We start from the raw sequence: 54,800 nt of genomic DNA, 5'->3' as shown, positions 1-54,800 counted from the left end.
GTGCGTACAAGCAGACGGCGACCGAGTTCCTCGATTCAATCGGATACGACGCCCATGACGTCGGCGGGCTGTCCGGGAGCTGGCGTTCACCCGCGTCTACGGCTCCGCAGTCCGGAAAGTTCGAGGCCCCCAGGCCCGCCACTGCGGATCGGCGGTGAGCGCCTCGACCTGCTCGCCGATCTGGTCGTGCAGGGCGGCGATCCTCGCTGCCTGCGCGGCGTCGGTTGCCTCCCGCTGCGCCGGACTCAGCTGCGGCCGCCGGCTCCGGCTGCACCTGCCTGTCCGATTGCTGCTCGTGCCGCTGGCCGCGCTGCTGTGTGTGCTGTTGGTGTTGGTCATCTGGACCCTCCCGGAACTGGAGCCGAAGCCGGTACGGGAGGGACTGTGGAACGGGTGTCCTGCCACCCATTCCCCCCGGCCCGTCCGGCACAGAGCTCTGCTCAGGGGCCGGGAGCGGCGGCGGGGGACGACCGGACCAAGACTGCTTCCGCAGCGGAGCGCCCGAAGGGCGGAAGGATCTTGGTCCGGTCGGGAGGAGACGGCGCGGGAGGCCCCTACGCTGAGCTGCCGGACGGGTCGCGGGATCAGCAAGGACAGCCCCGCCGCAGGCGGACCTTGACGACGGCGCAGCCGGCGCCACGCGCAGCGTGGCCCGAAGGGTGCTCCTGGCCCGCCCCAGCGGCCGTGGCGCGAGGACGATGCCGGCGCGCCCACCGATCAGGGAGCCTTGCCCACCCGACACGTCGCCGAGGGCCGTGGCGGGCCGGTCACCGGCTCCGCGGTCCTGCCGCGCTCCGGGTGCGGTGTCCAGCGCCATGGGTCGAGCGTGGCCAGGCCGGCGCCCGCCCGGTTGTTGTGGACGAGGAGCGGCTGTCCACACGGACCACTTGCGCAGGAGCGCCCCGATGCTCACGGCCAGCATCGGCTGACTGGAGGACAACAGGAGGACAACTGGAGGACCCCCCGGTCAGCAGCGGACCTCCAGTCCTGTGGGCACACGGGTCCCCTGACGGTCGTCGGCCTACCGGAGAACGGCTTCACAAGCGCGGGCGGCGCAGATCGGTCAGCGACAGCGTCGCGGAGGACAACCGAGGCAGCGGCAGGAGAAGGACCGGAGACGAACTGGAGGCGGGTCCCGGGAATGCTTATCGGGACGGGGCCGAACCCGGCCGCAGGAGCGCGGCTGTCCCCCGACGGTCCCGGCGCCGCCTCCGGCGTCGGCAGATGAAGGGCCTCCATCGCTGGCGGGTGACACGCCAGGGGCGCACTACAGGAGAAGAACTGGAGGTAGTCCGACAAGGCTGGCTGTGCAGTGTCACCACCGGGCCCGAAATGGCGCCTTCTGTGGTGAAGCCACTCACCACCGACGACCCCCCGGGGAGCCAGCCATGCCCGACCTCACCGCCGACCACGAGCCCGAGTTGCTCACCATCACCGAGGCCGCGGACGTGCTCCGCGCGCCGGTCGCCACCCTCCGGTACTGGCGACACCGGAACATCGGCCCGAAAAGCTTCCGACTCGGCCGGCGCGTCCTCTACCGCCGCGCCGACCTGCGCACCTGGATCGACGGACAAGCAGACCAGTCCCCGCGCCGATAGCCCCGCGCCTCCAGAGGAAGCGGCTGCACGGGATGCGCTGCGGCTCCGAACTCCGGGCACACGGCGGGGCCTTGCGGCCAGCCCCGGCTGTGGACAACGACGGTCGTCCACCGAAGCCAACCGGGACAGGCCGGGGCAGCGCTGGAACGGCGACGCTCACGTCACCGAGAGGAGGAGTCATGGGATGGATGGGCCCGGTCGTAGACGACCAGGAGCACGAGGGCTGGGTGGTGCCGCTGTTCGCCGACGGCGCGCAAGGCGCCGGCACCAGCAGCGCCCGCGGTCTGCTGGTGGCCCGCCGACCCGACGAGGGGCCGTGCAACGGCGACCGGGTGCGGCTGACCTACCGCGACGGCTCCACCGCCGAAGGCGTCTGGCAGGACAGCACACTTCTCCGTGGCGACGGGATCGCGCACGCCCACACCAGCGGCCAGGTTCTCCTCGAGGTGACCGAGCAGGCGGAGGAGTGGCGCCCGGACGCCGCGGTCGTCGGCTGGGCCGCCGGCTGCACCTGCGGCTGGCGCGGCACCCCCTGGACCCGCGTACCACCGGAGCTGGCCGACCCCGCGGCGCGGCGGCTCGCCGTCACCGGCCCGTGGGCCGACCTGGAGGCCGCCGACGAAAACCGGGTGATGCAGGACTGGCGCCGCCACATCGCCGGATGGCAAGCCCCTCGAGGACGTCGAGGCGGCCGCCGCCCGGCAGGCCGCCGCCGCCCGCTCGCTGGACGAGGCGGTGCGCACCGCACTCGCGGCCGGAGCCGCGTGGGCCGACATCGGCCGGGCCGCCGGCATGACCGGCCCGGTCGGCCACCGAGCGGTGGTCCGCCCATGACTGAGCAGCCGACCGGCCACCCCGGACCAACCGCCGGAACCCAGCCGGGGCAGCGCGCCATGCTCGTCGTCGACCTCGACGGCGAGCCGCTGGCGCCGCTGCGCGCCCTGGAGGAGATCCTGCTGTGCCTGGGCATGTGGGAGGACGACGACCGGCGGAACCCGAGCGCCGGCACCGAACCACTGCGGTTGCCGCCGCCGCTGGCCGACCGGGTCGCTCTCGCCGCCGTGCAGCGCCTGCTCACCGCCCTGGCGCCCACCCAGTAGCGGGGCCAGGGTGCGGCCGGCTGCTCGCCCCGGACGGCCGCTACGAGCACGCGCCGATGACCGTGCTCACCTTGCCCGCTGCCGACGTCGACCTGCTCTCCGCGACCGCCGCCGCCCTCGGCCACCCCGGACTGCACCCCGACATCACCGAGCTCGTCGACGCCCACGCCGAGCAGCTCGCCGGCGGCTGCCGCTCGGGCGGCCGCACCGAGCTGGTCTCGCTTCTCGCACGGCTGGCCGGCCTCTGCTCGACCTCGCCCCCACCGACGAGACCCGACTGCTCACCGCCCGGCTTCGGGCCACCCCGCCCGGCATCGACTGCGTACTCAGCGACCCCGAGGAAGCCGCCCACGCCCGCACCGCCGACCGCATGAACCACATCTGGGCCCACGGCTCCGGCATCGACCGCTACCTCTACTGAATCCGTGCTCTTTCGCATCGCCGCGTGACGTCCTCAGGAAGACCCTCACGGCCGCGCGGTCGTCCGCCGGGCAGGTCGGGATACGGGTGTGCCGTACTGGATCCGCGGCGAACCTCCCAGCCGCAGCCAGGCGAACACGCACACCGCGATGAACGGCCGGAAGCACGCCGGGGCGGCGAAGAGCGCGCGCCCGACCTCCTCGACGGCGAGAATGGTCATGTCCGCAGCCGGCCTTGCGCGCTCCTGGCAACGGCAGGCCGGACGACAGGTTTGCCTGGATGACTCCTCAGGTGACGATGCTGCCGGCGCTGACAGCGAGGGTGACACCGGTGACGTACCGGCCCTCATCGGAAGCCAGGTAGAGCAACGCCATTGCCGCCGTCGATCATGTGGGGGATGGCGGCCTTGCAGGTCTGCCACTGACCCGTCAGGTTGACGTCGATCATGTCCTGCCAGACCTCTTCGGGCATCTCCCACGCCCGGTAGGGGCTGGAGCCGAGGCCGGCGTTGGCGGCGACGATGTCCAACCGCCCCAACTGCGCCACGCCGTCGTCCACGGCGGCCTTGAGCCCGTCGTAGTCCCGGATGTCGACCTTGTGCGTGATGATCCGCCGGTCCAGCGCCTCCACCTGCCGTGCCGTCTCTGCGAGATCCGCCTCGGTGGGGAACTCGTAGCTAATGTTGCGGACCGGTTCGCAGATGTCGACGGCGATAATGTCCGCGCCCTCCTGGGCCAGCCGCACCGCGTGTGAGCGGCCCTGCCCGCGAGCGGCTCCGGTGATGAATGCGACCTTGCCTTCAACACGTCCAGACATGGATGCCTCCTGCCGATAAAGTTCGCCGACGTCGGCCCACGAACGCTCGATGAATGCCCGGGAACCGGCTGTTGGCCTGGCTTTTCTATGGTCACCCTCGTGACGGGTTTAGGCAGGTCGAGAGGATCCGACGCCGAGCTCTCTAGCCGAAGTTCCGCAGCTGGCACGTGGAAGCAGCCATAACCCACAGCAAGCATGCGGTCATGCGTCAGGGATGACGACCGCGAAGCGTCAATTCCGTAGACACACGCGAGAGCGTGTAACGCTCGACAGGATGGGCGGGGCCGCCCGGCGACAGCGATACTTCCGGCAGGCTCGGCCGCCCTATGGGGAGCGGAGCCCTCGTCGTCCGGAGGGCGATCGATGAACAACCATCGCCACGATCCTGCTCCGCACAGAGTCCGCCGACAGTCCGCAAGACATCCGCATCTCGCCATTGACGGCCAACTACCTTCCACGCCTATACGCGCAGGCCAGGAAGGAGAACGCAGCCTATCCGCCGATCAGCAGCGAAGCCCGCAATCATGTCGGGGATGACGAGGGCGGCCCGTTGTCAGAGGCGTCCGGCACGCTGAGAGACGCATACCTCGCTACGGAGGTCCTCATGGACGGCTCGATCACCCGCATCACGCTCAGCGACGGCTCAACCCGCTATCGCGCCCGGTATCGCGACCCAGGCGGCCGTCAGCACGAGAGGCGCTTTGCGCGGAAGGTAGATGCGCAGCGCTGGCTGGATGAGGCTACGTCAGCCATGGTCACGCAAACGTGGACGGCGCCAGTCCGAGGCCGGATCACCGTCGAGGAGTGGTCCGATCGATGGCTGTCCTCGCAGACCGGGGTCAAGCCGAGCACCCTCTACCGGTACGAGAACCTGCTGCGGACCCACGTCCTGCCGTCGTGGAGTCGGTACCGGCTCGCCGACGTCACCCACGCCGACGTCGCCGTCTGGGTGGCTGAGCTGCTGACGCAGGGATCCGCCCCGGGCACGGTCCGCCAGGCCCACCGCGTCTTCTCACTCCTCCTGGGCCTCGCCGTCCGCGACGGGCGCATCCCCCGCAACCCGGCCGAGCGCGTACCCCTGCCCCGAGTGACGCGGCAGGAGCCGAGGTTCCTCAACCATGACGAGGTCGAGCGGCTCGCCGACGCGGCGGGTGAGGACGGGGACGTCATACGGCTGCTCGCCTACACCGGACTGCGCTTCGGCGAGATGGCCGCCCTGCGGGTCCGACGGGTCGACTTCCTCCGGCGCCGGCTCACCATCGCCGAGGCGGTCACCGAAGTCGGCGGGCGGCTGGAGTTCGGCACACCGAAGACCCATCAGCAGCGGACCGTGCCCCTGCCCGCGACCCTCGCCGAGTCGCTGGCCCGCCACTGCGAGGGCAAGCAGGGCGACGACCTGCTGAGGACCACGGCCAGCGGCACGGTGCTGCGGCTGCGGAACTGGCGTCGGGCCGTCTTCGATCCGGCGGTCCGGACGGCCGGGCTGAGCGACGTCACCCCACACGACCTCCGGCACACCGCCGCCTCTCTCGCCGTCGCCAGCGGCGCGACCGTCAAGAGCGTCCAGCGGATGCTCGGGCACGCCTCGGCGGCCATGACGCTGGACGTGTACTCGGGCCTGTTCGACGACGACCTAGCCGCTTTGGCCGACCGGATGGACGCCGCCGCGCGGGCAGCCACGGACGCGCGTGTGGGCGCCGTGTGGGCGCGGCCAGCAGCCGAGACTCCGACGAAGGGAAAACGCCCAGGTCAACGCGGTGGGCCCCGTGGGGATCGAACCCACAACCCGCGGATTAAAAGTCCGCTGCTCTGCCAGTTGAGCTAGAGGCCCGGCGGGGGCGAGTCTCCCAGACCCGGGTCAGAGCACGTCGAACAGCAGGAGCACCAGCAGGGTCAGCACCGCGGAGACCAGCAGACTGCCCAGGCAACCGAGCCGGCTGGAGAAGAGGAAGAACACCCGCTCCTGGTGCCCGGGCCGCCGGCCGCCGAACCCCCGTCAGCCACAGACCCGGTCGACCAGGTCCTGCAGCAGCGCGCGCTGGCCGCCGTCCACCGGGAGGTCGACGGCGACTCCGTCGGATCCGCCGACCACCACGGTCAGCGGGAAGACGAACGGCTTCTTCGCCTCGGCCAGCACGTGCGGTTCGCACGTCGCCGGCTCGAACGTCACCGGCAGCCGCAGCCGGTCCGCGTCCGGCCCGAGGGTTGCCGGCAGCTCCTCGTCCGGCACCGCGTCCAGCAGCACGCTGCGGGCCAGCGCCGTCACCGCGATCGGCTCGCCGCCCGCCCGGCGGCTCAGCACCACGGCCCCGGTCAGCCGCGTGCCGCCCGGCGCCGGGGCCAGGTCGGCCAGGGCGATGCCGACCACCTCGCGGACGGCGGCCAGCGCGCACTCCTCCGCATGCAGCTGGGTCAGCGTCCCGCCGGTCAGCGGCACCCGCAGCTCCGCCACCGCCCCGTCCGCACGGACGACGGTCAACCGGGCCGCGGCGGGCTCCGGCCCGGCCGCGCAGCGCGCCGGGCCGAAGGGGGTGGGCAGGTCGATCGTCCGCCCGGGGTCGAAGGTGGCCGACACGGGTTCCGCCGGCAGCGGCGCGAACCCCGGAGAGTCGATCGCCACCGCGGTGACGGTGAACGGCGTCGTCCCGGTGTCGGTGACGCGCACCTGGAGCTGCCCACCGACGGCCTCGTCGGTGCGCAGCCGGACCGCCTCCGCCTCGATCCCCGGCACGGCGGGGAGAGCGGACACCGTGGCCGTCGGCGTTCCCGCGGACGGCGCCGCACCTCCGCTGCAGCCGGTGGCCACCAGCCCGGCGGCCACCAGCGCTCCTGCCGCGCCCCGCATGGGGACGCAGCGTAGGGCGGGGTCAGCCCTCCAGGTGGCGCCCCGCCAGCCGGGCGAGGACCCGGCCACCCTCGTAGCGGACCTCGAGCTTCTCCTGCGGGTTGGCCGCCGGGCCGCGCCGCGGCTCCCCGTTCGACAGGTCGAACGCCGAGCCGTGCCACGGGCAGACCAGGCACTCGTGCCCGCGGACGTCCTCCACCGCCCCCTCGGCCAGCGGCCCGCCCAGGTGGGAGCAGGCGCCGACGAAGGCGTCGACGTGCGAGCCGCGCCGCACGACGGCCAGCGGCACCGGCGCGCCCTGCCCCTCCCCGGTGCGCAGCGTCGGCCGGCCCTCGGCCAGGTCGTCGAGCGGCCCCAGGTCGATCCACTCGTGCGTGAGCGTGCGGGCCGTCGTCGCCGCGTGCGAGGCGCCTGACGACTGGGCGTAGGACATGTGCCCGCCGATCGCCGCCGACCCGCCGGCCAGGCCGAGGCCGGTGTAGGAGAGCACCCGCCCGAGCGTCCCGGCGCCCTTGGCGCGGGCCACCAGCGAGCCGACGTAGAGGCCCAGGGCCACGCTGTTGGCGACGGCGTGTACCACGCCCAGCCGCTTGACCCCGATCTCCTGCTCCGACCAGTCGGCGGCGCCGGCCATCGCGGTGGGGACGGCGGCCGCCACGCCGGTGCCGATGAGCACCGTGGCGGCGGGCCGGGTGGCCGGGATGAGGTCGAGCACGCCGGCCGACACCCAGGTGCCCACCGGCACCTGGGCCAGCACCGGGTGCAGCGGGTGCCCGATCCAGGTGCCGTGCAGCGCGTCCCGGATCACCTGGGGGCGGAGCAGCGAGTTGACCGCCTTGCGGGCCGGCTCGATGGCCTTGTCGAAGGTCGGCAGGTCGGCGATGCGGTCCAGCACACCCAGCAGGCTCATGCGCGTTGCCCTACCCGGGGAGGACGGGGCGGAACCCGCCGGTTGCCGGTGGTTGCCGGCCGGGGCACGGCGGCCTCGGGCCCGCGGATGGATCGTGATACGAGACACGGGCCGAAATGGGGGGACACAGGGAATACCCAGGGGCGACACTGGTTCCCCCGGTCGACGGCCGGTTCGCTCCCTGCTGTCCGAGAAACGTCCACGCGCCCGTCAGGAGGCCCCCGGTGACCTGCCCGTCCCTGCTCCGCCGCGGCCATCTGGCCGGCGAGGCGGGCGGGACGGCGGAGATCGCCGGCACCGGCCTGCACCGGGCGGGTGACACCGTCACCCAGGCCGTCACCCACGCCCGCAACCACCTGCGGGGCGACGACACGTTCGGCCAGTTCGCCCGGTTCGTGGTCGTCGGCGGGTTGTCGACACTGCTCTACGGCCTGGTCTTCATCACCGCCAACGGGTTCGGCGACCAGCTCGCCAACCTGATCGGCGCCGTCCTCTCCACCCTGCTGGCCAACGAGCTGCACCGCCGGCTGACCTTCCACGCCGGCGGCCGGGTCTCCTGGTTCACCGCGCAGTGGGAGGGCGGTGGCCTGGCCGCCGTCGGGTTGATCGCGACCTCGCTGTCGCTGGCCGGCTTCCACGCGCTGTTCGGTGACGTCCACGCGCTGGCCCAGATCAGCCTGGTCACCGCGGTCACCGGCGCCATCGGGGCGATGCGGTTCGTGGCTCTGCGTGCCTGGGTGTTCTCGACCGGCACCGCCCAGCACGACTGAGTAGCCCCGCGGCCCGTCATCCGACGACGCGCATCCCCCGCGCTCACTAGCCTCGACGGCGTGACCGAGCCAGCGGCGTCCGCGCCGACCGTGGGGGCGAACCTCCAGCTGTCCCCACGCGCCCGCGACCGGGTGGTCCGCTGGGTGGTCCGGGTCCTGGTCGCCACCGCCGGTGCGGTGCTCGGGGTGGTGCTCTTCGCGCACGTCGAGGCGCCGATCGGCCCCTTCGACGCCACGGTGTCGTTCCGGCCGACCGGCGGCGGGGCCCAGCTGGAGATCCCCCCGCTCGGCGCGCTGGCCGTCGACGCCTACGACGGCCCGCTGCGTCTGGACGTCCAGCTGCGCCGGGTCGACGAGGTGCGGGCACTGACCCTCGCCAACGACCCCGCCCGGCTGGACAGCATCGTCGACACCGTCAGTGCCGATCTGCGCGCCGCCGTCGAGCGGCTGGCCTGGACGACGGGCGCCGCCGCACTCGGCGGGGCGGCGCTCACCTCGCTCGTGGTGCTGCGCCGCCGCCGGGAACCGCTGATCGCCCTCGGGCTGTCCGCCGCGCTCGTCACCGGCACCGCCGGTCTCGGGGCGGCGACCTGGCGCCCGGAGGCTCTCTCGCAGCCGACCTACACCGGGTTGCTGGTCAACGCGACCAGCCTGATCGGCAGCGCGGAGGACATCGTCGCCCGCTTCGACGCCTACCGGGCCTCCCTGGAGGACCTCGTCGTCAACGTGAGCAACCTCTACGCGGCGGTGTCCGCGCTGCCGGTGCCGGCCGGCTCGGCGGACACCGTGACCTTGCTGCACGTCTCCGACCTGCACCTCGCCCCGTCAGGATTCGATCTGATGACCGAGATCGTGGAGCAGTTCGCGGTCGACGCGGTGCTGGACACCGGCGACATCACCGACTGGGGCAGCGTGCCGGAGAACCAGATGCTGTCCGCCGTCGGCGACCTCGGCGTCCCCTACGTCTACATCCGTGGCAACCACGACTCGGCCGTCACCGCCGCCGCGGTCGCGGCCCAGCCGAACACGACGGTCCTGGACGACTCCTCGGTCACCGTCGCCGGGATCACCGTGGCCGGGGCCGCCGACCCGCGCTTCACCCCCGACAAGGACTCCTCGGAGGCCGCGGAGAGCCTGGAGGCCAACGGGGAGGAACTGGCCGACCTCGCCGCGGCCCTGCCCGAGCCGCCGGACATCGCGATGGTCCACGACCCGAAGGCCGCTCCGCCGCTGGACGGCGTCGTGCCGCTGGTGCTGGCCGGGCACACCCACGACCGCGACGTCTCGGTGCTCGACGACGGCACCCGGCTGATGGTGCAGGGCTCGACCGGGGGTGCCGGGCTGCGCGGCCTGCAGGGTGAGGACCCCACCCCGCTCACCGCCACGCTGCTCTACGTCGACCGCGCCACCGGCGAGCTCACCGCCTACGACGAGATCACCCTGGGCGGGCTCGGCCAGTCCGAGGTCACCATCGAGCGCAGCTACGTCCAGCCGCTGCCCACCGGTGGCGAGGACGGCGGTGGCGAGGACGGCGGTGGCGAGGACACCGGCAGCGGGGACGGCGGCAGCGGGGAGATCGAGGGGGTGGACATCGAGGGTGTGGACGGCACGTCCCCGTCCCCCTCACCGTCGCCCACCGATTGAGCCCCTACCGTGGCGACATGGCTTCCCCGCTGACCCTCCGCTCCGCCGGCCTGGCCACGGCTGCCGCCCTGCTGGTGCTGCCCCTGGCCGCCTGCAGCTTCAGCTCCGACAACGTGAGCTGCGCGAACAACGAGTGCACGGTCACGCTGACCGGCAGCGGCGCGGAGGCCGAGATCCTCGGCACCTCGCTCGCCTTCGGCGGCGTGCAGGACGGCCGCGCCACCCTGTCGGTGGGCAACGCCAGCGTGTCCTGCGCCGAGGGCGAGAGCGTCTCGGCCGGCCCGCTGTCGCTGACCTGCACCACGGTCACCGACGACTCCGTGGCACTGACCGCCGGACTCAGCTGACCGCACTCAGCCGGTGGCGACCTCGATGACCACCCGACTGCGGTCGTCGAGCGCGTAGACCCGGAACGGCTGCTCCGCCGACGTCCCGACGTAGACCAGGGCCTGACCCTCGAACGTGCCGTCGTACCAGGCGCCGGTGACGGCGTTGGTGTCCGGCGAGGTCACCGCGCCGCGCGCACGCTCCTCCAGGCCGGACTCGTAGGGATACGTGACGCCGGTGAGGATCACCCGCAGGTAGGCCGGGCCGGCCAGGTCGACCGGGTCGCCGCGCCCCTGCGAGGTGGCCGCGTCGACGTACTGGACGTCCCAGCCGGGAGTGCCCTGGCCGCCCACGTCCAGCACGACGCGGTCGAAGCCGTCGTGCGCCCCGATCCGGACGTCGGTCACGGTCAGCCCATCGGCGTCGACCGGCTCGGCGGTGTCGGGCGAGGTGTCACCCGGGAAGGGCTGACCGCCACCACCGCTCGCCTCCGCCCCGGAGGTGCCGGCCGCCGGCGCGCTGGTGCCGCCGGCGTCGCTGCTCTCGACGACGGTCGCCGGTGCGCTGCCCGTGCTGGCGGCCTCGTCGGTACCGGTCTGCTGGCCGCACCCGGCCAGCAGACCGGTGGCGGACAGCACCAGCGTGGCGGTGACCAGAGCGGCGGGGCGACGGCGACTGTGCATGCCGACAGGGTCGCAGCCGACCGGCCGGAGCCCCCGGCGACACGTCGAGGATCTCCCCGGCGGGGGGTGCGTCGTGCGGCGCCACCGGGGCCATGTATCGTTCTCCCTGCCTCCGGCGCACGAGCCCCCATCGTCTAGTGGTCCAGGACGCTGCCCTTTCAAGGCGGTAGCACGGGTTCGAACCCCGTTGGGGGCACGCACCACCGGTGCCGGTCAGCCGGCACAGCACGACGCAGCACGACACAGCAAGGCCCTGTAGCGCAGTTGGTTAGCGCGCCGCCCTGTCACGGCGGAGGTCGCGGGTTCGAGTCCCGTCAGGGTCGCCGCCCGGTGCCCGATTCGTCGGTGCCGGGAGGGGGCAGGTAGCTCAGTCGGTACGAGCGCTCGCCTGAAAAGCGAGAGGTCGGCGGTTCGACCCCGCCCCTGCCCACCCAGACTTTCTCCACCCCGGTTCGCGCCAGGACGAGGTCCGTTGCCGCGCCGGCCGCGGACCGGACGGCGGAGGGCTCGCGTGACGCTCGGCAGGAAGATCGGCGTCCTCCTCACCGCGATCGTGGTCGGCGGCTGCTCCGTCGCCCTCGCGACGTACGTACCTCCCAACGAGCGCCGGACCGGCACGGCGGGCGGCGAGCAGCTCGAGGGCACTCTCGTGGGTGCCGGGTCGAGCGCGCAGCAGGCCGCCATGCAGGGCTGGACCGCCGGGTTCAGCGCGCTCCAGCCCGGGGTGACCGTCAGCTACGACCCGATCGGTTCCGGTGGCGGCCGTGAGCAGTTCCTCTCCGGCGGCATCGACTTCGCCGGGTCCGACGCCGCCCTGGACGAGGAGGAGCTCCGGGCCGCCGAGGCGCGCTGCGGCGACGCCGGGGTGTTCGAGCTGCCGAACTACGTCTCCCCGATCGCCGTCGTCACCAATCTCGAGGGCATCGACCAGCTGAACCTCTCCCCCACCACGCTGGCCGGCATCTTCGCCGGCCAGATCACCCGGTGGGACGACCCCGCCATCGCCGCGGACAACCCCGGTACTCCGCTGCCCGACCTGCGGATCACCCCGGTCAACCGCAGCGACGACTCCGGCACCACGCAGAACTTCACCGAGTACCTGGCGGCGGCCGGCGGGCCGGCCTGGCCGTACGAGCCCGCCGGCGAGTGGCCGGTCGAGGGCGGCGAGGCGGCCCAGGGCAACTCCGGCGTCATCGCCGCGGTCGCCGGCGGGCAGGGCACCATCGGCTACACCGACCTGAGCCAGGTGGGTGAGCTCGGGGTGGCCCGGATCCGGGTGGGCGAGGAGTTCGTGGCCCCCTCCCCCGCGGCGGCGGCCGCGGCCGTGGAGGACGCCGAGCAGCTACCCGGCCGCGGGGAGCACGACCACGCGGTGGCCATCGACCGCGAGACCAGGTCGTCGGGCCGCTATCCGATCGTGCTGATCAGCTACCACATCGGCTGCCTGCGGCAGGAGGATCCGCAGGTCGCCGAGCTGCTGAAGGCGTTCCTGGGCTACGTGGTCAGCGAGGAGGGGCAGGCGGCCGCCGCGGAGGTGGCCGGATCGGCACCGATCTCCGCCGGCCTGCGCGCCCAGGCGGAAGCGGCGATCGAGGCGATCTCCGGCCCATGAGCGGACGGTCCGGTCGTCACAGCCACTTCCCCGGGCACGCTCAGGGAGCGTGCAGGAAACCCGCGCACAGTCGCCTCATGACCACGACTTCCGCGGCGACCCGATCCCGGGCCCAGCTCACCCGCCCCGACGGCACCGCGCTGCGCGTGCTGGTCGTCGACGACGAGCCCTCGATCTGCGAGTTGCTGTCGATGGCGCTGCGCTACGAGGGCTGGGACGTGCGCACCGCGCCCGACGGCACCGAGGCGGTCCGCACGGCCCGCGACTTCCGGCCCGACGCCGTGGTGCTGGACGTCATGCTCCCGGACATGGACGGCCTGGAGGTGCTGCGCCGGCTGCGCGCGGACTCCCCGCTGGTGCCGGTGGTCTTCCTGACCGCCAAGGACGCCCTCGCCGACCGGATCGCCGGGCTCACCGCCGGCGGCGACGACTACGTCACCAAGCCGTTCAGCCTGGAGGAGGTCGCGGCCCGGTTGCGCGGGCTACTCCGGCGCACCAGCCGCGTCGTCGCCGACGACGGCCTGCTGGTGGTCGGCGACCTCACCCTGGACGAGGAGAGCCACGAGGTCACCCGCGACGGCACCGACATCCGGCTCACCGCGACCGAGTTCGAGCTGCTGCGCTACCTCATGCGCAATCCCAAGCGGGTGCTGTCCAAGGCGCAGATCCTCGACCGGGTGTGGCAGTACGACTTCGGCGGCCAGGGCAACATCGTCGAGCTCTACATCTCCTACCTGCGCCGCAAGATCGACGCCGGCCGCTCGCCGATGATCCACACCTTGCGGGGTGCCGGGTACGTGATCAAGCCCGCCGCATGACCAGACCGCCCTCCCGGTGACCGACCGCCGGATCCGGGGCGCGACGCGCCGGCTGCCGTTGCGCACGCGGTTGCTGGTCGCCTTCCTGGTCCCGCTGGTCCTCGTGCTCGCGCTGGTCGGGATCGTCTCCACCGCCGCGCTGCGCGCCGAGCTGGTCGATCAGGTCGACGCCCGGCTGGAGGACGTGACCTTCCGCTCGAAGAACTACGACCGGCAGCCCGGCTACGACGGCCCGCCACGACGAGCCGACGGCCCCGGAGCCGACCCGGACGACCCCGGTGGCCCGGTCTTCCTGTACGCCCGCGGCCAGGGCGAGGGGACGCTGGGTGTCCGGATGGTCGAGGGGAACGTCGTCCAGTCGGGGGTGCTCGGCCCGCGCTTCGGGGTCACGCCGCTGAGCAGCGCCCAGCAGGCCCAGCTCGCCGGCGTCCCGGTGGACGGCGAGCCGCGCACGGTCGACCTGGGCGGCGACCTCGGGGAGTACCGGGTCGTCGCCGTCTCCGAGCCGGACCGGGACGTGCTGGTCAACGGGCTCCCCCTGACCAGCACCTCCGCCGCGGTCGCCAACCTGGTCACCGTCGAGGTGCTGGTCGGTCTGCTCGGGCTGGGGGCCGCCGCCGGCGCCGCGGTGCTCGTCATCCGCCGCACGCTGCGCCCGCTGGCCCGGGTGGCCGGCACCGCCACCCGGGTGTCGGAGCTGCCGCTGTCCAGCGGGGAGGTGCGCCTGGTGGAACGGGTACCTCCGCAGGACACCGACCCGCGCACCGAGGTGGGCCAGGTGGGCACCGCGCTGAACCGGCTGCTCGACCACGTCGAGGAGTCGCTGGCCGCTCGGCAGACCTCGGAGACCCAGGTCCGCCAGTTCGTCGCCGACGCCAGCCACGAGCTGCGCACGCCGCTGTCGTCGATCCGCGGCTACACCGAGCTGGTGCGTCGGCAGGGCGGGGAGCTGCCCGCCCAGGTGGGGCACGCCGTGGGCCGGGTGGAGTCCGAGGCGCTGCGGATGTCCGCGCTGGTCGAGGAGCTGCTGCTGCTCGCCCGGCTGGACGCCGGTCGCGAGCTGTCCACCGAGGAGGTCGACCTGACCGCGCTGGTCGTGGACGCGGTCAGCGACGCCCACGTCGCCGGCCCCGACCACCGCTGGCAGCTGGAGCTGCCCGACACCCCGGTGCTGGTGCCCGGCGATCCGGCGCGGCTGCACCAGGTGGTGGCGAACCTGCTCGCCAACGTGCGGGCCCACACGCCCGCGGGGACGACGGCGACGACGCGGCTGTGCACCGTGGACGGCTGGGCGCGGATCGAGGTGGTCGACGACGGCCCCGGCATCCCCCCGCACCTGCGCGGCCAGGTATTCGAGCGCTTCGCCCGGGGCGATTCCTCCCGGTCCCGCACCGCGGGCAGCACCGGGCTGGGGCTGGCCATCGTGCACGCCGTGGTCACCGCGCACGGCGGCACGGTCGCCGTGGCCGGCCTGCCCGGCGGCACGATGTTCACCGTGCGGTTGCCGCACGCCACCCACCCGCCCGGCGAGGACTGAGCCGGCGGCCGGCGGTCAGGCGGACAGGCGGTCGCCGGCGACCTGGGCGTAGACCTCGGCGTGCACCCGGCGGACCGCCGCACGCTGCTCGGCCCGCCAGTCCTGGTCGACCCGGCCGGGAACCGGCCGGGTGAGGGCGGCCACCACCGCCGAGGACAGCGACGTGGCGTCCAGCCCGGTCCGGGTGTCGTTGTCGTAGGCGACGACGTCGGACCACTGCTGGGCGAGGTACCCACCCCGCGGCGCGACGACCCGGGTGCCGGCGTCCCGGCACATCTCCACCCAGCTGGAGTGGGTGCAGGCCCGGTGCGGCAGCACCGAGACGTGCAACTCCTGCAGGTTCCGGACGCAGGCGGCGGGGTCGCGCGGATGACTGCGGCGCAGCTCGAGCTGCTGGTCCTCGGCGTACCCGGCGAGCTCGGGGAGGTCGACGGCCAGGTCGACGTCGGGGTGCACGTCCACCCGCAGCCGGCCACCGCCGGACACCGCGCCGGACAGCGCGCCGCGCACCAGCCCGGCGGGCTCGGCGATGCCCGGGCCCAACCGGCCCAGGTAGAGCCCGACCAGCCGGGTCTCGCGGCCGATGCCCGGGGTGGGGGCGGCCAGCGAGGGATGGGCCACCACGATCGCGGTGCGGCCGTACCGGTCGGCGATCTCGTCGGCCGCACCGCGGGTGAGCGTGAGGACGACCTCGGCGGTGGCCAGCAGGGCGGCCAGCTGGGCCCGGTGCCGGGCCAGCGATGCGCCCTCGACGGGCCGCAGCTGGTGCACGGTCACCACCAGCGGCAGTCCGGTGCGCCGGACCGCCGCCGTCCACGCCTCGAGCTGGGCACGGCTCAGCGACTCGTAACCGGAGTGGACGTGCAGCACGTCGACGTCGGCGGCGGAGGCGACCAGGTGGTCGGGGTCCCACCACGGGCTGGGCGACGTGGCCGGGCCGACCCGCACCGTGTCCGGCGCCAGGATCGCGTCCAGGTAGGCGCCGCCGGGCGGCACGCTGGCCACCCGGAGCGGAGGCCACGCCGGCAGTGCTGCGGTCACGCGGTGCTCAGCCTCCTGCGGTCGAGCACTGCGGCGGCAGGTGCCGTGCTCCTCGACGGACGGTGCGCGCCTCCTCGGGCGGCCGCTCTGGTCTACCCGCTGTAGCCGGGCCCGAACCGAGGGACACCGGCCGCTCCACCCGGACGGGGGAGGACACACCCCCACCAGGACGACCGGACGGCCTCAGGCCTGGGCCCGCAGCTCGGCCAGGATCGGCCTGGCGACCGCGAGGGCGTGGTTGGCCGCCGGGACACCGGCGTAGACGGCGGTGTGCAGGCACACCTCGGCGATCTCCTCGTCGGTGAGCCCGTTGTGCACCGCGGCCTTCACGTGCAGCGCGAACTCGTCCCAGTGCCGCAGCGCCGCGGTGATCGCCAGGGTGAGCATGCTCCGCTCCCGGCGGGCCAGCCCGGGCCGCTGCCACAGGTCGCCCCAGGCCACCCGGGTGATGAAATCCTGGAAGTCGGCGGTGAGCGGCGTGACCGCGGCGACCGCCCGGTCGACGTGCGCGTCGCCCAGCACTTCCCGGCGCACCCGCATGCCCGCGGCGCGGCGCTCGTCGTCGGTGGTCAACGGCGCAGGGTCGGTCATCGGGTGCCTCCGGTGGCGTGGGAGATCAGGGCGTCGGTGACCTGGCCGGCCCGCTCGATGTTGGCCAGGTGGGCACCGGGCGAGACGGTGAGCAGCCGGGCCCCGGGGATGCCGTCGGCGATGAGCTGCTGGTGGTCGGGCGGAAGCGCCGGGTCCTCCGCCCCCGAGACGACCAGCGTGGGAGCGGTGATCGAGCCCAGGTCGGCGCGCTGGTCCATGCCGCCGATGGCCGCGCAGCAGCTGGCGTAGCCCTCGTCGGGAGTGCCGGCGATGGTGGCGCGCATCCGGGCGACCAGGTCGGGGTGCGCGGCGGCGTAGCCGGGGGTGAACCAGCGGCCGACGACGGCGTCGGCCAGCGCGCCGGTGCCCTCGGTCCGCGCGGTGTGCGCCCGGTCCCGCCAGCTCTGCTCGTTGCCGGTGTACGCCGAGCTGCACAGCACCGCCAGGGTGGCCACCCGCTGCGGCTCGCGCACGGCCAGCCGCAGCGCCGTCATGCCGCCGACGGACAGCCCGGCCACGTGCGCGGTCTCGACGCCGAGCCGGTCGAGCAGCGCGACGACGTCGTCGGCGAGGTCGTCGATGGTCGAGTCGCCGCCGGGCACCGGCGAGCGGCCGTGCCCGCGGGTGTCGTAGCGGACCACCCGGAAGAGCTCGGAGAGCGCGGGCAGCTGGGGGTCCCACATGGCCAGGTCGGCCCCCAGCGAGTTGGACAGCACCAGGACCGGGGCGTCGTCCGGCCCCTCGACGACGGCGTGCACGGGGATGGCGGTCACGGAGCGGCCTCCTGGATCGGGTCGCCCTGGACGGCGACGACGTGGCTGGCGAGGGCGGCGTCGACCTGCGCGCCGGCCTCACCGACGTCCGGCGCGGAGCCGGCCAGCACGGCCGCGGCGTCCACCCCGGGATGAGCGGCCAGCACCTCCGGGACGACGTCGGCCAACCGGCGCCCGGACGCCGCGGCGGCCCGGACCGCGTCGGCGGCGGCCTCGTGTGCGGGACCGGCGCCCAGCGCGGGGGCCAGCGCCTCGGCGAGCGCGCCGGCCAGCTGCGGGTCGGCGGCGGCGGAGACGGTGGCCGCCATCCGGACGGTGTCCCAGCGGAGCACCGACAGCGACTCGGCCAGCCAGGACACCGCGGACCCGACGGTCGACAGCAGCTCGGTGAGCGTGGGCCACTCGGCGTGCCAGGTGCCCGCCCCCCGCTCGTGCTCCTGCTCCATGGCGGCCAGCAGGGTGGCGACCAGCCCGGGCGCGCGGCGGGCGCAGGCGCGGGCGGAGATCGCCGCGACCGGGTTGTTCTTGTGCGGCATCGCCGAGGAACCACCGCGGCCGGGGGCCACCTCGGCCACCTCCGCCACCTCGGTCTGGGCCAGCAGCACGACGTCCAGCGCGATGGTGGCGACCACCCCGGCGGCGGCGCCGAGCAGGCCGGCGAGGTCGGCGATCGGCAACCGGACGGTGAACCAGGGGACGTCGGTGCTCGACAGGCCGAGCTCGGCGGCGAACGCTCGGCGCAGGTCCACCCCCGACCCGGAGCTGGCGGCCAGGGTGCCGACGGCGCCGCCGTACTGGACCGGCAGCGCCCCGGCGACGGTGTCCAGCCGGGCGCGGACGCCGTCCAGCCCGGCCAGCCAGGTGGCGACCTTGAGCCCGACGGTCACCGGCAGCGCCTGCTGCATCAGGGTGCGGCCGATCAGCACGTCGTCGCGGTGCGCGGCGGCCAGTGCGGCACACGAGGCCGCGGCCGCGGACAGCTCGGCGTCCAGCAGCGTCAGTGCGCGCCGGGACAGCAGCATCGCCGCGGTGTCGACGACGTCCTGGCTGGTGGCGCCCACGTGCACGGCGCGGGCGGCATGCGGGCCGACCGCGTCCTGCAGGGCACGCACCAGCGGCGGGACGGGGTTCCCCGCGTCGGCGGCCTTCCGGTACACCGTCGGGAGGTCGAGCCGGGCCGGCTGCGCGCAGACCTCGGCCACCTCGTCGGCCGCTGTCCCGGCCACCAGTCCCACCCGGGCGGCGGCCCGGGCCAGGGCGGCCTCGGCTGCCAGCAACGCGTGCAGCCACGCGTCGCCGCCGACGGCCCCGGCCACCGGGCCGCGGGCGAACGTGCCGTCGAGCAGGCCCGTCACAGCGCCGGCCCGCTCACAGGGCGAAGAAGACGGTCTCGTCCTCGCCCTGGAGGTGGAAGTCGAGCAGGTACCCGTCCGCGGTGGGCCGGGCGATCAGCGTCCGCCGCGCGGCGTCGTCGGGCAGCCGCTGCAGGACGTCGTCCTCCGCGTTGGCCGCCGCTTCATCACCGAAGTAGATCCGGGTGACCACGCGGTCGAGCAGGCCGCGGGCGAACAGCGAGACGTCGACGTGCGGCGCCTGCAGGCCCCCCTTGCCGTCGGGCACCCGGCCGGGCTTGAGCGTGCGGATCCCGTACTCCCCGGGCGGCTGCACGGTGTGCGAGCGCCCGAAGCCGCGGAACCCGGGGAACCGGCGCGCGCCCTGCGGGGCGTCGGGGTGGTCGAACCCGCCGTCCGGGTCGGCCTGCCAGGTCTCGATCATGGCGTCCGGCACCAGGTGGCCGTTGCCGTCGAGGACCCGGCCGCGCAGCCAGACCGCGCCCTCGGTGCCCTCGGGGACGACGTCGGGGCCGTCGGCCCAGGTGAGCCCGATGGCCAGGTAGGGCCCCACCGTCGCACTGGGGGTCGTGCCCCGCCGGAGCGGCTCGTCCAGGAAGCCCGAGCCGCGCCGCGGCATCCCCTCGTACCGGTCGTTGCTCTCGTCGGCGTCCAGCACCTGCCGGGAGAAGTGTCGGTCCATCAGGCCACACCTCCGGCGTGGCTCCGGACTCGATCCGCTCCTCGTTCGCTGGCGCTCACTGCGATGCTCCCTCGCCCGTCGCTCACGCGACGTCCCCATCGTCGTCGGTCTCGAAGGGCGTCTGCCCGCTGCCCCGCAGCACGATGTCCCAGCGGAAGGCCAGCGCCCAGTTGTCCTGGGTGCGGTCCAGGTCGAACGTGCTGATCGCGCGGTGCCGGGCCGACGCCGGGATCGAGTTGTAGATCGGATCCTGCTCGAACAGCGGGTCGCCCGGGAAGTACATCTGGGTGACCAGGCGCTGGGTGAACGCCGAGCCGAACAGGCTGAAGTGGATGTGCGCCGGGCGCCAGGCGTTGTGGTGGTTGCCCCACGGATAGGCCCCGGGCTTGATGGTGGTGAACTCGTAGCGGCCCAGGCCGTCGGTGATCACCCGGCCCAGGCCGTCGAAGTGCGGGTCGAGCGGGGCCGGCCAGTTGTCGCCCACGTGCCGGTAGCGGCCGGCGGCATTGGCCTGCCACACCTCCACCAGGGCGTCCGGCACGGGCCGGCCGTCGCTGTCGAGCACCCGCCCGAACACGAAGATCCGTTGGCCCTGCGCCTCGCCGCCCCTGCGCAGGGTGAGGTCGGCGTCGGCCGCGGTCACCCGGTCCTGACCGAGGACGGGACCGGTGACCTCGGTGAGCCGCTGCGGCAGGTCGACCGGCGTGCGCAGCGGGGCCCGCAGGGCGGTGCTGCGGTAGCCCGGGTAGCCGACGGGCGTCCGTCGCTCCTCGGCCTCGCGCAGGTAGTGCGGCAGGATCAGCGCGCTCTCCGACGGCGGTCGCGGCTCCCGCGATGTGGTCCCGGTCATGCCGGAGAAGGTACGACGCCGGGACTACCCTGCGACAGCTTCGACTTCCACTGAACAGAAGGCAGGTGCCGAGTGGCCGGCGGCGCCACCGCAGCGGGCAGGTCGGTGACCTCGCGCGCGCTGGGCGTGCTGGACGCCTTCGCCAGCACCCACCCCCGCCTGACGCTGTCCGAGGTGGCCGAGCGGTCGGGCACCCCGCTGACCACCACGCACCGGTTGCTCGCGGAGCTGGTCGCCTGGGGGGCGCTGTCCCGCCGGCCGGACGGCCGCTACGAGATCGGCCGCAAGCTGTGGGACCTCGGCCTCCTCGCCCCGGTCCAGCTGGAGCTGCGGCAGGTCGCCGCCCCGTTCCTGCTCGACGTGCACACCGCGACCCGGGACACCGTGCACCTGGCGGTCCGCGACGGGCTGCGGGCGCTGTACGTCGAGCGCATCTCCGGCCGGGAGTCGGTGCCGGTGGTCAGCCAGGTGGGCAGCCGGCTGCCGCTGCACGCCACCGGGGTCGGCAAGGTGCTGCTGGCCGCCGCGCCCGACGACGTCCTCGAGCAGACGCTGCGCAGCCTCACCCGGGAGACCCGGCACAGCGTCGTCGACCCGCGGGTGCTGTCCCGGGAGCTGGCCGACGTCCGGCGGCGCGGGGCCGCGCGCACCTCGGAGGAGATGTCCCTGGGCGCCACCTCGGTCGCCGTCCCGGTGACGGTGGAGAGGCCGACCGGCCCGGTGGTCGCCGCCGCGCTGGGCATCGTCGTCCCGGTGCACCGCCGGGACACCGCACGGCTGGTACCGGTCCTGCAGGTCGCGGCGCGCGGCATCGGCCGGGCCCTGGCGCGGGCGGCGGAGTTCCGCTGACCGGCGGGGACGCCGCCCGGTTCCGATTCCGTTGAGTGGAAGGGCGTGCTCGCCACCCCCGGCAGCCCGGGTCACACTCGGCCGATGCGTACTCAGGTGGGGATCATCGGCGCCGGGCCCGCCGGACTGCTGCTCTCGCGGCTGCTCCAGCTGCAGGGCGTGGACACGGTCGTGCTGGAGAACCGGTCCCGCGACTACGTGGAGGCCCGGATCCGCGCCGGCATCCTCGAGCAGCACACCGTGCAGACCCTGCGCGACGCCGGGATGGGCGCCCGCCTCGACCGCGAGGGCCTGCCGCACGACGGCATCCACCTGCAGTACCCGGGCACCCGGCACCACCTCGACTTCGAGGAGCTGTGCGGGCGCAAGGTGTGGGTGTACGGGCAGACCGAGGTCACCAAGGACCTGATCGCCGCCCAGCTGGACGACGGCCCGCCGCTGCTGTTCGGCGTCTCCGACGTCACCCCGGAGGACGTCGACGGCGACTCCCCGCGGATCCGGTTCACCGACGCCGACGGGGTCGCCCAGGTGCTGGACTGCGACGTGGTCGCCGGCACCGACGGCTTCCACGGGGTGTCCCGCCCGCTGGTCACCGCCGGCACGGACGGCCGGGTGTGGGAGCGCACCTACCCCTTCGCCTGGCTGGGCATCCTGGCCGACGTCGCGCCGTCGGCCGACGAGCTCGTGTACGCCTGGCACCCCGACGGCTTCGCCCTGCTGTCGATGCGGTCACCGTCGGTCTCCCGGCTCTACATCCAGGTCGACCCCGCCGAGCAGATCGGGGAGTGGTCCGACGACCGGATCTGGGCGGCGCTCTCCACCCGGCTCGGGATCGACGGGTGGACGCTGCAGACCGGGCCGGTGACCGAGAAGTCGATCCTGCCCATGCGCTCCTTCGTCAGCGCGCCGATGCGCCGCGGCCGGCTGTTCCTGGCCGGGGACGCCGCGCACATCGTGCCGCCGACCGGCGCGAAGGGCCTCAACCTGGCCGTCGCCGACGTCACGCTGCTGGCCGAGGCGCTCGTCCGGCTGCTCGCCGAGCACCGGACCGACCTGGTCGACAGCTACTCCGACCGCGCGCTGGCCCGGGTCTGGCGCTGCACGCACTTCTCGTGGTGGATGACCTCGATGCTGCACACCTCCGGCGACGACTTCGACGCCGAGCTGCAGTTGTCGCAGCTGCGCCGGGTCTGCTCGTCCGAGGCCGCCGCACGCGAGCTCGCGGAGAACTACACCGGCCTGCCGATCGACCGCTGAGCCGGCCGGCGAACTGGCCACTTCCGCCGAGGGCGTCCCCCAGCGGATTCCTCCGGGCGCCGTCAACTGGCAGACTCTCCCGACTGCCACGTCCAGGTTGGGTACTTCTGCCCGCCGTGCGTCGCTGACACGGACCAGTTCGCACCACTAACTTCCACGTCATGTTGTCGACACTCCTGGTCATCGCCGGCGTGCTCGTCGGGCTGCTCGTGCTCCTCGCCCTGATCGTGAGCCTGAGCGCCCGACCCACGGAGAAGCGCGGCGCCACCACGGCCACCCGCACGCCGTCCTGGGTGGTGGACACCGGCGAGAAGCACCCGGACGCCTGGTCGCCGCTGTCCAACACCAGCACGGACATCCGCGCGGTCCGCTGAAGAAGGACCCGCTCCTCCCCAACCCTCGCAAGCTCGGGCCGGGCCCCTGGAGCGGGCCGGAGGCAGGAGGTGCCTACGCGCGGCGCTCAGCCGCCGGTCATCAGCTCCGCCGCGCGCTCGCCGATCATCACCGCGGTCGCGGCCGGGCCCCGCGAGGTCACCCGGGGCATCACCGAGGTGTCCACCACCCGCAGCCCCTCGACACCCCGGACGCGCAGGCGCTGGTCGACGACCGCCCCGGGGTCGCCGTCGGGCCCCATCCGGGCGGTGCCGGCCAGGTGGATGGCGGTGGCCAGGTGCCGGCGGGTCCAGCGGTCCAGCTCCCGGTCGTCGGCCAGCACGTCGTCGGGCAGGCCGGTGCGCCCGGCGACCAGCGGGGCGAACCCGGGAGTGCGCAGCAGCTCGGCCGCGAGCCGCACCACCTCCCGCATCCGCCGGCGGTCGGACCCCACCGTCAGGTAGCGGTACTCCAGCCGCGGCTGGACGAGCGGGTCCGCGCTGGTCAGCGTCAGGCTCCCGCGGCTGTCCTCCTGCTGCAGCGCCACCGCCAGGTACAGGTCGTCCCGGCGCCGCGCCTGGTCGAGCAGCCGGTGCAGGGATGCCCCACGGAGCGCACGGAGCACGGCTCCGGGATGGCGGAGGGTCTCGGCGACGCCGCCCAGCGCCGACCCCTCCGACCGGTCGACCAGCACCTTGCCGAACGGCTTGAGCCACGGCATCACCTCGAGGTCGCCGTGCGCCGGCGAGCCCTCGGCCGGGGTGTTCAGGGCGGTCGCCAGCGGCGGCAGGCCGCGCGGGGTGGGCAGCCGGCGGCGGGGCTGCCAGGTCACGTAGAGGTCCGGGTGGTCGCTGAACTCGGCACCGACCCCGGGGAGGTCGACCAGCACCGGCACCCCGGCCGCCCGCAGCTGCGCGGCCGGCCCGATCCCCGACAGCAGCAGCAGGTGCGGCGAGCCCACCGCACCTGCTGCCAGGACGACCTCGTCGGCCCGCACGACGCCCGCCGCCGTCCGGACGCCGACCGCCCGGCCGCCCTCGACCACCACCCCGGTCACCCTGGTGTCGCCGCGCACGCTCAGCCCCGGGTGGCCGCGGCGCGGCGACAGGTAGGCCATCGCGGCGTTCATCCGCACCCCGTCGCGGACGTTCACCGGGATCGGCCCGTGGCCCGGCTCCGCGCCGGCGTTCTTGTCCGGCTCGGCGCGGAAGCCGAGCTCCGCGCAGGCCGCGGCGAAGGCGTCGACCACGGGGTGGTCGGGCACCGGCCGGGTGACCGGGACCGGCCCGTCGGCGCCGTGCCCGGGCCGGTTCCCGAAGTCCGCATCGGCCTCCGACCGCCGGAACGCCGGGAGCACCCGGTCGTAGGACCACAGGTCGTTCCCCTCGGCGGCCCAGCCGTCGAAGTCGGCCGGGGTGCCGCGGACGAAGTAGGTGCCGTTGATCGCGCTCGACCCGCCGACCCCGCGGCCGCGGACCACCGGGTACCGCACGTCCTCGGCGAGCAGGCCGGTGTAGGTCCAGTTGGCGGGGTGGCCCGGCGTGGCCGCGCCGAGGGTCGCCACGTCGCGCAGGACGGCCGGGAAGTCGTCGACGGCCCGGTGGTCGGCGCCGGCCTCCAGCACCAGGACCCGCCGGCCGGCGTCGACGAGCCGGGCGGCGAGCGCGCACCCGGCCGAGCCCGCGCCCACCACGACGACGTCCCAGTGCTCCGCCGCGGCCACGGGGCCGACGCTAGGCGAGCCGGAACATCCCCGCCGCACCCGGCACGACGCGCTGCTCGCTGACCAGCTTGGCCAGCGTCGCCCGCGTCGACTGGGCCGCGGCCGGCCACACCTCCCGCGGCACGGCGGCGTACACGGTGGCCACCAGCTCCTCGACGGTGCGCGCCCCGCCGGCGAGCAGGTCCAGCAGCTGCGCCTCCCGATGGGCCCGGTGCGCGAGGTAGAAGTCCAGCACCGCCAGCGGGTCCTCGGTGAGCTCGGGGCCGTGCCCGCAGTACAGCGCCGAGGGGCCGAGGTCGTGCACCCGGCGCAGCGACTCGAGGTAGGCGAGCACGTCGCCCTCGGGATGGGTGACCACCGAGGTGCCCCGCCCCAGCACGTGGTCACCGACCAGCACCGCGCCGGACTCCAGCCGGAAGGCCAGGTGGTCGCGGGTGTGCCCCGGGGTGGCGACGACGCCCAGCGCGGTGCCGGACAGCGTCACGGTGTCCCCGGCCGCCAGCACCCGCCCGCCCGGGCCGGCCACCGCCGGGTCCGCCGCCGCGACCGGGGCGCCGAAGCGGCGGCCCCACGGCGCAGCGGCCGCCGCGTGGTCGCCGTGGTGGTGGGTGACCAGCACGGCCACCACCCGGGCGTCCCGGGCGGCGAGCACCGACTCGACGGCGGCGAGGTGGGCGTCGTCCGCCGGTCCGGGGTCGACGACCACCGCCTGACCACTGCCCGGCGCGCCGACCACGTAGGTGTTGGTGCCGTCCAGCGTCATCCCGGACGGGTTCGGTGCCAGCACCCGGGTCGCCAGGGGCTCCAGGTCGGCGGTCGGCGACATCGCGCCGGGAGCGGGCAGGTCCCAGCCGGTGCGGGGGTCCACGGGGGCGGTCACGTCCGGCAGGCTAGCCGCGCAGCGCCCGGCACCCTCCTCCGCCGGCCGATAACGTGTGGCCATGCGCCCATCCGCGACCGTCCTCCGGGCCGGTCTGTCCGCGACCGCCGCCGTCCTGCTGCTCACCGGCTGCGGCGGGTCCGACGAGGAGCCGGACGCCGCGCCGTCGGCCGGTGCGTCGACGCCCGCCGGCTCCACCGCGGAGTCCACGGCCACGTCCGAGGAGGACGTGCAGGCCTTCTGCGCCGAGGCCGAGGCCGCCTTCACCGGGGTGGCCGACGCATTCGGCTCCCCCACCGCGCCGGCCGACGTCGGCGCCGCGTTCGACCAGATCGTCACCGCGTTCGACCAGGTCGAGCCGCCGGCGGAGATCAGCGCCGACTGGTCCGCGCTGCAGCAGAGCCTCACCGGCCTGCGCGACGCCGTGGCCGGCACCGACGTCACCACTCCCGAGGGGCAGGCCGAGGTCCAGGGCGCCGTCACGACGTTCCAGAACGACACCGCCGAGCCGCAGCGGGCCGTCGAGGACTTCCTCACCACCAACTGCGACAACGCCGCGACCGGAACGCCCACCACCGCGCCGAGCAGCTGATCCGGACGCTCAGCCGCAGCGCTCCATCGGGACGCCGCGGGCCCGCAGCCACGGCACCGGGTTGACCTGCCCGCTGTACATGCCCCCACCGGGGTGGACCTCGAAGTGCAGGTGCGGACCGGTTGACTGGCCGCGGTTGCCGACCTCGGCGATCTGCTCGCCGGCCGAGACCCGCTCCCCGACCGACACGTAGTACTCGTTGACGTGCCCGTAGACGGTGATCGCCCCGTCGTCGCCGCGGATGTAGACGGCCAGCCCGAAGCCGGTGGCCGCGCCCGCGCGCTGCACGGTCCCCGACGTGGCCGCGTAGACCGGGGTGCCGACCGGGGCGGCGATGTCCACGCCGAAGTGCGTGACCCCCCAGCGGGCACCGAAGCAGCTGGTGATCCTGCCGCTGGTGGGGCGGACGTACCCCGCGGACGACGCGGTGGTGGACCGGCTGCCGGCGGTGACCGCGCGGCTGGCCGCCGCGGCCGCCGCGGCGTCCGCGCGCCGCTGCGCCTCGGCCGCCGCCTCCTCCTCGGCCCGCTTCTGGGCGAGCCACTGCTGATAGGCGTTGCGGGCGCCCTGCAGCTCCAGCAGGCGCACCTGGGCGTCCTGCAGCTGCTGGTCGTAGGCCGCCTTCTGCGCGTCCACCGCGGCGAACGCGGCCGCCGAGGCCGCCACCTGGGCGTCGGCGGCGGTCTTCGCGGCCGCGGCCCGCTGCTCGGCGGCCGCCTTCTCGTCGCGGGTGCTCCGCGCGGCGGCCTCGGCCTCGGCCTGCCGCACCTGGGCGCCCTCCAGCTGTCCCAGCACGTCGAGCTGGTGGTCGGCGACGTACTGCAGCATCGCCGCCTTCTGCACCAGCTCGGCCGGCCCGTCGACGTCCAGCAATGCCAGCTCGCTGGTCAGCGCGCTGCCGTTCATGTACGTGTCCCGGGAGAAGTCCCGGATCCGTGACTGGGACGCGACGACGGCGTCCGCGGCCAGCTGCAGGTCCCGGGCCGCCGCGGCAGCCGCCGCCTCGGCCAGCTGCCGCTCCTCCTCGGCAGCCAGGTACGCGGTGCCGGCGGCCTCGGCCTGCACCTGCACCTGCTCCAGCTGCAGCTCGGCCGCGGTGAGGAGCCCGGTGATCCGGTCCACCTCCGCGGCGGCGGCCTGCTGGGCGGTGGCGGCCTGGTCCAGCTCGCCGTCACTGGGGTTGGCCGGGTCGGCCGAGGCGGGTGCGGCGCCCACCACGAGGAGGGCGCCGGCGAGCAGGGCGGCGATCGCGCCGGCCAGGCTCCGGGACGGTCGCCGACCCGGGCCCGGACGGGCTGGAGGCGGGCGCAGCAGACGCTGCGGCATGGGTCGCTCCCTGGGGAAGAGGGGCGGATGGATGAGCTCCGCGACTGTCCCAGGAATCACCAGGAGTAACAAAGGCAACACGCGGCGCAGTGGTCGCCGATGTGGAACTGCACCGTCCGGGGCTCAGGATCCCGGCGGGCGCTCCAGCTCCTCGGCCAGCTCGGTGAGCTCCTGGCCGCCGGCCATCATGGTGGTCAGCTCGTCCCGGCCGACCTCGCCCTTCGCGAAGTCGCCCATGCTCCGGCCGCGGTTGAGCAGCAGGAAGCGGTCACCCACCGGGTGCGCGTGGTGCGGGTTGTGGGTGATGAAGACCACGCCCAGGCCCCGGTCGCGCGCCTGGGCGATGTACCGCAGCACGACGCCGGCCTGCCGCACCCCCAGCGCGGACGTCGGCTCGTCGAGGATCAGCACCCGCGCACCGAGATGCACCGCCCGGGCGATGGCCACCGACTGGCGCTCGCCGCCGGACAGCGTGCCCACCGGCTGATCGGGGTCGCGGATGTCGATCCCCATCGCGGCGAGCTCGCGGCGGGTGACCTCCTTGGCCGTCACGCTGTCGAAGCGGCGGAACGGGCCCCACCCGGTGGTCGGCTCCGACCCCAGGAAGAAGTTCCGCCAGATCGACATCAGCGGGATCATCGCCAGGTCCTGGTAGACCGTCGCGATGCCGGCGTCGAGCGCCTCGCGGGGGGCGGAGAAGCTCACCGGCCGCCCGTCGAGCAGCAGCTCGCCGCGGGTCGGGCGGTGCACCCCGGCCAACACCTTGATCAGGGTGGACTTGCCGGCGCCGTTGTCGCCCAGCACGCAGGTGACCTCCCCGGCGCGCACGCTGGTCGAGATGCCGTCCAGCGCGATGACCGAGCCGTAGTCCTTGCCGATGCCGCGCAGCTCCAGCAGCGGTGTGCCGGCCGGCGCGCCCCCGCTCATCGCCGGGCCGCCTCGGCGTAGCGGCGCACCAGCCGGTTGGCCAGCACCGCGAGCAGCAGCATCGCGCCGAGGAAGAAGTAGAACCAGTCGGCGTCCCAGTCCAGGTACGGGATGCCCAACTGCGTCATCCCGAAGATCAGCGCCCCCAGCGAGGCTCCGACCGCCGAGCCGAACCCGCCGGTGAGCAGGCACCCGCCGATCACCGCCGCCACGATGTAGATCAGCTCGTTGCCGGTGCCGGTGTTCGCCTGCACCGAGGTCAGCCGGACGGCGAGGATCGTGCCGACCAGCCAGGCGGCCGCGGCGGTGGTCATGAACAACGTGATCGTCGTCCGCCGGGCCGGGACGCCGACGTTGCGGCTGGCCACCGGGTCACCCCCGGTGGCGAACACCCAGTTGCCGAAGCGCGTCCTCAGCAGCACGTAGCTGGCCAGCACGGTGATCAGCAGCCACCACAGCACCGCCACCCGGAACTGCGCGCCGGCGATGGTGAACCGCGAGGCGAAGACGGCCTCCGCGGCGGCGTACCCGGGCGCCGAGGCGATGCCCCCGGCCACCACCGTGCCGGTGAAGGCCTTGGTCAGCCCCAGGTTCAGCCCCTGCAGCATCAGGAACGTGCCGAGGGTGATGATGAAGCTGGGCAGCCCCGTGCGGGTCACCAGCCAGCCGTTGGCGAAGCCGATCGCCAGCGCGAGCGCCAGCGCCGCGGCGATGGCCGCCCAGATGTTCCACCCCCACTGGCCGGTGGCGACGCCCACGGTGAGCGCCGTCGTCCCGGTCATCACGCCGGCCGAGAGGTCGAAGTGGCCGCCGATCATCAGCAGCGCCACCGCGACGGCCATGATGCCCAGCGTCGAGGCCGGGTCGAGCCAGTTGGCCACCCCGCCCGGGGACCGGAAGTCCTCGGACAGGACGGCGAAGAACGCGAACACGACGACGGCGCCGATCAGCGAACCCAGCTCGGGCTTGACCAGCAGGCGCCGCCAGAGCCCGGTGGTCGCCAGTCGTTCGTCCGCCCGCGCCGGTGGGGCGGCCGGCGCCTGGGAGACCGCGCTCAGCGGGTACCGGCCGAGGACAGGTCGGCGATCTCGTCGACGTTCGAGCTGTCCACGATCCCCGGGCCGGTCAGCACCGGCTGCCCGCCACCGACGGTGTTCAGGTTCTCGACGTACAGCTTGAGCATGACGATCGGCAGGTAGCCCTGCTCGTACTGCTGCTGGTCCACCGCGAAGGAGATGGTGCCGTCCTGGATGCCGGCGATCACGTCACTGTTCAGGTCGAACGTGGCGACCTCGGCATCGGAGCCGGCGTCGGAGACCGCCGCGGCGGCGACCGAGGCGACCGCGGAGTTCAGCGTGAGGACGGCGTCGACCTGCGAGTCGCCCTGCAGCTGGGAGGTGATCGTCGACTGGGCGGCCTGCAGGTCGTTGATGTCCACCTGCACGAGCTGCACGGGGGTGCCCAGGCCCTGGGATGCGCCCTCGCACCGCTGCTCGAGCCCGATGTTGCCCGCCTCGTGGACGACGCAGAGCACGTTCGTGGCGCCGTCGGCGGCCAGCCGCTGCCCGGCCCCGCGCCCGGCGATGACCTCGTCCTGCCCGACGTGCCCGATCGCCCCGAACTCCGCCGACCGCTCCGCGCCGGAGTTGATGGTGACCACCGGGATCCCGGCCGCCACGGCCGTCTCGATCGAGTCCTGCACCGCGTCGGGGTTGGCCATCGAGACGACGAGCCCGTCGACCTGCTCGTTGATCGCGGCGTCGATCAGCTGCGACTGGCGCTGCGGGTCGCCGTCGCTCTGGTAGTCGACGTCGATCCCGAGATCCTCGCCGGCGGCCTGGGCGCCGTTCTTGACCACGTCCCAGAAGGCGTCGCCGGCCGAACCGTGGGTGACCACGGCGAAACTGAGGTCGCCGGCCAGATCGTCGCCGGTACCGCCACCGCCGCCACCGCCGTCGCCGCCGGAGCAGGCGGAGAGGAGCAGGGGCGCCGCCAGTGCGAGTGCGAGCAGCCGCTTGGGTCCAGCCATCGTTGCGTGTCCTCCTGTGTCGGCGACCGGCGCCGCGCCCGGTGGTCCGCCCGGCGACCGTGGTCCCGGGCCCCGGACGGAGTGTGCGGCACCGGCTCCCGCCCGGCATGTACGTCGGCCCTGATCATGCCCGCCCGCCCCGGCTCAGGGACCAGGGACCTCCTCGCCGCAACCCGCGTTCCCGGTGCCGGTGCCGCCGGTGTGGACGACCGAACGGGAGGAGCGCACCTAGGCTCCTCCCGTGGACGTGATGGGCTCCGGGCACGAACAGGTCGTCTTCTGCTCCGACGAGGCCTCCGGTCTGCGGGCGGTGATCGCTATCTACTCGACCGCGCTCGGCCCGGCCCTCGGCGGCACGCGGTTCTTCCCCTACGCCTCGGAGGAGGCCGCCGTTACCGACGCGCTGGCGCTGTCCAGGGCGATGGCCTACAAGAACAGCCTCGCCGGGCTCGACCTCGGCGGCGGCAAGGCGGTGATCATCGGCGACCCGAGACGGGACAAGACCGAGGCGCTGCTGCGCGCCTACGGGCGTTTCGTGGAGGCCCTCGGTGGCCGGTACCTCACCGCCTGCGACGTCGGCACGTACAACGCCGACCTGGACGTCGTAGCCCGGGAAACCCGCTTCGCGCACGGCCGGTCGGAGGCCTTCGGCGGCTGCGGCGACTCCTCGGTGCTGACTGCGTTCGGCGTCTTCCAGGGCATGCGGGCCGCTGCCCAGCACCGCTGGGGCGGCCCCACGCTGGCCGGGCGGACCGTCGCCGTGGCCGGGGTGGGCAAGGTCGGCAGCTGGCTGGTCGACCGGCTGGTGGCCGACGGCGCCACGGTCGCGGTGACCGACGTCGACCCCGCGGCCGTGCAACGGGTCCGCTCCCGGCACCCGCAGGTCACCGCCGTCGCGGACACCGCGGCCCTCGTCCGGACGCCGCACGACGTCTACGCGCCCTGCGCACTGGGCGGCGCCCTGGACGACGAGACGGTGGCCGCCCTGCCCGCCGAGATCGTCTGCGGCGGCGCGAACAACCAGCTGGTCCACGAGGGCACGGCGGGTCTGCTCGCCGACCGCGGGATCCTCTACGCCCCCGACTACCTGGTGAACGCCGGTGGCGTGATCCAGGTCGAGGACGAGCGGCACGGGTTCTCCTTCGCCAGGGCCGAGGCCAAGGCGACCACGATCTTCGACGTGGCGCTGCGGGTCTTCGATGCCGCCGCCGCAGCGGGGGTGTCCCCCGCCGTGGCCGCCGATCGGCTCGCCGAGGAGCGGATGGCCTCGGTCGGCCGGCTGGCGACGATCCGCCTCCCCCGCTGACCGGTCCCGGAGGCCGGATCGCGGGCCCCTCGACGGCCGATCGGATGAGACTCCGGTCACGGACAGGGCCGCTGGGCCCTCCGGATGGGGGGCCGCGCGCAGGGACGCGTGCTCGTGACCGATACGTGTCGTAAGCTCGCCCCAGGACACAGTCACTCAGTCGGGGTCGCCGCACGGGCCGTCCAGCCCGGAGCTGGGCGCCCCTTCCCGGTCACCGAGGGGGTCGAGCCGATGGGGCGCGGCCGAGCGAAGGCCAAGCAGACACGCGTGGCCCGTGAGCTCAAGTACAGCTCACCCAACACCGACCTCACGGCTCTGCAGCGTGAGCTCGCTGGTCAGCCATCGTCGTTCCCCGCTCGCGGGGGCACCAGCGACGACGACGACGCGATCGACGATCGATGGGCGCCGGACGACGACGCGGACGACGACTGGGCTGCCAGTCGTTGACCCGCTGAGTTCTCCGGCCCAGTTTGACGACACCGCCGCTCCCACCCGGGGGCGGCGGTGTCGTCGCGCGCCCCGGCCCCAGCTGGCCCCGCTCCCAGCGGCCCCGTCCAGAGGCTCACCCTGAGCCACGATGGCCTCGTCCCGAGGCTCGTGCCGAGCTTGCGAGGCATGAGGAGGACGAGGTCCTTTTTCAACGGCGGTAGGAGCCCACCAGGTGCGCGCCGGTCTGCCCGCCGTCGGGCGTGCGGTCGACCGTGCCGGCCACCCACGCCGGGATGCCGCGGGCGCTGAGCAGCGCCACGGCGCGGCCGGCGACCGCGGGTGAGACGGCGGCCACCATGCCCACGCCGCAGTTGAACGCCCGCTCGGACTCCACCCGGGGCACCCCGTGCTGCTCCAGCAGCCCGACCACCGGGGGCAGCTCCCACGTACTGCGGTCGAGCACCGCGGTCAGCCCCTCCGGAACGACGCGGGCGGTGTTGCCGGCGAGCCCGCCGCCGGTGATGTGCGCGAAGGCGTGCACCTGCTCCACCCCGAGCTCGGCGACGAGGGCCAGGCAGGACAGCGCGTAGATCCGGGTCGGCTCGAGGAGCTCCTCCCCCAGCGACCGGTGCAGCCCGGCCGGGGTGGCGGTGAGGTCCAGGCCGGCCCGCGCCACGACCCGGCGGACCAGCGAGTAGCCGTTGGAGTGCAGCCCGGAGGACGCCATCGCGATCACCGCGTCGCCCGGCTGCACCCGCTCCGGCCCCAGCACGGCGTCGGCTTCGACGACCCCGACCGCCGTGGCGGCCAGGTCGTACTCGTCTGCGTCCATCAGGTCGCCGTGCTCGGCGGTCTCGCCGCCCACCAGCGCCGCGCCCGCCTCGCTGCACCCGGCGGCGATGCCGGTGACGATGGCGGCGATCCGCTCGGGCACCACCCGGCCGCAGGCGACGTAGTCCTGCAGGAACAGCGGCTCCGCGCCGCAGGCGACGAGGTCGTCGACGACCATGGCGACCAGGTCGATGCCCACGGTGTCGTGCCGGTCGAGCATCCGGGCCAGCGCGATCTTGGTGCCGACGCCGTCGGTCGACGACGCCAGCAACGGGCGGCGGTACTTGACGGTGTCCAGCGCGAACAGCCCGGCGAAGCCGCCGAGCCCGCCGACCACCTCGGGCCGGTTGGTCCGCTCCACCGCCGAGCGCATCAGCGTGACCGCCCGCTCGCCGGCGTCGATGTCGACCCCGGAGGCGGCGTAGGTCAGCTCCCCCCGGCCTGCGGGGTGCTGGTCACCGCCGGACGACGAGCCGGTCACGGCCGGGTGAGGGCGTCGTCGGCGCCGCCGGCCCGGGCCGGGCTGCCGGCCTGCTGACCGGTCCACCCGCTCACCGACCGGGCGGCGTCGGCGTCGGACATCGCCCGCCGGCCGATCCCGTCCAGCACGTGCTTGCCCAGCAGCTCCGGCTCGCCCAGCGGAATGGGGTACTCGCCGGTGAAGCAGGCGGTGCACAGCCGGTTGGCCGGCTGCTCGGTGGCCGCGATCAGGGCCTGCTCGGAGACGTAGCCCAGCGAGTCGGCGTTGATCGAGGCGCGGATCCCGTCGACGTCCAGGCCGTTGGCGACCAGCTCGGCGCGGCTGGCGAAGTCGATGCCGTAGAAGCACGGCCATTTCACCGGCGGCGAGGAGATCCGCACGTGCACCTCGACCGCGCCCGCCTCCCGCAGCATCCGGATCAGCGCGCGCTGGGTGTTGCCGCGGACGATCGAGTCGTCGACGACGACGAGCCGCTTGCCGCGGATGACGTCGCGCAGCGGGTTCAGCTTCAGCCGGATGCCCAGCTGGCGGATGGTCTGCGAGGGTTGGATGAAGGTGCGGCCCACGTAGGAGTTCTTGACCAGGCCCAGCCCGTAGGGGATGCCCGAGGCCTCCGCGTAGCCCACGGCGGCCGGTGTTCCGGACTCGGGCACCGGGATGACCAGGTCGGCGTCGGCCGGGTGCTCCCTGGCCAGCCGGCGGCCGATCTCGACCCGGGCGGCGTGCACGCCGCGGCCGGAGATGGTGGTGTCCGGGCGGGCCAGGTACACGTACTCGAAGACGCAGCCCTTGGGTGCCGCCGGGGCGAAGTGCTGCGAGCGCAGCCCGTTCTCGTCGATGGCGATCAGCTCGCCGGGCTCGACCTCGCGGACGAACGACGCGCCGCAGATGTCCAGGGCCGCCGTCTCGGAGGCGATGACCCAGCCCCGCTCCAGCCGGCCGAGCACCAGCGGGCGCACGCCCTGCGGGTCGCGGGCGGCGTAGAGGGTGTTCTCGTCCATGAACGTGAGGCTGAAGGCGCCGCGGAGCATGGGCAGCACCTCCATCGCGGCGCCCTCGACCGAGAGGTCCTGGCGGGCGCCGATCAGGGAGGTGATCAGGTCGGAGTCGGTGGTCGAGGTGAACGCCCCGGCGATGCCCTCGTCGGCGGCGGCCCTGGCCAGCTCCGCGGTGTTCACCAGGTTGCCGTTGTGGCACAGCGCCAGGCTGGTGCCGGCGTCCGTGGTGCGGAACGTGGGCTGGGCGTTCTCCCAGGTGGAGGCGCCGGTGGTCGAGTACCGGGTGTGCCCGACGGCGATGTGGCCGCGCAGGCTGCCCAGGGTCGGTTCGTCGAACACCTGGCTGACCAGGCCGAGATCCTTGAAGACCACGACGGACGAGCCGTCGGACACCGCGATGCCGGCCGCCTCCTGCCCGCGGTGCTGGAGGGCGTACAGGCCGAAGTAGCTGAGCTTGGCGACCTCTTCACCCGGCGCCCAGACGCCGAAGACGCCGCAGGCGTCCTGGGGGCCGGGTTCAGAGGGGTCGAGGTCGTGCGTCAGCCGTCCATCACCGCGAGGCACCCATCGAGCGTACCGGGGATGGGGGTTGCCGACCGTCCCGCCCGGGTGGTTCCGCTCACCCGGGCGGGACGGCCGCTTGCGACCTCAGCCGGGACGGCGCGGGCCCGGAGGATCCCGCCGTCACTGCTGGCAGCGGCTCAGCTCGGCTGTCGTGGCACCGGGCCGCGGTGTCGCCCGCGAGGGTGACGGTCAAGCAATGTTGCCCACCTCGGCGGCGATGGTGGTGTCGTCGCCGTGCCCGGTACGCACCACCGTGTCGCCGTGCAACGACAGCAGCCGGCCCCGGATGGAGCTGAGGATGGTCGGCTTGTCGCTGAACGAGCGGCCGGTGGCGCCCGGGCCCCCGCAGAACAGGGTGTCGCCGGTGAACACGGTGTTCAGGTCGGGGGCGTGTAGGCAGGTGCTGCCCGGCGAGTGGCCGGGGGTGTGCAGCGCCTGCAGCGTCGTGCCGGCCACCGCGAACCGGGTGCCGTCGGCGATCTCGGCGTCCGGAACCGCGGACGGGTGGACCTCGCCGTAGACCATGTCCCACAGCATCCGGTCGGCCGGGTGGAACCAGATCGGCGCGTCCACGGCCTCGCGCAGGGCGACCGCGGCGGTGATGTGGTCGTTGTGCCCGTGGGTCAGCACGATCCCGGCGACCTTCCGGCCACCGATCGCCTCGATGATCGGCTCCGCCCGGTGCGGGGCGTCGACAACCAGGACCTCGTCGTCGTCGCCGACCAGCCAGACGTTGTTGTCGACGTCGAAGTCCTGCCCGTCGAGGCTGAAGACCCCGCTGATGACCGCTTTGTCGATGCGCACGCCCGTCACTTGTCGAACACCACGACCGAGCGCAGCACGTCGCCGTGGTGCATCTTCTCGAAGGCCGACTCGACGTCGTCGATGCCGATGGTCTCGGAGACGAAGGCGTCGAGGTCGAAGCGGCCCTGCAGGTACAGGTCGATGAGCATCGGGAAGTCGCGGCTGGGCAGGCAGTCGCCGTACCAGGAGGACTTCAGCGCCCCGCCGTGCCCGAAGACGTCGATCAGCGGCAGCTCGATCTTCATGGCCGGGTTGGGAACCCCGACGAGGACGACGGTGCCGGCCAGGTCACGGGCCTTGAAGGCCTGCTCGTAGACGGCCGGGTGGCCCACGGCGTCGATCGCCACGTCCACGCCGAACCCGCCGGTGAGGTCCTTGATCGCCCGGACCGGGTCGGTCTCCTTGGAGTTGACCGTGTGGGTGGCGCCCATGCCCCTGGCCCACTCGAGCTTCTTGTCGTCGATGTCGACGGCGATGATCGTGCCCGCGCCGGCCAGCCGGGAGCCGGCGATCGCGGCGTCACCGACACCACCGCAGCCGAAGACGGCGACCGAGTCGCCGCGTCCCACCCCACCGGTGTTGATGGCGGCGCCGACACCGGCCATCACGCCGCAGCCGAGGAGCCCGGCCGCGGTGGGCTTGGCGGCCGGGTCGACCTTGGTGCACTGGCCGGAGTGGACCAGGGTCTTCTCGGCGAAGGCGCCGATGCCCAGCGCCGGGGAGAGTTCCGTGCCGTCGGCCAGGGTCATCTTCTGGGTGGCGTTGTGGGTGTTGAAGCAGTACCAGGGCTTGCCCTTGGCGCACGCGCGGCACTCGCCGCAGACGGCCCGCCAGTTCAGGATCACGTAGTCGCCCACGGCGACGTTGGTGACGCCCTCGCCCACGGCCGAGACGAGCCCGGCGGCCTCGTGGCCGAGGAGGAAGGGGTACTCGTCGTTGATCCCGCCCTCCCGGTAGTGCAGGTCGGTGTGGCAGACCCCGCAGGCCTGCACGTCCACGACCGCCTCGCCCGGACCGGGGTCCGGAACGATGATCGTCTCGACGGAGACCGGGGAACCCTTGCTGCGGGCGACGACGCCCTTCACCTCGTATGGCATGCCGTGAGCTTAGGGAGCCGTCGGCGCCGTGGTCCGGGGGCCTTGCACGGCACGGAAGCCCACCCCGAGATGCGCCGCGCAGACAACGATCCGATCTCGTCCTCCCCCGGAATGCGGCCCCAGGGGCACCATCCGCCCCAGGTGGACGTACCGTCCCACCCGTTCGTGCCCTGTGAGACAGGCATGCCCTGGCTGTGTCCGCTCGGCGCCGTCGTTCCCGTTCCCGGAGGTCATTCCGTGGCAGTACCCAGCTTCCTGGCTCGCGAGCGCATCGTCGCTCGACCGGGCTTCAACCGGTGGCTCATCCCGCCGGCAGCCCTGGCCGTGCACCTGTGCATCGGCCAGGCCTACGCCACCAGCGTCTACAAGACCGCTCTGGTCCAGCACTTCGACAGCAGCCTCACCGCGATCGGCATCATCTTCTCCCTCGCCATCGTGATGCTCGGCCTGTCGGCCGCCGCGTTCGGCACCTGGGTCGACCGCAACGGCCCGCGCGCCGCGATGTTCACCGCCGCCGTCCTGTGGTCGGCCGGCTTCCTCGTCGGGGCGCTGGGCATCAGCACCAACCAGCTGTGGCTGGTGTACCTCGGCTACGGCGTCCTCGGTGGCATCGGGCTGGGCATCGGCTACATCTCCCCGGTCTCCACGCTGATCAAGTGGTTCCCCGACCGCCCCGGCCTGGCCACCGGCATGGCGATCATGGGCTTCGGCGGTGGCGCGCTGATCGCCTCCCCGATCTCCCGCCAGCTGATGAACTTCTACGACGAGGGCTACGACGGCACGGCCGGCACCGTCCCCGCCGGCAGCGCCGTCGCCCTGCTGTTCGTGACCCTCGGCCTGGTCTACCTGGCCTTCATGCTCTTCGGCGCCCTCATCGTCCGGGTGCCGGCTCCCGACTGGCGCCCGCACGGCTTCGACCCGGCGACGGTCAAGCAGAAGTCGCTGGTCACCACCGAGAACGTCTCGGCCGGCAACGCGATCAGGACCCCGCAGTTCTGGCTGCTCTGGGTCGCCCTGTTCTGCAACGTGACCGCCGGCATCGGGATCCTCGAGCAGGCCGCCCCGATGATCCAGGACTTCTTCCGTGACGGTTCGACCTCCGCGGTCACCGCGGCCGCGGCAGCCGGCTTCGTCGGCGTGCTCTCGCTGTTCAACATGGGCGGGCGTTTCGCCTGGTCGACCACGTCGGACTACATCGGCCGCAAGCCGATGTACATGATCTACCTGGGCGTCGGCCTGGTGCTCTATGTGCTGCTGGCCACCGTCGGCAGCTCGGCCACCTGGCTGTTCGTCATCCTGGCCGCACTGATCATCAGCTTCTACGGCGGCGGGTTCTCCACCGCGCCGGCCTACCTGCGCGACCTGTTCGGCACCTTCCAGGTCGGCGCGATCCACGGCCGGCTGCTGACCGCATGGTCCGCGGCGGGCATCGCCGGGCCGCTGATCATCAACGGTGTCCTGGACTCCCGGGGCACCCCGGGTGAGCTCGTCGCCGGCGACTACCGGCCGGCGCTGTTCATCATGGTCGGCCTGCTCGCCGTCGGCTTCGTCGCCAACCTGATGATCAAGCAGGTCGACAGCAAGTGGTTCGAACCCAAGGGCACCGACGTCCCCACCGCCGCCTCGAGCACCGAACGGAGCGCCACCCGATGAGCACCCCCGAGCGTCCTGCCACGCACACCCCGACGGCCCTGATCGCCTTCGCCTGGCTGCTGGTGGGCGTGCCCCTGGCCTACGGCCTGTTCAACACCGTCCGCACCGCCAGCACCCTGTTCGGCGGCTGACCAGCACCACCACAGCGCCCCGGCCGCCCAGCGGCCGGGGCGCTGTCGTATGAGGACGGTCGGTCGGCCGGAGGCCGTGGTCCAGGACGAGTGGGGGCCGGAGGCCTCCGCGAGGAGTGGCCGCAGCGGCTCAGGACTCCGGGGGACGGCTCCTGGCCGCGGTGTCGCCGCGGAGCGGTGACAAGGGAAGCAGTTCCGACAGGTCCGCCCGGTTGCCGCTCGCGCTGACCCGGCCGGCGCCGACGGCCTCGGCCCAGGTCAGCGCCCCGGTCACCAGCCGCAGCCAGGTCGCCGGGTCGGTCTCGACCACGTTGGGCGGCGTGCCGCGGGTGTGCCGCGGCCCCGGCACGCACTGGACGGCGACGAACGGCGGCACCCGCACCTCCACCGAGCGACCGGGCACCTGCTGGGCCAGCCAGCGCGCCGAGGTCTTCACCGCCGCACCCAGCACCGCCCGGGTCGGCCGGTCGGCCTCCCCGGCCAGCCACGCCGCCGTGGGGGCGAGCGCCGCCCGCAGCTCGTCGGCCGGGATCGGCCCGGGCCCGGCCATCACGACCGAGCCATCAGCTGGTCGGGACGGTGCCCGCCGGAACGGTGCCGACCGCGTCGGCCGGCGACCCGAACAGCGCCGGCAGGGTGGCCGACCAGGCGGCCCGCAGCTCGTCCAGGGACAGCTCGAGCTCGCCGGCGGTCAGCGCGGCGCCGCCCGTCGTGCCCAGCTCGGTGACCGGCACGCCGGCCCGCTCGGCGGCGGCGCGCACGGCGCCGGCGTCGGACGTGGTGACGACGGCGCGGGCGACCGACTCGCTGAACAGCGTCGGGAAGGGCTCGCCGGGCAGCGTCAGCGTGGCCCCGACGCCGTACCGCAGCGCCGACTCGGTGAGCGCCTGCGCCAGGCCGCCGTCGGCCAGGTCGTGCGCCGAGCTCACCAGCCCGGCGGCGGAGAGGGCCGCCAACAGCCCGCCGAGGGCCCGCTCGGCGGGCAGGTCGAGCGCCGGCGGGCGCCCGCCGAGGTGGCCGTGCACGACCGACGCCCAGGCGGAGCCGCCGAACTCCGGCCGGGTCTCGCCCAGCAGCAGCACGGTCTCGCCGGCGGCCCGCCAGCCGGTGGGCACCCGGCGCCGGACATCGGCGTGCACGCCCAGCACGCCGATGACCGGGGTCGGGTTGATCGGCACGTCGCCGGTCTGGTTGTAGAGGCTGACGTTGCCGCCGGTGACCGGCAGGCCCAGCTCCCGGCAACCGTCGGCCAGCCCGCGGACGGCCTCGGCGAACTGCCACATCACCTCGGGCTCCTCCGGGGAGCCGAAGTTCAGGCAGTTGGTGACGGCCAGCGGGACCGCGCCGGAGACCGCGACGTTGCGGTAGGCCTCGGCCAGGTTGAGCTGGGCGCCGGTGTAGGGGTCCAGCCGGGCGAAGCGGGCGTTCCCGTCCAGCGCCAGGGCGATGCCGCGGTGGGTGACCTCGTCGATCCGCACCACCCCGGCGTCCTCGGGCCCTGCTTGCACCGTGTTGCCCCGCACGTAGCGGTCGTACTGCTCGGTGACCCACGACTTGTCGGCGCCGTCCGGGCTGCTCACCACGGCCAGCCAGGCGGCGCGCAGCTCGTCGGGCCCCGACGGAGCCGGCAGCCGCGCCGGGTCGTCGGCCTGCAGCGCGTCGAGGTCGGCCGGGCGGCGCATCGGCCGCTCGTAGACCGGCCCCTCGTGGGCGACGGTGCGCGGCGGGACGTCGACGATCCGCTCGCCGTGCCAGTCGACGGTCAGCCGCTCGCCGTCGGTGACCTCACCGATGACGGTGGCCAGCACGTCCCACCGGCGGCAGACCGCGAGGAAGGCGTCGACCTTGGCCGGCTCGACGATCGCGCACATCCGCTCCTGCGACTCGCTCATCAGGATCTCGGCGGGCGTCAGGGTGCTGTCGCGCAGCGGGACGGTGTCGAGGTCGACGTGCATGCCGCCGGTGCCGGCGCTGGCGAGCTCGCTGGTGGCGCAGGACAGCCCGGCGCCGCCGAGGTCCTGGATGCCGGTGACCAGGTCGGCGGCGAAGATCTCCAGGCAGGCCTCGATGAGCAGCTTCTCGGTGAACGGGTCGCCGACCTGCACGGCGGGCCGCTTGGCCGGGCCGCGCTCTCCGTCCGCGGCGTCGTCGAAGGTCTCGCTGGCCAGGACCGACACCCCGCCGATGCCGTCGCCGCCGGTGCGGGCGCCGAACAGGACCGCCTTGTTGCCCACGCCCTCGGCCTTGGCCAGCCGGACGTCCTCGTGCCGCATGACGCCGACGCACAACGCGTTGACCAGCGGGTTGCCCGCGTAGCAGTCGTCGAAGAGCAGCTCCCCGCCGATGTTGGGCAGGCCCAGGCAGTTGCCGTAGCCGCCCACCCCGGCGACGACGCCGGGCAGCACCCGGGCGGTGTCGGGGGCGTCGGCACGGCCGAAACGGAGCGAGTCCATGACGGCGACCGGCCGGGCGCCCATGGTGAGGATGTCGCGGACGATGCCGCCGACGCCGGTGGCCGCCCCCTGGTAGGGCTCGACGTAGCTGGGGTGGTTGTGCGACTCGACCTTGAAGGTGACGGCGTAGCCGTCGCCGACGTCGACCACGCCGGCGTTCTCGCCGATACCGACGAGCAGCGCGTCGCTGGGCGGCAGGTCGCCGAACCGGCGCAGGTGCACCTTGGAGGACTTGTAGGAGCAGTGCTCGCTCCACATGACCGAGTACATGGCCAGCTCGGCGGTGGTGGGCCGGCGGCCGAGGATGCCGCGGATCCGGTCGTACTCGTCCGCGCGCAGGCCGAGCTCGGCGTAGGGCTGCTCGTCGTCCGGCGTGCTCGCCGCCAGATCGACGGTGTCGAGCCGGTTCGCCAGCCGGCCGGGGCCGGTGTCGAGGTCGGACAGGCCCTCGGTGGCGCTCACGAGGTCACCATCGCCGACAGCACCGAGGTGAAGAAACCCAGGCCGTCGGTGGACGGGCCGGTGAGCGCCTCGACCGCGTGCTCGGGGTGCGGCATCAGGCCGACGACCCGGCCGTCGGCGCTGGTCACCCCGGCGATGTCGCGGGAGCTGCCGTTGGGGTTGCCGCCGGTGTAGCGGACGACCACGCGGCCCTCGCCCTCGATCCGGTCCAGGTCGGCGGGTGCGGCGACGTAGCGGCCCTCGCCGTTCTTCACCGGGACGACGATCGTCTGCCCGGTCGTGTACGCCGACGTCCAGGCGGTGTCGGCGCGCTCGACCAGCAGGCCCTGGTCGCGGTTGCGGAAGTGCAGGTGGCTGTTGCGGGTGAGCGCGCCGGGGAGCAGGCCGGCCTCGCAGAGCACTTGGAAGCCGTTGCAGATGCCCAGCACGGGCAGGCCCCCGCCGGCCGCGGCCACGACGTCGCGCATCAGCGGCGACCGCGCGGCGATGGCGCCGGCGCGCAGGTAGTCGCCGTAGGAGAAGCCGCCGGGCAGGACGACGGCGTCGACGTCCTTCAGGTCGTGGTCGCCGTGCCACAGCGGAACCGGCTCGCCGCCGGCGAGACGGATCGCCCGCGCGGCGTCGACGTCGTCCAGCGAGCCCGGGAAGGTGAGAACACCGATGCGCACAGCACTGTCCTTCAAGGGGTAGGGCCGTCAGTCGGTCGAGAGGTGCAGTTCGACGTCCTCGATGACCGGGTTGGCCAGCAGTGTCTCGGCGATCTGCCGGAGTTCGGCCTCGTCGGGGTCGCCGTCGACCTCCAGCACGAAGTGCTTGCCCTGGCGGACGCTGCGCACCCCGCTGTGGCCCAGCCGGCCCAGGGCGCCCAGCACCGCCTGCCCCTGGGGGTCGGAGATCTCTGGCTTCAGCACGACGTCGACGACCACCCGGGACACGCTGGGAAGGGTACCGGCAGGCCGACAGCCGCTGCGGACGGTCGAGCCGGCCGGCGACGACCCGGCCAGGCGGTCCGGACCCCCGCGGGGCCGAACGCCACCACCCGACGGTCACCCGACAGGGCCAGCGGACTTCCGCCGTTACGTCACAGCTCGCTCACGCTCAGTTAAACTTTGTGCGTTCACCGCCGGGCCACGGGACCGGCGACCGCACCACATGGGAGCAGGCATGGTCGCCGGGCGGCCCAACATCGACTACCCCGACGCCGACACGGCGCTGAGCGTCGTCCCCTTCGGGCAGGACGACGCCCTCACCAGCCGCGTGCGGCACATCGGTGCCAAGAACATGCACGTGACCTCGCCGCGCAACGGCGTGGGCGTGGCGGTGGCCCTCCGCCCGGGTGACCTGATGGAGCTGTCCTGGCAGGCGGACGACGGCTTCCGGTCCGTCGACGCCCAGCTGGTCGACGTCGGCGCCGACGGGCTGCTCCAGCTGCGCATCAAGGGCGAGGCGACCCGCACCCAGCGCCGCGAGGCCGTGCGGGCGCCCCTCGGCCTGCCCGTCCGCGTCGTCTACGGCCGGACCGAGCTCGTCGGCAGCACCGTGGACCTCAGCGAGGGCGGCCTGCGCTGCGTCTTCCGGCCGCACGGCGACCTCGGGACCAACATCCCCTTCCCCAAGGCGGGACACCCGATCGGGCTGGTCCTCGACCTCTACTCCGACCAGCTGGACACCCAGGTCGAGTTCGTCCGGCGCCGGCGGCGGGAGGACCAGCTGCACGAGTGGTCGCTCAAGTTCCTCCAGCTCCCCGAGCCGGCCAAGGACCTCATCCGCTCGCACGTGTTCACCGCCCTGCGCAACGCCCGGGCCAGAGGATTGGTGACGTAGCACATGGCGATGCTCCGCATCGCACCGCGGGCTGTGCACATCGCGATGCTCCGCATCGCACCGCGGCCACGTGCCGTGCCCCTGCTGCGCTGAGCCGTTCCGTGGCCCGACGTCGGGAGGCCTCGGGCCTCCGCGACGCCCGGCCACAGCGGTCCTCCGGACCGCGGGCCCGTTATCCGAACGGTTGGCCGGTCAGCTTCTCGTAGGCGGTGACGTACCGCTCCCTCGTGGCGGCGACGACGTCGGCGGGGAGCTCGGGCGGCGGGGACACCCGATCCCAGCCCGAGCTGGTGAGCCAGTCGCGGACGTACTGCTTGTCGTAGGAGGGCTGCGCCGCGCCCGGTGACCAGGTGACGGCCGGCCAGAACCGGGACGAGTCGGGGGTGAGCACCTCGTCGCCGAGCACCAGCCCGGCACCGTCGGCAGCCGTGCCGAACTCGAACTTCGTGTCGGCCAGAACGATGCCCGCCGCCGCCGCGATCTCCACCGCCCGCCGGTAGAGCGCCAGCGTGAGCTCGCGCAACGCCGCCGCCTGCTCGCTCCCTACGGCGTCGCCGACCTGCGCGAAGGTGATCGCCTCGTCGTGCTCCCCCACCTCGGCCTTGGTGGACGGGGTGAACACCGGCTCCGGCAGCCGCGAGCCCTCGACCAGACCGGCCGGCAGGACGACGTCCCGGATCGCGCCGGTGCGCTGGTACTCCACCGTCCCCGACCCCGACAGGTAGCCGCGGGCCACGCACTCCACCGGCAGCATCTGCAGCCGGCGCACCAGCATCGCCCGGCCGGCCACCGCCGCCGGGACGTCGTCCGCGCCGACTAGGTGGTGGGTCGCGCCGTGCGCCTCCAGCACCGGGGCCAGCTGCCCGAACCACCACACCGACAGCGCGGTGAGCACCCGGCCCTTGTCCGGGATCGGGGTGGGCAGCACCACGTCGAAGGCCGAGATCCGGTCGCTGGCGACCAGCAGCAGCCGGTCGTCGTCGACCGCGTAGACCTCGCGCACCTTGCCCCGCGCGACCAGCGGCAGGTCCAGCGCCGGCCTCCGTCCGCTCATGACAGCGCGGCCAGCCGCTCGAACAGCGGGTCCAGGTTGGCCACGTAGCGCTCGGGCCGGCAGATCTCGTCCAGCCGGGCCTCGTCGAGGGTCACGTCGTCCTCGGCCGCCCGGGCGCGCAGCGTCTCGCGGAACGGCCTGCCGCCCTGCCAGGTCTGCATCGCCGCCGCCTGGACCAGGGCGTACGCCTGCTCGCGGCCCATCCCCGCCTCGACCAGCTCCAGCAGTACCGAGGACGTGTAGATCAGCCCGCCGGTGGAGTCGAGGTTGGCCCGCATCCGCTCGGCGTCGACGACCAGGTTCTCCACCAGGCCCGCGGTCAGGTTCAGCAGGTAGTCGGTGGTGATCGCGGCGTCGGGCAGGAACACCCGCTCGGTGGAGGAGTGCGAGATGTCCCGCTCGTGCCACAGCGGGATGCCCTCCATCACCGGCACGATCGCCGCCCGCACGACGCGGGCCAGCCCGGCGATCCGCTCCGACCGGATCGGGTTCTTCTTGTGCGGCATGGCGCTGGAGCCCTTCTGCCCCGCGCCGAACGCCTCGGACAGCTCCCGCACCTCGGTGCGCTGCCCGTGCCGGACCTCCAGCGCGATCGCCTCGCAGACGGTGGCGATGATCGCCAGCGCGGAGACCCACTCGCTGATCCCGTCGCGCAGCACGACCTGGGTCGAGGCGTCGGCGGCCCGCAGGTCGAGGGCCTGCGCGACCTGCTGCTCGACGGCGGGGTCGATCAGCGAGTACGTGCCGACCGCACCGGAGATGGCGACGACGCCCACCGCGGCCCGGGCGGCGCGCAGCCGATCCCGGGACCGGGCCATCGCGAACGCCAGGTCGGCCACCCGGTGGCCCCACACGTCGGGCTCGGCGTGCACACCGTGGGTGCGCCCCACCTTCAGCGTGTGCCGGTGGGCCAGCCCGTGGTCGCGCAGCGCCGCGACCAGCCGGTCGGCCTTGGCCAGCAGCACGTCGGTGGCGTCGGTGAGCTGGACGGCCAGCGCGGTGTCCAGCAGATCCGAGGACGTCATGCCGTGGTGCACGTAGGCCGCCGCCGAGCGGGGCTCGGTGTTGTCGGCCCAGGCGGTCAGGAAGGCGATGACGTCGTGCTGCGTCGTCTCCTCGATCTCGGCCACCCGCTCCGGGGTCGGTGGCGGCGCGGCGCGCACCGGCGCGACGACATCGGCCGGGACCCGCCCGGCAGCCGCATGCGCCTCGAGGACGAGGGTCTCCACGCGACACCACAACGCGTACTTGTGCGCCTCGCTCCAGACCCGGCCCATGTCGGGGAGGGTGTAGCGGTCGATCATGCGGGTACCGCCTGGGACTGGTCAGCTCGGAGCGCCACGGGACCATCCTCCCGCACCGGCCGCGCGCGGCTCGACCAGCCCCGAGCGCCCCGTCGTCCCGGCCGGCCACACCACCGCCACCGACGCACTGGAGGACCCGATGCCCGCTCGGGCGTCCCACCTGATCGCCCGGGCCCGCGAGCGCATCCGGGCCGCCGAACGGGACCCGCACGCCTGGCCGGACACCCGGGTGGTGCTGGTCATGGACGACGACCGGCACGGCCATCTGGAGCCCGACGACGGCAGCCACGACGGCGACGGCAGCCTGCCGGCCCCCGACGACTCCCAGGTGGGCGAGGACCCGGTGCCCCCCGGACTGCGGGTGGCCGCCGCCTGGTCGTGGCGGGCGCTCGTCGTGGGCGCCGCCCTCTACGCGCTGCTGATCCTGGTCGGCTACGTCGCGGTCGTCGTCGTCCCGGTGATCGTCGCGCTGCTGCTGGCCGCGCTGCTGCAGCCCGGCGCGGCGCTGATGGTGCGCCAGGGCTGGCCGCGCGCGGTGGCCGCGACCACCATGCTCGTTGTCGGGGTGGGCGCCGTCGCCGGGATCATCACCCTCGTCGTCGAGCGGTTCACCGCCGGTTACGCAGACCTCGCCGACCAGGTGGGGCAGGGCATCGAGCAGGTCCAGGACTTCGTCACCGCGAACTTCCCGGTCTCCCAGGCCCAGATCGACGCCGCCCTGGAGACCGCCCAGCAGTCCGTCCTCGACAACCGCGACACCCTCACCGCCGGCGCCCTCACCACCGCGGCCACCGTGGGGGAGGTCGTCACCGGGATCGTGCTCGCGCTGTTCACGCTGTTCTTCTTCCTCAAGGACGGCCGGCCCATCTGGCTGTGGTTCGTCGGCCTCGCCCCGCGGGCCTCCCGTGCCCACCTGGACGAGGCTGCGCGGCGGGCCTGGCGGACGCTGGTCGCCTACGTCCGGGCGACCGCACTGGTCGCCCTGGTCGACGCCGTGGTGATCGGCATCGCCCTGTCGGTCATCGGCGTGCCGCTGGCCATCCCGCTGGCCGCGCTGGTGTTCCTCGGGGCGTTCATCCCGATCATCGGCTCGTTCCTCGCCGGGACGGCGGCGGTCCTCGTGGCACTGGTGTCCAACGGGCCGATCGCCGCCCTGGTCGTCCTGGCGGTCACCGTCGGCGTCATGCAGCTGGAGGGGCACGTGCTGCAGCCGCTGCTGCTCGGCCGCGCCGTCCGGGTGCACCCGCTGGCCGTGGTGCTGTCCATCGCCGCCGGTCTGCTGGTCGCCGGCATCTTCGGGGCCCTGATCGCCGTGCCGCTCGTCGCCTGCCTCAACGTCGCCGGCACCTACCTGGCGCGGCGGCACGAGGGCCCGCGGCCGCCCGAGCCGGAGACCGGCCGGGCCGCGGCGCCCGTCGTCGTCGAGTAAAGAAGGACCACCTCCTCCCCACCACTCGCAGGCTCGCGGCGGGCCCCTGGAGGCGGCCGTCAGGGCGGTGAGATCCGGCCCTCGACGGCGGCCAGTGCGATGTCGGTGCGCCAGTGCGCGTCGGCCAGCCGCACGCCCGCGACCCGCTCGTAGGCCGCCTGCCGGGCCGCGGCCAGGTCGTCCCCGACGGCGGTGACGGCGAGCACCCGCCCACCGCTGGACCGGACCACCCCGTCCGGGCCGGCGGTGGTGCCGGCGTGCAGCACGCCCGCGCCCTCCGCGCCGGTGACCGGATCACCGGTGCGCGGCCGCTCCGGGTACCCGGAGGCGGCGACGACGACCGTCACCGCGGCGCCGTCCCGCCAGCGCAGCGGCGGCTGGTCGGCGAGGGTCCCGGTGGCGGCGGCGTGCAGCAACCCGGCCAGCGGCGTCTCCAGCAGGGGCAGCACGACCTCGGTCTCCGGGTCACCGAACCGGGCGTTGAACTCCACCACCCGAACGCCGCGGGAGGTCAGCGCGAGCCCGGCGTAGAGCAGCCCGGCGAACGGCTCGCCGCGGCGCGCCATCTCGGTCACGGTGGGCTGCAGGACGGTGGCCAGCACCTCCTCGACCAGCCCGGGCGGCGCCCAGGGCAGCGGCGCGTAGGCGCCCATGCCGCCGGTGTTGGGGCCACCGTCGCCGTCGTCCCGGCGCTTGGCGTCCTGGGCGGGCAACAGCGGCACGACCGTCGTCCCGTCCGAGAGGGCGAACAGCGACACCTCCGGGCCGTCGAGGTACTCCTCGACCAGCACCGCATGGCCGGCGCCGAGCACCGCCTGGCCGTGCGCGACGGCCGCGGCCCGGTCCTGGGTGACCAGCACGCCCTTCCCGGCGGCGAGCCCGTCGTCCTTGACCACGTAGGGCGCGCCGGCGCTCACCTGGTGCGCCTCGTCCAGCGCGGTCTCCAGCTCGGCGGGCCCACCGACCGGCCACGCCTGGGCGGTGGGCACCTCGGCGGCGGTCATCACGTGCTTGGCGAAGGCCTTGGAACCCTCCAGCTGCGCGGCCTGCTCCGACGGGCCAAAGCAGGCGATGCCGGCGTCCCGGACCGCGTCGGCCGCACCGGCCACCAGCGGCACCTCGGGGCCGACGACGACGAGGTCGGCCGCCCAGTCCACCGCCAGCGCCGCCACCGCCACCGGGTCGGCGACGTCGACCGGCCGGGCCTCGGCCAGCCGGACCGTGCCGGCGTTGCCGGGCGCACAGGCCAGCGCGGTGACCGCGGGGTCGGACGAGAGAGCCACGCACAGGGCGTGCTCCCGGGCACCGGAGCCGATCACGAGCACGCGCACGTCGCTGAACCTACCGTCGAAGGACCCCGTGCTCCCCACCACTCGCAAGCTCGCGGCGGTGCCCCGAGCGGGGCCGGGCACGCAGGCGGGCGTGCTCGAGCGCCCGCGCCCGGGCGTCGGCCCGCAGCTCCTGCCGGTACGCCTCGGCCTGCAGCTTGCGCCAGGCGGTCAGCCGGGCCGGGTCGAGGACGCCGTCGCCGATCGCGGCGGCGTCCAGGCCGGCGCCACCCGGCAGCGCCAGCTCCCGCATCCCCGGGGTGTCCACGAGCAGCGCGGCCACCACCTGGGCCACCGACCCCCGCCCGGCGGCGGTGCGGACGAAGGCCGTCCGCCGGGGCAGCACCGCGACCACCCGCTCCCCCTGCACGGCGACCCAGTCGCCACCGCCGGCTCCCCGGAGCCGGAGTCGTCGTGCAGGGCACCGGACCGGCGGGCCCACCGCTCACCGTCGGCGTCCAGCACGGTCAGCCGGCGCGCCGGCCGGGCGCTGAGAGATCCGTCACAGGGTCGATGGTGACGTGCAGGTGAGGCGGTTGTCCGCTGGTTCGTCGGCGTCCCGTCGGCGCGTGTTCACCCGCCGCACATCCAGACGCGTTCCACTGGTGTCCATGCACGAGACCGGCCTGAAGGCCGTGCCGTCGTCCCATCGGACCCAGCTGCAGGTGGTCATCGGCCACCGCGGCGCCCCGAGCTACCGCCCCGAGCACACCCTCGCCAGCTACGAGCTGGCCATCGACCTGGGCGCGGACCTCATCGAGCCCGACATCGTGCCCACCCGGGACGGCGTCCTGGTCGCCCGGCACGAGAACGAGCTGTCGCTGAGCACCGACGTCGCCGACCACCCCGGATTCGCCGCCCGCCGGCGCACCCAGGAGGTGGACGGCGAGGAGCTGACCGGCTGGTTCACCGAGGACTTCACCCTCGCCGAGCTCCGCACGCTGCGCGCGGTCGAGCGGTTGCCGGCGCTGCGCCCGCTGAACACCGCCTACGACGGCCGCTACGGCATCCTCACCCTCGCCGAGGTGGTCGCCCTGGCCCGCCGCCGGTCGACCCCGGCCCGGCGCATCCGGGTGCAGGCCGAGCTGAAGTACCCCGACTGGTGGGGCGCCCAGGGCATCCCGATGGTGGAGCTGGTCGCGGCGGAGCTGCGGCGGCTCGGTGCCGCCGGCCCCGACGGCCCCGTCGTCCTGCAGAGCTTCGACGCGGCGTCGCTGCGGGCGCTGCGCGCCGACCTCGGCCCGCGCGGCCCCCACCTCGTCCAGCTGGTCCTCGACGAGCCCTGCCACGACGCGATGGTCACCCCGGCCGGGCTGCGGGAGATCTCCACCTACGCCGAGGGGATCGGTCCCGGCAAGGCGCGCATCCTGCTGCGCGGCGAGGACGGCTCCCTCACCGGCGTCTCCGACCTGATCGGCCAGGCCCACCGGGCCGACCTGCGGATCTGCGCCTGGACCCTGCGCCCGGAGAACGCGTTCCTGCCGCGCCACCTCCGGCGCGGCGCCGACCCGGCCGGCCAGGGCGACCTGCAGACCGAGACCCGGCTGCTGTTCGCCCTCGGCATCGACGGCGTGATCACCGACTCCCCGGACACCGCCGCCCGCGCCCGCGCGGAGCTGTCGGCGGTGCACCCTGCGGTCCTCCGGACCGCCTCGCGGCCAGCAGCCGTTCCCCAGCAACGCTGAGCCGCTGCGAGCGGCGACCTCGGCGTCGTCCGGAGGACGACTGTGGGCTGCGGGCGCGGGGCCGGAGGCTCCCGCCCGGAGCGCACGAAGCGGCTCAACGCCCGTCGGGGACGGCCGTTGGCCGCTGTGGGCTGCGGGCGCGGGGCCGGAGGCTCCCGCCCGGAGCGCACGAAGCGGCTCAACGCCCGTCGGGGACGGCCGTTGGCCGCGGTGCGATCCGGAGGATCGCAATGAGCACAGCTCAGATCAGATCGTGGAGAACGACATTCTCGTCGCGTCCGGGGCCGACGCCGATGACGCTGACGCGGGCACCGGCCAGCTCCTCCAGGCGCCGCACGTAGGCCCGGGCGTTGGCCGGCAGATCCTCGAAGCGGCGGCAGCCGGTGATGTCCTCGGACCAGCCCGGCATCTTCTCGTACACCGGGGTGGCGTGGTGGAACTCGGTCTGGGTCATCGGCATCTCGTCGTGCCGCACGCCGTCGACGTCGTAGGCCACGCAGATCGGCACCGTCTCCAGCCCGGAGAGCACGTCGAGCTTGGTGAGGAAGTAGTCGGTGATGCCGTTGACCCGGCTGGCGTACCGGGCGACGACGGCGTCGAACCAGCCGCAGCGCCGGTCGCGCCCGGTGGTGACGCCGACCTCGCCGCCCTGCTTGCGCAGGTACTCGCCCCACTGGTCGTGCAGCTCGGTCGGGAACGGGCCGGAACCCACCCGGGTCGTGTAGGCCTTCAGGATGCCGACGACGCGCTCGATCCGGGTCGGGCCCACGCCGGCGCCGACGGAGGCACCGCCGGCGGTCGGGTTGGACGACGTCACGAACGGATACGTGCCGTGGTCGACGTCCAGCAGCGTGCCCTGGGAACCCTCGAGGAGCACCCACTCACCGGCGTCCAGAGCCCTGCCCAGCAGCAGCCGGGTGTCGACGATGCGGTGCTTGAGCGCCTCGGCGTAACCGGCGTACTCCGCCACGACCTCGTCGACGTCGATCGCCTTGCGGTTGTAGACCTTCACCAGGACCTGGTTCTTCTCCTGCAGCGTGCCCTCGAGCTTCTGCCGCAGGATGGACAGGTCGAGCAGGTCCTGCATGCGGATGCCGACCCGGGCGACCTTGTCGCCGTAGGCCGGGCCGATCCCACGCCCGGTGGTGCCGATCTTCCGCTTGCCGAGGAACCGCTCGGAGACGCGGTCCAGCGCGCGGTGGTGCGGCATGATCAGGTGCGCGTCGGAGCTGATCACCAGCCGCGAGGTGTCCACCCCGCGCTCCTCCAGGCCGGCGAGCTCCCCGATCAGCACCTCCGGGTCGATGACGACGCCGTTGCCGATGACCGGCGTGCAGCCCGGCGTCAGGATCCCGGAGGGGATCAGGTGCAGCGCGTACTTCTCGCCGTCGGGCGTGATCACCGTGTGCCCGGCGTTGTTGCCGCCCTGGTAGCGCACGACGTAGGGCACGCGGCCACCGAGCAGGTCGGTCGCCTTGCCCTTGCCCTCGTCGCCCCACTGGGCACCGATCAGCACGACTGCCGGCATCGCTGGGATCTCCTCGTTCATCGACACCGGTGGTTCCCGGCGGGCCAGATGGCAGGGTATCCGCATGACGGCCCGACGGTTCGACCTCCGCGGCCTCGCCGAGGGTCAGGGGCCCTCGAGACGGCACGTCGCCTCGGTCGTCGACGTCGCCGAGGAGATCGTCGTCCAGGGCCCGGTACCGGCGCTCTCCGCCGTCCTCGCCCGGCTCTGGCGCACCGAGCGGCTGCCGGCGGTGCCGGTCGGCTGGGAGCCCGCGGACGACGCCGCCTCCACCGGGCTGGCCCGGTCACTGGGCATCGGCTCCGGCGGCGAGCGCGCGCTGCCGCTGGTCCGCGACGACCACGGCGGGGTCCTGCTGCACGCCGGGCGGGTGGAGCCCGCCGCGCAGCCCGGCCGGCGGGTGGTCCGGCCGCTGGGCCGGCGGTTCGGGGCGCAGGCCCACCACGACGCCGCCCGCGTGGCCGACGGCATGATCACCCGCATCGACGTCCGCCCGGACTGGGAGCAGGTCGACACCATCGGCGTCGCCGTCCGCACCCAGCCGCTGCGCCGGGCGCGGCGCACCAGCGGCCGGGCCCTGCAGGTGGCCTGCGACCCGGCCCGCGTGCTGCGCGACGGCGTCCCGTTCGACCGCGAGGTGACCCGCTGGACCTGGTACGCCGACGACCGGGTCCGCTGGCGGCTGCGCTCCTGAGGAAGGACCCCGCTGCCCCCTCGCACGCTCGCGGAGGGACCTGCAGCGGGGCCACGTTCCCGGCCCGCATCCTGCACGTGGACACTGGGGGCCCTGCCGTCGACCGAGGAGGTCCTGCTGCCCTCGCCCGACCTCCCGGGTCGGAGCCGCCGGTGAACGCCGGGCTGCCGACGTTCCGGGCTCCCTCCCCGGCCCCGCCTGCGCGCCCGACCGGCCGCCGGCTGCTGGACAGCCTGCTCGCCCGGCCCAGCGCCGCTGCGGTGGTGGGGTTGCTGGTCGCGCTCCTCGTCTTCGGCCTGCGCGCCCCCGGCCTGCTGACCTCCGGGGGCCTGGCCACGGTCCTCGACGTCGCGGCGCTGCTGGGCATCGGGGCGGTGGCGATCGCCATGCTGCTCGTCGGTGGCCAGTTCGACCTGTCGATCGGCGTGGTCGCCGTCTTCAGCAGCCTGGTGACCGCGGTGCTGGTCAGCCAGGTCGGGCTGCCCATCTGGCCGGCGCTGGCGGTCTCGCTGCTCGTCGCCCTCGCGGTGGGCGCGGTCAACGGGTTGCTGGTGGTCGCAACCGGCCTGCCCAGCTTCCTGGTCACCGTGGCCACCTTCCTGGTGCTGGAGGGTGGCGCGCTGGCGCTGGCCTCGGCCGCGGCCGGTTCCTCCCGGGTGAGCGGGCTGGACGGCGCGGCCGGCTGGTCCAGCGCCGAGTGGGTCTTCGACGCCACCGTGCAGATCGGTGACGGACGGTTCCGGATCTCGCTGCTCTGGTGGGTCGTCGCCACGGTCCTCACCACCTGGCAGCTGTGGCGGACCCGGTTCGGCAACGCGGTGTTCGCCACCGGCGGGGCCGGCCAGGCGGCCCGCGAGCTGGGCGTGCCGGTCGCCCGGACGACGGTGCTGCTGTTCCTCGGCACGGCCACCGCGGGGTGGCTGATCGGCACCATCGGCCTGGTCCGGCTGGGCGGGGTGCAGGTCGCCCCCACCCTGGGCACCGAGATCGAGTTCCTGGTGGTCGCCGTCATCGGCGGGTGCCTGCTGACCGGCGGCTACGGCTCGACGCTGGGGGCCTCGCTGGGGGCGCTGCTCTACGCCGTCGCCCGCGAGGGCATCACCCGGGCCGGTGGTGACCTCTACTGGTTCCAGGCCTTCCTCGGGATGCTGCTGCTGGTCGCGCTGCTGGCCAACGGCCTGGTCCGGCGCCGGCTGGGCACGGTGCCACGCTCATGACGACCCCGCTCCCCACCGCCGGCGCGGCCGGCGCGACCCCGCTGCTGGAGCTGCGCGACCTCACGGTCTCCTTCGGCAGCGTGGCGGCGCTGTCGCGGGTGTCCCTGCAGCTGGACGGCGGCCAGGTCTGCTGCGTGCTCGGGGAGAACGGCTCGGGGAAGTCGACGCTGGTCGCCCTGCTGTCCGGGCTGCTGCGGCACGGCGAGGGCGAGCTGCTCGTGGCCGGCCGTCCGGTGCGCTTCCGGTCGCCGGGCCAGGCCCGGGCGCAGGGGATCGCCACGGTCTGGCCGGACCTCGCGATCGCCCCGCTCATGTCGGTGTGGCGGAACTTCTTCCTCGGCGCCGAGCCGACCCGGGGTGTCTGGCCGCTCCGCCGGCTGGACGTCGCCACGGCGCAGCAGGTGACCGTCCGGGCGATGGCGCGGGTCGGCGTGGCCGGTCTGGACCCCGATCAGGCGGCCAGCGGGCTGCAGGCCGGGGAGCGGCAGAGCCTGGCCATCGCCCGCGCGCTGCACTTCGGCGCCCGGGTGCTGGTCATCGACGAGCCGACCACCCCGATGACGCTGTCCCAGCGGGGGCTCGTCCTGCAATCGGTGGTCACAGCACGTGACGAGGGGCTGGCCGTGGTGTTCGTGACCCACAGCCCCCAGTACGCGCACCTGGTGGGCGACCGTTTCCTGCTGCTGGCCCGCGGTCGGGTCGCCGGCAACCTCACCCGGGACGACGTCGATGCCGACGACCTCACCCGGCTGGTCGCCGGGGGTGACGAGCTCTCCCGGCTCACCGCGACGCTGCGCCGCGCCGCCCCCGGGCGGTGAGCCCGTCGTCGTCTGCCCAGGCCGGCCAGACGACGACGGGCGCCGTCAGGTGAAGACGCTCACCCCGCCGGGCCCGACGAGCAGACCGAGGATGATGAGCACGACGCCCCAGAGCACCTGCTTGCGCAGGATGGCGAAGATGCCGGCGATGACGAGCACGACTGCCAGGATCCAGAGCAGGGTCGCCACGGTGATCCCCTTCCACGTGGGGCGCCGCGGTGGCGCCCAGTGGGGCGACGTTAGTCACTCCGGGTCACATCGGCATCTCGGCGATCATCACCACGTCCGCGGCCGCTTGCGGCCTCCGTGCCGACGACGGAGGCCGCAGGCCTCCCTGAGGAGACGCGGGCAACGGCCCCCTGCACCGGGCTACGACGGCCGCCTGC

54 protein-coding genes, 4 tRNA genes and 1 pseudogene are annotated in these 54,800 nt (G+C 74.1%); 27 read left to right on the top strand and 32 right to left on the bottom strand.

Annotated elements, in window-relative coordinates; all coding sequences use genetic code 11:
- Positions 1-1,388: 1,388 nt before the first annotated feature.
- The 3 genes from ACYVG5_RS17295 to ACYVG5_RS17285 all read left to right on the top strand — a co-directional run bounded on the left by ACYVG5_RS17295 (position 1,389) and on the right by ACYVG5_RS17285 (position 3,072).
- Positions 1,389-1,598 (top strand): helix-turn-helix transcriptional regulator, encoded by a 210-nt coding sequence (locus tag ACYVG5_RS17295; RefSeq protein ID WP_222048873.1) that lies wholly within the window; start codon positions 1,389-1,391, stop codon positions 1,596-1,598.
- Between the two features lie 188 nt (positions 1,599-1,786).
- Complete coding sequence (locus ACYVG5_RS17290; RefSeq protein WP_460683388.1) at positions 1,787-2,698, top strand: hypothetical protein; 912 nt, start codon at positions 1,787-1,789, stop codon at positions 2,696-2,698.
- Positions 2,699-2,754: 56 nt separating this feature from the next.
- Positions 2,755-3,072, top strand: a complete 318-nt coding sequence (locus ACYVG5_RS17285; protein WP_246630298.1) for a hypothetical protein — start codon at positions 2,755-2,757, stop codon at positions 3,070-3,072.
- Positions 3,073-3,164: 92 nt separating this feature from the next.
- Here ACYVG5_RS17285 and ACYVG5_RS17280 read toward each other — a convergent pair whose 3' ends face one another.
- Both ACYVG5_RS17280 and ACYVG5_RS17275 read right to left on the bottom strand, forming a co-directional pair.
- Positions 3,165-3,338, bottom strand: coding sequence for a hypothetical protein (locus tag ACYVG5_RS17280; RefSeq protein ID WP_176523037.1), 174 nt, complete (start codon positions 3,336-3,338; stop codon positions 3,165-3,167).
- Between the two features lie 125 nt (positions 3,339-3,463).
- A complete protein-coding gene (locus ACYVG5_RS17275) occupies positions 3,464-3,934 on the bottom strand; it encodes an SDR family NAD(P)-dependent oxidoreductase (RefSeq protein WP_222048872.1) in 471 nt (156 codons plus the stop codon).
- Between the two features lie 604 nt (positions 3,935-4,538).
- Between ACYVG5_RS17275 and ACYVG5_RS17270 the strand changes: the two are divergent.
- Positions 4,539-5,489 (top strand): annotated as a pseudogene (locus ACYVG5_RS17270) (tyrosine-type recombinase/integrase); the annotation flags it as partial.
- A gap of 203 nt (positions 5,490-5,692) precedes the next feature.
- Here the strand turns inward: ACYVG5_RS17270 and ACYVG5_RS17265 are convergent.
- The 3 genes from ACYVG5_RS17265 to ACYVG5_RS17255 form a co-directional block, all read right to left on the bottom strand.
- Positions 5,693-5,765 (bottom strand) — tRNA-Lys (locus tag ACYVG5_RS17265).
- A gap of 165 nt (positions 5,766-5,930) precedes the next feature.
- The gene (locus tag ACYVG5_RS17260; protein ID WP_222048871.1) at positions 5,931-6,779 is read right to left on the bottom strand and encodes a hypothetical protein; all 849 of its coding nucleotides are present in this window, start codon (positions 6,777-6,779) and stop codon (positions 5,931-5,933) included.
- 22 nt (positions 6,780-6,801) lie between these two features.
- Complete coding sequence (locus tag ACYVG5_RS17255) at positions 6,802-7,689, bottom strand: Rieske (2Fe-2S) protein (protein WP_222048870.1); 888 nt, start codon at positions 7,687-7,689, stop codon at positions 6,802-6,804.
- A 224-nt stretch (positions 7,690-7,913) separates the two neighbouring features.
- Between ACYVG5_RS17255 and ACYVG5_RS17250 the strand changes: the two genes are divergently transcribed.
- From ACYVG5_RS17250 to ACYVG5_RS17240, 3 genes are read left to right on the top strand one after another with little or no spacing between them, the layout of a single operon-like run.
- Positions 7,914-8,459, top strand: coding sequence for a GtrA family protein (locus ACYVG5_RS17250; RefSeq protein ID WP_222048869.1), 546 nt, complete (start codon positions 7,914-7,916; stop codon positions 8,457-8,459).
- Positions 8,460-8,519: 60 nt separating this feature from the next.
- Complete coding sequence (locus tag ACYVG5_RS17245) at positions 8,520-10,103, top strand: metallophosphoesterase family protein (protein ID WP_460683387.1); 1,584 nt, start codon at positions 8,520-8,522, stop codon at positions 10,101-10,103.
- A gap of 17 nt (positions 10,104-10,120) precedes the next feature.
- Positions 10,121-10,450 (top strand): hypothetical protein, encoded by a 330-nt coding sequence (locus ACYVG5_RS17240; RefSeq protein ID WP_222048868.1) that lies wholly within the window; start codon positions 10,121-10,123, stop codon positions 10,448-10,450.
- A 6-nt stretch (positions 10,451-10,456) separates the two neighbouring features.
- Here the strand turns inward: ACYVG5_RS17240 and ACYVG5_RS17235 are convergent, their stop codons facing one another.
- On the bottom strand, positions 10,457-11,113 hold the full coding sequence (locus ACYVG5_RS17235) for an AMIN-like domain-containing (lipo)protein (RefSeq protein ID WP_222048867.1): 657 nt from the start codon (positions 11,111-11,113) through the stop codon (positions 10,457-10,459).
- Positions 11,114-11,236: 123 nt separating this feature from the next.
- Here ACYVG5_RS17235 and ACYVG5_RS17230 point away from each other — a divergent pair.
- The 6 genes from ACYVG5_RS17230 (at position 11,237) to ACYVG5_RS17205 (ending at position 15,080) form a co-directional block, all read left to right on the top strand.
- A tRNA-Glu gene (locus ACYVG5_RS17230) sits at positions 11,237-11,309 on the top strand.
- Positions 11,310-11,362: 53 nt separating this feature from the next.
- Positions 11,363-11,436 (top strand) — tRNA-Asp (locus tag ACYVG5_RS17225).
- Between the two features lie 33 nt (positions 11,437-11,469).
- Positions 11,470-11,543 (top strand) — tRNA-Phe (locus tag ACYVG5_RS17220).
- Between the two features lie 81 nt (positions 11,544-11,624).
- Positions 11,625-12,725, top strand: a complete 1,101-nt coding sequence (gene pstS / locus ACYVG5_RS17215) for a phosphate ABC transporter substrate-binding protein PstS (RefSeq protein ID WP_460683386.1) — start codon at positions 11,625-11,627, stop codon at positions 12,723-12,725.
- A 77-nt stretch (positions 12,726-12,802) separates the two neighbouring features.
- A complete protein-coding gene (locus tag ACYVG5_RS17210; protein ID WP_222048866.1) occupies positions 12,803-13,543 on the top strand; it encodes a response regulator transcription factor in 741 nt (246 codons plus the stop codon).
- A 16-nt stretch (positions 13,544-13,559) separates the two neighbouring features.
- A complete protein-coding gene (locus ACYVG5_RS17205) occupies positions 13,560-15,080 on the top strand; it encodes a sensor histidine kinase (RefSeq protein WP_222048865.1) in 1,521 nt (506 codons plus the stop codon).
- A 15-nt stretch (positions 15,081-15,095) separates the two neighbouring features.
- Here the strand turns inward: ACYVG5_RS17205 and ACYVG5_RS17200 are convergent, their stop codons facing one another.
- The 6 genes from ACYVG5_RS17200 to pcaH all read right to left on the bottom strand — a co-directional run bounded on the left by ACYVG5_RS17200 (position 15,096) and on the right by pcaH (position 20,369).
- Positions 15,096-16,280, bottom strand: coding sequence for a glycosyltransferase (locus ACYVG5_RS17200; protein WP_460683385.1), 1,185 nt, complete (start codon positions 16,278-16,280; stop codon positions 15,096-15,098).
- A gap of 24 nt (positions 16,281-16,304) precedes the next feature.
- Positions 16,305-16,712 carry a 4-carboxymuconolactone decarboxylase gene (gene pcaC / locus ACYVG5_RS17195; protein WP_222048863.1) on the bottom strand — a complete coding sequence of 136 codons (408 nt, stop codon included), beginning with the start codon at positions 16,710-16,712 and terminating at the stop codon, positions 16,305-16,307.
- The gene (pcaD, locus tag ACYVG5_RS17190; RefSeq protein ID WP_222048862.1) at positions 16,709-17,485 is read right to left on the bottom strand and encodes a 3-oxoadipate enol-lactonase; all 777 of its coding nucleotides are present in this window, start codon (positions 17,483-17,485) and stop codon (positions 16,709-16,711) included. Before pcaD ends, pcaC begins: the two co-directional genes overlap by 4 nt.
- Entirely contained in the window at positions 17,482-18,840 is a 1,359-nt protein-coding gene (gene pcaB, locus ACYVG5_RS17185; RefSeq protein ID WP_460683384.1) for a 3-carboxy-cis,cis-muconate cycloisomerase, read from the bottom strand. The genes pcaD and pcaB overlap by 4 nt, the downstream gene beginning before the upstream one ends.
- Before the next feature lie 13 nt (positions 18,841-18,853).
- A complete protein-coding gene (pcaG, locus tag ACYVG5_RS17180) occupies positions 18,854-19,519 on the bottom strand; it encodes a protocatechuate 3,4-dioxygenase subunit alpha (RefSeq protein ID WP_246630296.1) in 666 nt (221 codons plus the stop codon).
- Between the two features lie 82 nt (positions 19,520-19,601).
- Positions 19,602-20,369, bottom strand: coding sequence for a protocatechuate 3,4-dioxygenase subunit beta (gene pcaH / locus ACYVG5_RS17175; protein WP_222048861.1), 768 nt, complete (start codon positions 20,367-20,369; stop codon positions 19,602-19,604).
- 105 nt (positions 20,370-20,474) lie between these two features.
- Between pcaH and ACYVG5_RS17170 the strand changes: the two genes are divergently transcribed.
- From ACYVG5_RS17170 to ACYVG5_RS17160, 3 genes are all read left to right on the top strand, one after another.
- The gene (locus ACYVG5_RS17170) at positions 20,475-21,218 is read left to right on the top strand and encodes an IclR family transcriptional regulator (RefSeq protein WP_460683383.1); all 744 of its coding nucleotides are present in this window, start codon (positions 20,475-20,477) and stop codon (positions 21,216-21,218) included.
- 84 nt (positions 21,219-21,302) lie between these two features.
- On the top strand, positions 21,303-22,475 hold the full coding sequence (locus tag ACYVG5_RS17165; protein ID WP_222048859.1) for a 4-hydroxybenzoate 3-monooxygenase: 1,173 nt from the start codon (positions 21,303-21,305) through the stop codon (positions 22,473-22,475).
- Positions 22,476-22,636: 161 nt separating this feature from the next.
- Entirely contained in the window at positions 22,637-22,849 is a 213-nt protein-coding gene (locus ACYVG5_RS17160) for a hypothetical protein (protein ID WP_222048858.1), read from the top strand.
- An 86-nt stretch (positions 22,850-22,935) separates the two neighbouring features.
- Here the strand turns inward: ACYVG5_RS17160 and ACYVG5_RS17155 are convergent, their stop codons facing one another.
- Positions 22,936-24,570 (bottom strand): GMC family oxidoreductase, encoded by a 1,635-nt coding sequence (locus tag ACYVG5_RS17155; RefSeq protein ID WP_222048857.1) that lies wholly within the window; start codon positions 24,568-24,570, stop codon positions 22,936-22,938.
- 10 nt (positions 24,571-24,580) lie between these two features.
- On the bottom strand, positions 24,581-25,450 hold the full coding sequence (locus ACYVG5_RS17150; protein ID WP_222048856.1) for an MBL fold metallo-hydrolase: 870 nt from the start codon (positions 25,448-25,450) through the stop codon (positions 24,581-24,583).
- 61 nt (positions 25,451-25,511) lie between these two features.
- Between ACYVG5_RS17150 and ACYVG5_RS17145 the strand changes: the two genes are divergently transcribed.
- Positions 25,512-26,042 (top strand): hypothetical protein, encoded by a 531-nt coding sequence (locus tag ACYVG5_RS17145; protein ID WP_222048855.1) that lies wholly within the window; start codon positions 25,512-25,514, stop codon positions 26,040-26,042.
- Between the two features lie 9 nt (positions 26,043-26,051).
- Here the strand turns inward: ACYVG5_RS17145 and ACYVG5_RS17140 are convergent, their stop codons facing one another.
- From ACYVG5_RS17140 to ACYVG5_RS17125, 4 genes are all read right to left on the bottom strand, one after another.
- Positions 26,052-27,368: a M23 family metallopeptidase gene (locus ACYVG5_RS17140; RefSeq protein ID WP_222048854.1), complete on the bottom strand. Its 1,317-nt coding sequence runs from the start codon at positions 27,366-27,368 to the stop codon at positions 26,052-26,054.
- A 123-nt stretch (positions 27,369-27,491) separates the two neighbouring features.
- Positions 27,492-28,295 (bottom strand): ATP-binding cassette domain-containing protein, encoded by an 804-nt coding sequence (locus ACYVG5_RS17135; protein ID WP_222048853.1) that lies wholly within the window; start codon positions 28,293-28,295, stop codon positions 27,492-27,494.
- On the bottom strand, positions 28,292-29,227 hold the full coding sequence (locus tag ACYVG5_RS17130; protein ID WP_460683382.1) for an ABC transporter permease: 936 nt from the start codon (positions 29,225-29,227) through the stop codon (positions 28,292-28,294). Before ACYVG5_RS17130 ends, ACYVG5_RS17135 begins: the two co-directional genes overlap by 4 nt.
- A gap of 122 nt (positions 29,228-29,349) precedes the next feature.
- On the bottom strand, positions 29,350-30,324 hold the full coding sequence (locus ACYVG5_RS17125; RefSeq protein WP_222048852.1) for a sugar ABC transporter substrate-binding protein: 975 nt from the start codon (positions 30,322-30,324) through the stop codon (positions 29,350-29,352).
- A 250-nt stretch (positions 30,325-30,574) separates the two neighbouring features.
- On the opposite strand from ACYVG5_RS17125, the gene ACYVG5_RS17120 reads away from it, so the two are divergent.
- A complete protein-coding gene (locus tag ACYVG5_RS17120; protein WP_222048895.1) occupies positions 30,575-31,630 on the top strand; it encodes a Glu/Leu/Phe/Val dehydrogenase dimerization domain-containing protein in 1,056 nt (351 codons plus the stop codon).
- A 231-nt stretch (positions 31,631-31,861) separates the two neighbouring features.
- Positions 31,862-32,077, top strand: coding sequence for a DUF3073 domain-containing protein (locus ACYVG5_RS17115; protein ID WP_222048851.1), 216 nt, complete (start codon positions 31,862-31,864; stop codon positions 32,075-32,077).
- A 190-nt stretch (positions 32,078-32,267) separates the two neighbouring features.
- Here the strand turns inward: ACYVG5_RS17115 and purM are convergent, their stop codons facing one another.
- The 4 genes from purM to ACYVG5_RS17095 all read right to left on the bottom strand — a co-directional run bounded on the left by purM (position 32,268) and on the right by ACYVG5_RS17095 (position 36,834).
- Positions 32,268-33,371, bottom strand: coding sequence for a phosphoribosylformylglycinamidine cyclo-ligase (gene purM / locus ACYVG5_RS17110; protein ID WP_460683381.1), 1,104 nt, complete (start codon positions 33,369-33,371; stop codon positions 32,268-32,270).
- Entirely contained in the window at positions 33,368-34,933 is a 1,566-nt protein-coding gene (gene purF, locus ACYVG5_RS17105) for an amidophosphoribosyltransferase (protein ID WP_222048850.1), read from the bottom strand. The genes purM and purF overlap by 4 nt, the downstream gene beginning before the upstream one ends.
- A gap of 189 nt (positions 34,934-35,122) precedes the next feature.
- The gene (locus ACYVG5_RS17100) at positions 35,123-35,737 is read right to left on the bottom strand and encodes an MBL fold metallo-hydrolase (RefSeq protein ID WP_460683380.1); all 615 of its coding nucleotides are present in this window, start codon (positions 35,735-35,737) and stop codon (positions 35,123-35,125) included.
- A 5-nt stretch (positions 35,738-35,742) separates the two neighbouring features.
- A complete protein-coding gene (locus ACYVG5_RS17095; protein WP_222048848.1) occupies positions 35,743-36,834 on the bottom strand; it encodes an S-(hydroxymethyl)mycothiol dehydrogenase in 1,092 nt (363 codons plus the stop codon).
- 237 nt (positions 36,835-37,071) lie between these two features.
- Between ACYVG5_RS17095 and ACYVG5_RS17090 the strand changes: the two genes are divergently transcribed.
- Positions 37,072-38,487 carry an OFA family MFS transporter gene (locus ACYVG5_RS17090; protein ID WP_222048847.1) on the top strand — a complete coding sequence of 472 codons (1,416 nt, stop codon included), beginning with the start codon at positions 37,072-37,074 and terminating at the stop codon, positions 38,485-38,487.
- On the top strand, positions 38,484-38,618 hold the full coding sequence (locus tag ACYVG5_RS17085; protein ID WP_460683379.1) for an MFS transporter small subunit: 135 nt from the start codon (positions 38,484-38,486) through the stop codon (positions 38,616-38,618). The genes ACYVG5_RS17090 and ACYVG5_RS17085 overlap by 4 nt, the downstream gene beginning before the upstream one ends.
- 130 nt (positions 38,619-38,748) lie before the next feature.
- On the opposite strand, the gene ACYVG5_RS17080 is transcribed toward ACYVG5_RS17085, so the two are convergent.
- Genes ACYVG5_RS17080 through purS form a run of 4 tightly spaced genes read right to left on the bottom strand, consistent with a single transcriptional unit; the run spans position 38,749 to position 42,468 of the window.
- Positions 38,749-39,168 carry a sterol carrier family protein gene (locus tag ACYVG5_RS17080; protein ID WP_222048893.1) on the bottom strand — a complete coding sequence of 140 codons (420 nt, stop codon included), beginning with the start codon at positions 39,166-39,168 and terminating at the stop codon, positions 38,749-38,751.
- 13 nt (positions 39,169-39,181) lie between these two features.
- Complete coding sequence (purL, locus tag ACYVG5_RS17075) at positions 39,182-41,533, bottom strand: phosphoribosylformylglycinamidine synthase subunit PurL (protein WP_222048846.1); 2,352 nt, start codon at positions 41,531-41,533, stop codon at positions 39,182-39,184.
- A complete protein-coding gene (purQ, locus tag ACYVG5_RS17070; protein ID WP_222048845.1) occupies positions 41,530-42,201 on the bottom strand; it encodes a phosphoribosylformylglycinamidine synthase subunit PurQ in 672 nt (223 codons plus the stop codon). Before purQ ends, purL begins: the two co-directional genes overlap by 4 nt.
- 27 nt (positions 42,202-42,228) lie before the next feature.
- The gene (purS, locus tag ACYVG5_RS17065; RefSeq protein ID WP_222048844.1) at positions 42,229-42,468 is read right to left on the bottom strand and encodes a phosphoribosylformylglycinamidine synthase subunit PurS; all 240 of its coding nucleotides are present in this window, start codon (positions 42,466-42,468) and stop codon (positions 42,229-42,231) included.
- Between the two features lie 229 nt (positions 42,469-42,697).
- Here purS and ACYVG5_RS17060 point away from each other — a divergent pair, with 229 nt between their 5' ends.
- Positions 42,698-43,357 (top strand): flagellar brake protein, encoded by a 660-nt coding sequence (locus ACYVG5_RS17060; RefSeq protein ID WP_460683378.1) that lies wholly within the window; start codon positions 42,698-42,700, stop codon positions 43,355-43,357.
- Positions 43,358-43,529: 172 nt separating this feature from the next.
- On the opposite strand, the gene ACYVG5_RS17055 is transcribed toward ACYVG5_RS17060, so the two are convergent.
- Complete coding sequence (locus tag ACYVG5_RS17055; RefSeq protein WP_222048842.1) at positions 43,530-44,411, bottom strand: phosphoribosylaminoimidazolesuccinocarboxamide synthase; 882 nt, start codon at positions 44,409-44,411, stop codon at positions 43,530-43,532.
- Complete coding sequence (gene purB, locus ACYVG5_RS17050) at positions 44,408-45,715, bottom strand: adenylosuccinate lyase (RefSeq protein WP_222048841.1); 1,308 nt, start codon at positions 45,713-45,715, stop codon at positions 44,408-44,410. Before purB ends, ACYVG5_RS17055 begins: the two co-directional genes overlap by 4 nt.
- Positions 45,716-45,854: 139 nt before the next feature.
- On the opposite strand from purB, the gene ACYVG5_RS17045 reads away from it, so the two are divergent.
- Positions 45,855-47,144: an AI-2E family transporter gene (locus ACYVG5_RS17045; protein WP_222048892.1), complete on the top strand. Its 1,290-nt coding sequence runs from the start codon at positions 45,855-45,857 to the stop codon at positions 47,142-47,144.
- A gap of 59 nt (positions 47,145-47,203) precedes the next feature.
- Here ACYVG5_RS17045 and purD read toward each other — a convergent pair whose 3' ends face one another.
- Together purD and ACYVG5_RS17035 are read right to left on the bottom strand one after the other, a co-directional pair.
- Positions 47,204-48,475: a phosphoribosylamine--glycine ligase gene (purD, locus tag ACYVG5_RS17040; protein WP_222048840.1), complete on the bottom strand. Its 1,272-nt coding sequence runs from the start codon at positions 48,473-48,475 to the stop codon at positions 47,204-47,206.
- Between the two features lie 10 nt (positions 48,476-48,485).
- Positions 48,486-48,842, bottom strand: coding sequence for a hypothetical protein (locus tag ACYVG5_RS17035; protein ID WP_460683377.1), 357 nt, complete (start codon positions 48,840-48,842; stop codon positions 48,486-48,488).
- Between the two features lie 241 nt (positions 48,843-49,083).
- Here ACYVG5_RS17035 and ACYVG5_RS17030 point away from each other — a divergent pair, with 241 nt between their 5' ends.
- Entirely contained in the window at positions 49,084-50,157 is a 1,074-nt protein-coding gene (locus ACYVG5_RS17030) for a glycerophosphodiester phosphodiesterase family protein (RefSeq protein WP_222048838.1), read from the top strand.
- Between the two features lie 241 nt (positions 50,158-50,398).
- On the opposite strand, the gene ACYVG5_RS17025 is transcribed toward ACYVG5_RS17030, so the two are convergent.
- Positions 50,399-51,685: an adenylosuccinate synthase gene (locus ACYVG5_RS17025; protein ID WP_222048837.1), complete on the bottom strand. Its 1,287-nt coding sequence runs from the start codon at positions 51,683-51,685 to the stop codon at positions 50,399-50,401.
- 64 nt (positions 51,686-51,749) lie between these two features.
- On the opposite strand from ACYVG5_RS17025, the gene ACYVG5_RS17020 reads away from it, so the two are divergent.
- The 3 genes from ACYVG5_RS17020 to ACYVG5_RS17010 all read left to right on the top strand — a co-directional run bounded on the left by ACYVG5_RS17020 (position 51,750) and on the right by ACYVG5_RS17010 (position 54,414).
- The gene (locus ACYVG5_RS17020) at positions 51,750-52,379 is read left to right on the top strand and encodes a hypothetical protein (RefSeq protein ID WP_222048836.1); all 630 of its coding nucleotides are present in this window, start codon (positions 51,750-51,752) and stop codon (positions 52,377-52,379) included.
- Positions 52,380-52,531: 152 nt separating this feature from the next.
- Positions 52,532-53,596 carry an ABC transporter permease gene (locus ACYVG5_RS17015; RefSeq protein ID WP_222048835.1) on the top strand — a complete coding sequence of 355 codons (1,065 nt, stop codon included), beginning with the start codon at positions 52,532-52,534 and terminating at the stop codon, positions 53,594-53,596.
- Positions 53,593-54,414, top strand: a complete 822-nt coding sequence (locus ACYVG5_RS17010) for an ATP-binding cassette domain-containing protein (RefSeq protein ID WP_222048834.1) — start codon at positions 53,593-53,595, stop codon at positions 54,412-54,414. Before ACYVG5_RS17015 ends, ACYVG5_RS17010 begins: the two co-directional genes overlap by 4 nt.
- 45 nt (positions 54,415-54,459) lie before the next feature.
- Here the strand turns inward: ACYVG5_RS17010 and ACYVG5_RS17005 are convergent, their stop codons facing one another.
- Entirely contained in the window at positions 54,460-54,603 is a 144-nt protein-coding gene (locus tag ACYVG5_RS17005) for a GPGG-motif small membrane protein (RefSeq protein ID WP_222048833.1), read from the bottom strand.
- Positions 54,604-54,800 lie beyond the last annotated feature (197 nt).

It is taken from the genome of Modestobacter lapidis, from assembly GCF_054780755.1.
Note: the sequence above shows the minus strand (reverse complement) of the source record. Positions and strands in the feature narration are given on the sequence as shown.

Excerpts from the sequence above, each read along its gene's own strand:
- ACYVG5_RS17060 (WP_460683378.1), top strand. The coding sequence starts at position 42,698 with ATGGTCGCCGGGCGGCCCAACATCGACTACCCCGACGCCGACACGGCG.
- ACYVG5_RS17010 (WP_222048834.1), top strand. The coding sequence starts at position 53,593 with ATGACGACCCCGCTCCCCACCGCCGGCGCGGCCGGCGCGACCCCGCTG.
- purB (WP_222048841.1), bottom strand. The coding sequence starts at position 45,715 with ATGATCGACCGCTACACCCTCCCCGACATGGGCCGGGTCTGGAGCGAG.
- ACYVG5_RS17255 (WP_222048870.1), bottom strand. The coding sequence starts at position 7,689 with ATGAGCCTGCTGGGTGTGCTGGACCGCATCGCCGACCTGCCGACCTTC.
- ACYVG5_RS17145 (WP_222048855.1), top strand. The coding sequence starts at position 25,512 with ATGCGCCCATCCGCGACCGTCCTCCGGGCCGGTCTGTCCGCGACCGCC.
- ACYVG5_RS17055 (WP_222048842.1), bottom strand. The coding sequence starts at position 44,411 with ATGAGCGGACGGAGGCCGGCGCTGGACCTGCCGCTGGTCGCGCGGGGC.
- ACYVG5_RS17275 (WP_222048872.1), bottom strand. The coding sequence starts at position 3,934 with ATGTCTGGACGTGTTGAAGGCAAGGTCGCATTCATCACCGGAGCCGCT.
- ACYVG5_RS17295 (WP_222048873.1), top strand. The coding sequence starts at position 1,389 with ATGCCCGACCTCACCGCCGACCACGAGCCCGAGTTGCTCACCATCACC.
- ACYVG5_RS17095 (WP_222048848.1), bottom strand. The coding sequence starts at position 36,834 with ATGCCATACGAGGTGAAGGGCGTCGTCGCCCGCAGCAAGGGTTCCCCG.
- pcaH (WP_222048861.1), bottom strand. The coding sequence starts at position 20,369 with ATGACCGGGACCACATCGCGGGAGCCGCGACCGCCGTCGGAGAGCGCG.
- ACYVG5_RS17290 (WP_460683388.1), top strand. The coding sequence starts at position 1,787 with ATGGGCCCGGTCGTAGACGACCAGGAGCACGAGGGCTGGGTGGTGCCG.
- ACYVG5_RS17280 (WP_176523037.1), bottom strand. The coding sequence starts at position 3,338 with ATGACCATTCTCGCCGTCGAGGAGGTCGGGCGCGCGCTCTTCGCCGCC.
- ACYVG5_RS17285 (WP_246630298.1), top strand. The coding sequence starts at position 2,755 with ATGACCGTGCTCACCTTGCCCGCTGCCGACGTCGACCTGCTCTCCGCG.
- ACYVG5_RS17135 (WP_222048853.1), bottom strand. The coding sequence starts at position 28,295 with ATGAGCGGGGGCGCGCCGGCCGGCACACCGCTGCTGGAGCTGCGCGGC.
- ACYVG5_RS17260 (WP_222048871.1), bottom strand. The coding sequence starts at position 6,779 with ATGCGGGGCGCGGCAGGAGCGCTGGTGGCCGCCGGGCTGGTGGCCACC.
- ACYVG5_RS17125 (WP_222048852.1), bottom strand. The coding sequence starts at position 30,324 with ATGGCTGGACCCAAGCGGCTGCTCGCACTCGCACTGGCGGCGCCCCTG.
- ACYVG5_RS17210 (WP_222048866.1), top strand. The coding sequence starts at position 12,803 with ATGACCACGACTTCCGCGGCGACCCGATCCCGGGCCCAGCTCACCCGC.
- ACYVG5_RS17080 (WP_222048893.1), bottom strand. The coding sequence starts at position 39,168 with ATGGCCGGGCCCGGGCCGATCCCGGCCGACGAGCTGCGGGCGGCGCTC.
- pcaC (WP_222048863.1), bottom strand. The coding sequence starts at position 16,712 with ATGACCGACCCTGCGCCGTTGACCACCGACGACGAGCGCCGCGCCGCG.
- ACYVG5_RS17045 (WP_222048892.1), top strand. The coding sequence starts at position 45,855 with ATGCCCGCTCGGGCGTCCCACCTGATCGCCCGGGCCCGCGAGCGCATC.
- ACYVG5_RS17025 (WP_222048837.1), bottom strand. The coding sequence starts at position 51,685 with ATGCCGGCAGTCGTGCTGATCGGTGCCCAGTGGGGCGACGAGGGCAAG.
- pcaG (WP_246630296.1), bottom strand. The coding sequence starts at position 19,519 with ATGGACCGACACTTCTCCCGGCAGGTGCTGGACGCCGACGAGAGCAAC.
- ACYVG5_RS17085 (WP_460683379.1), top strand. The coding sequence starts at position 38,484 with ATGAGCACCCCCGAGCGTCCTGCCACGCACACCCCGACGGCCCTGATC.
- ACYVG5_RS17160 (WP_222048858.1), top strand. The coding sequence starts at position 22,637 with ATGTTGTCGACACTCCTGGTCATCGCCGGCGTGCTCGTCGGGCTGCTC.
- ACYVG5_RS17115 (WP_222048851.1), top strand. The coding sequence starts at position 31,862 with ATGGGGCGCGGCCGAGCGAAGGCCAAGCAGACACGCGTGGCCCGTGAG.
- ACYVG5_RS17020 (WP_222048836.1), top strand. The coding sequence starts at position 51,750 with ATGACGGCCCGACGGTTCGACCTCCGCGGCCTCGCCGAGGGTCAGGGG.
- ACYVG5_RS17120 (WP_222048895.1), top strand. The coding sequence starts at position 30,575 with ATGGGCTCCGGGCACGAACAGGTCGTCTTCTGCTCCGACGAGGCCTCC.
- ACYVG5_RS17240 (WP_222048868.1), top strand. The coding sequence starts at position 10,121 with ATGGCTTCCCCGCTGACCCTCCGCTCCGCCGGCCTGGCCACGGCTGCC.
- ACYVG5_RS17030 (WP_222048838.1), top strand. The coding sequence starts at position 49,084 with ATGCACGAGACCGGCCTGAAGGCCGTGCCGTCGTCCCATCGGACCCAG.
- ACYVG5_RS17165 (WP_222048859.1), top strand. The coding sequence starts at position 21,303 with ATGCGTACTCAGGTGGGGATCATCGGCGCCGGGCCCGCCGGACTGCTG.
- ACYVG5_RS17235 (WP_222048867.1), bottom strand. The coding sequence starts at position 11,113 with ATGCACAGTCGCCGTCGCCCCGCCGCTCTGGTCACCGCCACGCTGGTG.
- ACYVG5_RS17140 (WP_222048854.1), bottom strand. The coding sequence starts at position 27,368 with ATGCCGCAGCGTCTGCTGCGCCCGCCTCCAGCCCGTCCGGGCCCGGGT.